The organism is Vagococcus fluvialis bH819 (genome assembly GCF_900163795.1).
GTDB lineage: Bacteria > Bacillota > Bacilli > Lactobacillales > Vagococcaceae > Vagococcus > Vagococcus fluvialis_A.
Genome location: NZ_FWFD01000016.1, coordinates 1 through 42,187 on the forward strand (window position 1 = coordinate 1; position 42,187 = coordinate 42,187).

A 42,187-nucleotide genomic window follows, 5' to 3' on the forward strand; every position below is an offset into this window, starting at 1 on the left:
GTGGCGACAGCCGTTTATGAAGGGGATCAAACCTTTAATAATAGCTATAAACCAGTGACTAAAATAGTAACAGATAAGAAAATACCCAAAAATGGTTCTCAAAATAAATTACCTAAAACTGGAGAACAAAAATTCACATTTATTAAATATTTAGGTTTATTTTTAATATTGGGGAGTATATATTTTTTTAAAAGAAAAAATTTTTATTTATTAAATAGAACTAATAAATAAAAATTTTAAAGAATTAAATCTAAGCCTTTTCTTAAATTTAGTATTCTTTGTCAAATGATGTATATGTGTTAAATAAAAGAAAGTATTAAGCAACGAAAATCAAATGATTTTCGTTGCTTATTTTTTGTCTTTAAAACTAATGAGAATCCGATACTTATAACTATAAAAATTTCGGTAACCGTAAGCAATCCATTTAATGAGTTTGATTTTATTAATAGAACTTTCCAAGGGACCGTTAAAAAAAGGAAGCTTAAAGGTATTTTCTATCCGTGGAAGATGTTTTTTTAATGTAGTCAGAGAGGTGATCATTGGCTGAGAAATTGATCCGGTACTCGTCAATAAAACAGCTGAAAAAGCATCATAATTATTGGTTTTACAACAGTACAATAATTCTTGAGAGAGTCTGTAGGTATCATTTAACTCATTATTTAAGCCAAGTAAATAATCCCTGATTTCAGTTTCTTTCAGAACGGATTTGAATAAACGTTGATAATGATAGTCTGTATAATTTAATTCTTTGGAATCTTTTAAAAATAATTTCCAGTACCTTTTCATTTTTCTATAGACTTTAAGGTCTACAGCATTGTTTGTTCAGTAAAGATTCATTGTTTTGATCCGCGTAACATTTAAAGAACGATTACTCAGTTGAACTAAATGAAAACGATCAATAATAACTGAGACATTAGGAAACAGTTTTTTAGCTAATTTGAAGTACCCTGCATTCATGTCGACTACAATTGTTTTAACTTGGTTTCTATCTTTTAAAGAGTAGTTAAGGAAATGCGTCTCCATTGTTTTAGATAGATTATCAGGTAAAATATCAAAATTTTTATGAGAAACGGAATCTGAATAAATAAAGCTATATTTCCCTTTTCCCTCTTTAACTCCCGTAAATTTATCGAAGGATAAATTAGGTGGAAGTTAATCATAATTATTGGTTAACGCTTTACCAAAAGAAAGGAGTATACGACTGACTGTCGTAGAAGACACGGAGCGCCTTTTAGCTAAATATCTTGAAGAAATCGCATCTGATAATTCAACGGTAATGGATTATTTTACCCTTTTAACAATAAAACAGTATTTTTCAATTTCTAGAGATTCAGCTAAAAAAGAAGATTCACAATGTCGACACAAAAGCGTTGTTTCTTTAAATGAAGATATGTCGCCCAATGGGTCGTATTAAGCCATTTGATTGAGTCGTCAAAAACCATTTTTTACAATACAATATTTTTCATTTTTAACAACACAACACGGACAAGCTTTAGGTTGATAAGTAAGCGTTCCGTAATAAATTTTTGATAGAACCCCCTTTATTAACTTCTCCTCACAGAAAGAAGTGTTAAAAGTAATATTTTTATCTTTTAAATCAAGTGAAATTCGAATACAATGGTTAAGAGACATATGAATCTTCCTTTCTAAAATAGGGTTTTATCACTTTTATTTTAACTGGAAAGTTCATATGTTTCTATTTTTTTATCTTTAAAGATGTTTAAAATTCAATAATCATAAATAAGTTTAATTTTATTGATAGAACCTTCCAATGGGCCATTAAAAAAGATATTTAAAGGTATTTTCTATCTGTGCAATTCTTTTTCAATGTGTTGACAGAGGTGAGCATTGTTGATAAATTGATTCAGGGATCGCAAATAGAATATCTGAAAAAAACTTTTACAACAGTGCCGTATGATAATTTACTATTAAAAAAAAGAAAATACTTAGAAATTTCTTTCCTTGATACTAAGAAAGATTTCAAGACCTACTTATCCAGAGAAACTCATCCTGAAGTCTCTAATTACTCATAAGAGACTTTTTAACACCTTTTCCTTGAACTGATATCATTTCCATTTAAAACATTCTCACAAGCTTATTAAGATGTTTTTAAAAAGAGCTAAAAAAGAAGCTGACAAATATGCCAACTTCTTTTTTTAGTTACAGTTATAAAAGCAATTTTTGCGACTAGTTCAGAAACTTTGAGGTAAATCCTTTTCTTACTACTCTAGATTTACTCTTCTGTTGTTTCGTTTTCTTCGACGATCGTTTCCGTTGTTTCGATTACTTCTTCCACAACTTCTTCTTCGACTTCTTTAGCCACTTTCGCCATTGTTGATACTAGCGCATCCTCTTCTAAACGAATTAAACGCACTCCTTGTGTTGATCGACCCGTTTGAGAAACTGTATCTACACTAAATCGAATGATAACACCTTTGTTTGTGATCAACATAATATCTTCTTCACCAGTAACAGTCGTTAAGCCAGCTAAGTTTCCATTACGCTCTGTAATGTTAGCAGTCTTAATCCCTTTACCTCCACGGCCTTTAATCGGATATTCAGTAGCAGCTGTTCGCTTACCATAACCTTTTTCAGTGATAATCAAAACTTCTGATTCTGGATGTAAAATAGCCATACCGACCACATAGTCTTCATCTCTTAAACGAATACCACGAACACCAGCAGCGCTACGTCCCATTGAACGAACTTTTTCTTCGTTAAATGTTGATGAATAGCCTTTGTGTGTTCCGATGATGATATTTTCCTGACCATTTGTTAATGCTACATTAATTAAAGAATCCCCTTCTTTTAAGCCGATTGCTTTAAGTCCGTTTGTTCTAATATTTAAAAACTCCATAACAGATGTTTTCTTCACTGTTCCAAGTTTTGTAGTAAAGAATAGATAGTGACCTTCTTCTGCTTTACCTTCCACATTAATAATCGCTTCAATTTTTTCCGAAGAATCAATTCCTAATAAATTGATAACTGGAATACCCTTAGCAGTCCGACCATATTCTGGAATTTCATACCCTTTAGCTCTGTAAACTTTACCAGTATCTGTAAAGAATAATAAACTATCATGAGTAGAACAAGACACAAGATTCTCAACGAAATCATCATTATGAACGCCCATACCTTGAACACCACGTCCCCCACGATTTTGAGTTCTAAACTCTGTACTTGGCAAGCGTTTGATATAACCATTATGAGTTAACGTAATCACGATGTCCTCTTCTTCGATTAAATCTTCGTCTTCAAGACTTAAGACCTCACCAACAAGAAGTTCAGTACGCCTAGCATCACTATATTTTCTTTGAATTTCATCAAGTTCAGTTGCGATAATTTCAAGAACACGATCATGATTAGCTAAAATATCTTTCAAATCAGCAATTAATAATAATAATTCCTGATATTCGTTTTCAATTTTATCACGTTCTAAACCAGTTAAACGGCGTAAACGCATGTCTAAAATGGCTTGCGCTTGACGATCTGATAATTCAAATTTCTCGATCAATGATTGTTTCGCCACATCATCTGAGTTAGAAGAACGAATCGTACGAATAATTTCATCAATATGATCTAAAGCAATACGTAAGCCTTCTAAGATATGTGCTCTGGCTTCTGCTTTATTTTTATCAAATTCAGTCCGTCTAACAATTACTTCTTCTTGATGTTCTAAATAATACTCTAAAATTGATTTCAAACTTAAAACTTTTGGCACACCTTTAACAATTGCCAACATATTGAAACCAAAACTCGTTTGAAGTGAAGTCAATTTATATAAATTATTTAAAACAACTGATGCACTTACATCACGTCGGACTTCAATCACGATTCGCATACCTTCACGTGAAGATTCATCCCTTAAGTCAGTAATGCCTTCAATTCGTTTTTCACGGTGAAGATCAGCAATTCTTTCAACTAGCTTCGCTTTATTAACCATATAAGGAATTTCAGTCACAATAATGCGTTCTTTACCATTCTTCATTTCTTCAATATTAACTTTAGCACGAACAATAATTTTCCCTTTACCAGTTTCATAGGCACGTCTGATACCTGATTTACCCATCACTAAACCACCAGTTGGAAAATCTGGTCCAGGTAAAGCTTCCATCAAATCAGCTGTTGTTGCCTCACCATTGGCCATTAAAACTTTTAAGGCATCAATCACCTCTGTTAAATTGTGAGGTGGAATGTTTGTTGCCATACCTACAGCAATCCCTGTTGTTCCATTTACTAAAAGGTTAGGGAAACGAGCTGGTAGAACTTCTGGCTCACGTTCTGTTTCATCATAGTTATTTTGAAAATTAACTGTATTTTTGTTGATATCTCTCAACATCTCAACAGCAATTTTACTCATACGTGCTTCGGTATAACGCATAGCAGCGGCCCCGTCACCATCGACAGAACCAAAGTTACCATGGCCATCCACTAACATATTACGGTAGCTAAATGGTTGTGCCATACGAACCATTGATTCATAAATCGCACTATCCCCATGTGGATGGTATTTACCCATAACATCCCCAACAATACGAGCTGATTTTTTGTGAGCTTTATCTGGTGTGACACCCATTTCATTCATTCCATATAAAATACGACGATGAACAGGTTTCAAACCATCTCTAACATCTGGAAGGGCACGCGATACAATAACACTCATAGCGTAATCGATAAACGAATCTTCCATCTCATCTGTTAGATTTATATCTTTAATATTCTCTTTAAATTCCTCAGACATGAACGAACCTCCTTTTTATAGTCAGCAGATTAAAAATCAATGTTTAACCCACCTTGTTTTAATTACTTAGATATCCAAGTTTTTAACATAATGAGCATTCGCTTCAATAAAATCACGTCTTGGCTCAACTTTATCACCCATTAACATTTCAAATACTGCATCTGCTTTGATTGCATCTTCCACACTCACACGTAACATCGTTCTTTGTTCTGGATCCATGGTCGTATCCCATAATTGATGATCATCCATTTCTCCCAAACCTTTGTAACGTTGAACACTTGCTTTTGGCGTTGCTGGAAGTGAAGCAACAACCTCTGCTAAACGATCATCTGCATCTTTTCCTGGCTGTACATAGGTAATATTTTTACCTTGTTTGACACCGTATAATGGTGGTTGAGCAATATAAACATAACCAGCTTCAACAACAGGACGCATATAACGATAAAAAAGAGTTAATAATAACGTCCTAATATGAGCTCCATCCACGTCCGCATCGGTCATGATAACAAGTTTATGATAGCGTGCTTTGGAAACATCAAAATCAGAACCAAAACCAGTTCCCATGGCTGTAAATAAAGAGCGAATTTCTTGATTGCCTAATATTTTATCCATCGTTGCTTTTTCAACATTTAAGATTTTCCCACGAATCGGTAAAATTGCTTGGGTACGACGGTCACGACCAGTTTTTGCTGATCCACCGGCAGAGTCCCCTTCCACAACAAATAATTCACATTCTTCAGGAACACGGCTCGAGCAATCTGCTAATTTACCAGGTAAACTACTAATTTCTAACGCACCTTTACGACGTGTTACTTCACGAGCACGTTTAGCTGCTAGACGTGCTTTAGAGGCTAGAATTCCTTTTTCAATCACTTTTTTAGCTGTAACTGGATTTTCTAATAAAAATTTATTAAAAGCTTCAGAGAACAAACGATCTGTTACAGTACGAACTTCTGAGTTACCTAATTTTGTTTTTGTTTGCCCTTCAAACTGAGGTTCTGGATGCTTAATTGAGATAATCGCAGTGATCCCCTCACGAACATCTTCCCCACTCAAATTTTCTTCATTTTCTTTAATAATTTTTTGTTTTCTTGCATAATCATTGATCACACGGGTCAGTGCTGTACGGAAACCAAATTCATGGGTTCCACCTTCATAAGTATGAATATTATTTGCAAAACTCAATAGATTAGTATGATAACCATCCGTATATTGAATAGCAACTTCAACTGTAATATCTTGTTGCTCACCTTCTGTAAAAATCGGCTCATCAAAAATAACAGTTTTATTTTTATTTAAATATTCAACATAACTTTTAATTCCACCTTCATAATGGAAAGCTTCATATTTTGTCTCTTCTTCACGTTTATCTTCAATACTTATTTTTAGGCCTTTATTTAAGAATGCTAATTCACGGATACGTGTTTGTAATTTGTCATATTCAAAAACTGTTGTTTCTGTAAAAATATCAGCATCTGGTTTGAAATTAATTGTTGTTCCATGCTCTTGAGTCTCACCAATTACTTTTAAGTCATCACAAATTTTTCCACGGCTAAATTCTTGAAAATGGATTTTCCCATCCACTTGAACTTTAACCGTTAAAGATTCAGATAGTGCATTAACAACTGAAGAACCAACTCCATGAAGACCACCAGAAACTTTATAGCCACCGCCACCAAATTTTCCTCCAGCATGAAGAACAGTTAATACAGTTTCAACAGCTGGGCGACCTGTTTTTTCTTGAATCCCAACTGGAATTCCACGTCCATCATCTATTACGGTAATACTATTATTTTTTTCAATAACAACATTAATTTCTGTACAGTGGCCTGCTAAAGCCTCATCGATTGAATTATCAACAATTTCCCAAACTAAATGGTGTAAACCTTGTGGTCCTGTCGAACCAATGTACATTCCAGGTCTTTTACGAACAGCTTCTAGGCCTTCTAAAACTTGGATTTGACTGGCATCATAAGCATGTTGTTCATTAATTTTGTTTTCTTCCGTCACTTTATTCACCGTCCCCTTCTATCATTCCTTCTGAAATATTAAATATCTCAGGTGTAATACTTAATTTGTTATCCAAATGAGTTAAACTTGTTGTTGTTAAGAATGTTTGTAATTTGTTCTCGATAAATTCCATTAAATGAACTTGACGATCGTCATCTAACTCACTTAATACATCATCTAAAAGTAAGATTGGATATTCTCCGATTTCCTCATTAATTAATTCAATTTCAGCCAACTTAACACTGAGTGCTGTTGTTCGTTGTTGACCTTGAGAACCAAAATTTTGAACATTTCGTTCATTCACATAAAAATGTAAATCATCACGATGAATACCTACAGACGTTGTCAAATGTTTTAAATCTTTTGGCATAGCTTCTTTTAAAGCATTTAGAAGAAGCTCAGATAATTCATCCTCAGTCATTTCATCTGTGAAATGTAACTGACTTTGATAACTTATTTTTAGATTTTCTTTTTGATATGTTATTTTTTGGTGAATCTGATTGGCCCAGACTTCTAATTTTTTCACAAAATTTAGGCGGTGATATAAAACAAAACCACCTGCCTTAGCTAATTGTTCTGATAGAACATCTAAATAAATCAAATCTTTATTTTGGCTAAAAGCCATTTTTTTTAAATATTGATTTCTTTGCTTCAAAACATTTTGATAAGTACTTAAATTATGTAAATATTGAGGATTAATTTGGCCAATTTCCATATCTAAAAATTTCCGACGATTCTGGGGCGCACCTTTAACTAAAAAAAGATCTTCGGGAGCAAACAAAATAACGTTTAAATGGCCTACATAGTGGCTTAGTTTACTTTGTTCTAATCCATTAACCTTGGATTTTTTTCCTTTGTTCGAGATAATCATAGTCAAATCAAGAGAGCCATTAAGACGCTGGATTTTGCCTTCAATTCTTGCAAATTCTTTTTGCCACTGAATCATTTCTCTTTCATTATTAGTTCGGTGGCTCCTAGCTAAAGAAAGAACATAGATACTTTCGAGTAAATTCGTTTTCCCTTGAGCATTTTCTCCTAAAAAAATATTTAATTTAGAAGAAAATTTTAAGTCAAGAGTATCGTAATTACGATAGTTTTTTAAAGAAATCGTTTCTATAATCATCTGTATTAATCCTTATCTTGTGGCATTTTAGCCATAAAAAAAGTACCTAGATCAGGTATTTCAATCATCATTTCTGCATATAATTTTCGCCCACGACGATTTTCTAACTCTCCATCTACATAAACTGCATGTTCTTGTAGATACCATTTTGCCATTCCGCCACTAGATATCACATTCACTTCTTTTAAAAATTGACCTAATGTGATGTATTCTGTATCAGCTTTTAATAAAAAACTCTTTTTCATAAATTTTCACCTTCTTTTTCAAGGTATATTTATCTACTATTATACCTGTTTTAGGTCATAAAAACAAATATTCTTTCTGTTTAAGCAAATTTGTTATTAATCGATACATTTATCATTTTTTAGGTTAAATTGCTTAAAACGTAAAATAGGACTATTTTTTCAAAAAATAAAAAAAACTATCCGAAAGATAGTTTTCATTAAATATTAATTTGTTCTAACTGGGGTTATTAACTGAATAAAGTTAATTTCATCATCGTTAGGTTGTAGTGTAAATGGTCTAATTGGAGAAATAAATTTAATTACTACATCAATTGCTCCAAATGATTTTAAAGATGCTTTCATATAATCAGGGTTAAAGGAAATGTCGATAGGTTCTCCAGTTACTTTGATATAATTAAGCGCTTCTTCCACATTACCAATCTCAGGAGAATTCCCATAAATAATTACTTGCTCTGAATTAATTGATAATTTGACAATATTATTACGCCCTTCATGAGATAAGAGAGACGCTCGATCAATTGCTGATAGTAGCTCAGGCACATTAAACTCAATTTCAGTACTAAAATTGGTTGGGATTAGACGATTAGTATCTGGATAATTCCCCTCAAGTAAGCGTGAATAAAAATTCATTCCCTCTGTTTTGAATAAGACTTGGTTTTCCATGATTGAAATTTCAACCATTTCTTCCTCATCTTTAAAAGAACGAGATAGTTCTTGTAAACTTTTCCCTGGCACTACAATATCAAAAGAAGTGTTCACATCATTTAAGGTAATTGTTCGTTGACTTAGACGATGACTATCAGTTGCTACTGCCAGTAATTCATTGTTTTCTAAGACAAAATGAACCCCTGTCAAGATTGGACGACTTTCATGTTGCGAAACAGCAAAAACCGTTTCACTAACTAATTTGTTCAATACTCTAGCAGATAATTCGAACGTATTCTGATTATCAATCACTGGTAAATGAGGGTAATTTTCAGAATTTAACCCATTTACGTTAAATAAAGCCTTACCAGAAGAAATAATGACTTGATTATTTTCGATTAATTCTAATGTTAAGGTGCTTTCTGGTAATTTTCTGATAATCTCATTGAAGAAACGAGCTTGTAAGACTATCGAACCAGTACTTTCAATAATCATATTAGCTTCTTCATCTTCTATGCTTAAAAATGTTTCAATAGAAATATCTGCGTTGCTTCCTGTCAGAGTCAAACCTGATTCTGTTAAATCTACTTTTACTCCGGTTAAAATAGGAATGGTTGTTTTACCTGAAATGGCTCTTTGAACAGTAGCTAGTTCTTCTAAAAAAGCATTTCGATTTAAAGTTACTTTCATTGGTTTCTCCTTTTAAATAATATAAATAAATATAGTAATAGTAGTAGGGGCTGTTAAAACTGTGGATAAGTGAGTAATCATAATAATTTATAAAGATTTCTCCTTGTTAATAACATGTGGATAAGTCAATAGTTAAAAATAAAGTTTTCCACAGTTAAGAAATCAGAATATTTTTAAGCTCCCCAACCTCTTTTTGGATAATAGGATCATTATCTAATAATTGTTGAATTTTTTCGTGAGCATGGATGACTGTTGTGTGATCCTTGCCTCCAAATTCAGCTCCAATTTTTGGTAATGAATTATCCGTTAACTCTCGAGATAAAAACATCGCAATCTGACGTGGTACTACGATTGATTTAACGCGTTTTTTTCCTTTTAAATCCTTTAATTGAAGATGATAATACTTACAAACTTCTTCTTGAATCAAAAGAATTGATAATTCACTTTTTAATTTCGCTGGTTTCAAACTTTTTAAAGCATCTGCTGCCAAGCTTGTTGTAATGTCATTTCCATTCATGGTGGCGTAAGCTTGAACACGAACTAAAGCGCCCTCTAACTCACGGATGTTTGAATCGATTTGACCAGCAATATATGAAAGCGTGTCATCTGGTATTTCTAAGCCTTCTGCATTTGCTCTTTTTCTTAAAATTGCAATTCTTGTTTCTAAATCTGGTGGTGTAATATCAACAGATAAGCCCCAAGCAAATCTGGAAACAAGTCGTTCTTGTAATTTTGGAATTTCATTTGGCAGGCGATCACTTGTTAAAACAATTTGTCGACCATCATTATATAGAGTATTAAATGTATGGAAAAATTCTTCTTGCGTACCTTCTTTGTCTGCAAAAAATTGGATATCATCTACTAATAACAAGTCTACACTACGGTATTTTTGTCTAAAAGCTTCAGATGTTCTATTTTGAATTGAATTAATAAAATCATTGGCGAATGTTTCGCTAGTGACATATTTTATTTTTGCATCAGGTTGATTTGTGAGCATTTGATGACCAATTGCGTGCATCAAATGGGTCTTACCTAATCCAACACCTCCGTAAAAAAAGAGTGGATTGTAAGTTGCTCCAGGATCTTCTGCGACAACTAACGCTGCGGCATGTGCCATCTGATTTCCTTTACCTATAACAAACGTATCAAAGGTATATTTTGAATTTAATAAAGCCTTTTTACTGTTTTGTTTAACGATATCGGGTAATTCAGTTTGAATAGGCGCATTTTTTTTTTCTGGTTCTTTTTGCTCATTTTCAATAATAAAAACAGGAGTCACTTCTTCTCCTGTTAATCTAAACCCGGTTTCAACAATTTTAGCTGCAAGATTTTTTTCCCAATACTCTCTATGTAAGTTGGAAGGTACTTCAATTGTTAATAAGTTATTGATTAAGCTAATTGGTTTAGCTTGTTCGATCCAAGCGTTAAAACTTGGAGGTGTTAATATCTTTCGATAATCGTCTTCCAATTCTTTCCATATATAGTCAATATTGGGCATTACTATCCCCCTAAAAAATAGTTTCTCGTTTATTCTAGCATTTTTATAAAAAGTTTTCCACTGATTTTTAAACATGTGGATAAGAAAATAACAAATCAGGATAAAAGTTTTCCACAAGTTAAAAATCAATGTGCATAAGTTTCTGTTTTTTTTTATTAAACACAAAGTTATCAACAGAAAGAAAAGCTGTTTTGTAGCTTTTATTAAATGTTATCAACAACGTATTTTTGAAATGGGGATAACTTTTTAACATGGTGTTTATCTGTTGATAACTTAAAAACAACTAGATAATAACTTTTTGGGAAAATATATAAATTAACAAGCTTGTGGATAATTATTAAACCTATTATGTCGTATTTTTTAAATTTTCCTGCAAAGGTGAGTTGACAAAACTATCAATTTATTTGTATAATGTCATAGTCTGTCTAAGTGATTTAGAAAGCATATTTAGTTTTAGGAGGTGGATTCAATGAAAAGAACATATCAACCAAAAAAACGTAAGCGCCAAAAAGTGCATGGTTTCCGTAAACGCATGAGCACTAAGAACGGTCGTCGTGTAGTAGCAAGTAGACGTCGTAAAGGAAGAAAAGTATTAGCAGCATAAATCACTGAATCTATGAATCAGTGATTTTTTTTTATAAAAAAATGAAAAAAATAGATGCTTTATGCTATGATGATGGTGTTATTAGTGAAATATTATGAAATTAAAGGGATGTCCAATGAAAAAATCCTACCGTATTAAAAAAGAAAAAGAGTTCCAAAAAATTATTTATAAAAAAAATTCTTATGCGAATCGAAACTTTGTTGTTTATATCTATCCTGCAGAAGAAAATAGTCATTTTCGTGTCGGACTTTCTGTTGGTAAAAAAGTAGGCAATGCTGTGGCTAGAAATAAAGTGAAGCGATTGATGAGACATGCTTTATTTGAATTAAAAGAAGAAATTAAACCAAATTATAATATTGTTTTGATTGCTAGACCTAAGATAGTAGAATTATCTTTTGTTGAAGTTAAAAATAATATTGTACATGTGTTTAAATTAGCAAATATAATTGAATAAGAGAGGTCTAAACGAGTGAAGAAAAAGAAAAAATGGCTACTTGTCTTAAGTATGTTCGTACTTGTTTTTGTACTAACAGGATGTGGAACAGGAACAGTAGATAGTTCAAGTACAGGTCTTTGGGATCGTTATATCGTTTATTATTTTGGAGAAGCAATTAAAGCGTTATCTTTTGGTAATAAGGGTGTCGGTATTATCTTGTTCACCATTATTATTCGTATTATTTTAATGCCTTTAATGCATTACCAAACAAAAAGTATGCGAAAAACTCAAGAACTTCAACCAAAGATGAAAGAATTACAGGCAAAATATGCGTCTAAAGATGCTGAAACTGCTCGTAAGTTACAAGAAGAGCAACAACGTCTTTACAGTGAGTATGGTGTAAATCCTTTATCAGGTTGTTTACCATTACTTGTACAAATGCCGATTATGATGGCTTTATGGCAAGCTATTTCAAGAGTACCAGAATTAACTCAAGGAACTTTCCTTTGGTTAGAGCTTGGTAAAATTGATCCATATTATATTTTACCAGTGTTAGCAGCACTCTTTACCTTTGCTAGTACTAAGTTAACGTCAATGGGTCAAGTTGAAGTGCAAGGTTCTATGAAGGTTATGAATTATGTCATGCCAGCAATGATTTTATTCATGGGGATTAACTTAGCCAGTGGGTTATCACTTTATTGGGTAATTTCTAATGGTTTCCAAGTTATTCAAACATTATTAATCAATAATCCGTTTAAGATTAGAAAAGAACGTGAAACAGAAGAGAAAAAGAAACGTGATCTTGAAAAAGCATTGCGTAAAGCAAATCAATCAAAGAAAAAGAAATAAAACTACTTAAATAGGGGGTTCTTATGATGCCAAACTTTACAGGAGAAACCGTAGATCAAGCAATTGAATTAGGTTTATCAACACTTAATCTAACCAAAGCTGAAGCTGAGATTAAGATAATCGATGAAGGTAAAAAAGGTTTTCTAGGTATTGGTAGAAAAGAAGCAGTTGTTGTTGTAGAAAGTGCTGAACGTGTTACTGAGGTCAAAGAAGAAGTAGTGATAGAGAAAACTATCTCAGGGATTGAAGAGCCAATCAAAGAAACAGGAGAAATGGCGTCAACTAGAACTGGGGAGCTTGTCAACTTAAATGATGATGAAGCAGTTACTGCTTTAGCTGTTTATTTAAAAGATATCACAAGAGATTTAGGGGCTCCTGCGATGGTCAAAGTAACAAGGACAAATGATCGTATTATGTTTAACTTAGAAAGTGATAAAAAAGGTCTATTGATTGGTAAACATGGTAAGCTATTAAATGCTATCCAGTACTTAGCTCAAGTTTACATTCATCGTATTGCTAAAAATCGTCTGTCAATCGTTGTGAATGTTGGTGACTATCGTGAGCGTCGTGAAGCAATCATTAAACGTTTAGCTAAACAAACCTTGAGACAAGTAAGGGAAACAGAGCAGCCTGTATTCTTAGAGCCAATGCCAGCCTTTGAGAGAAAACAAGTTCATTCACTATTGGCAAGTGAGTCTGACATTTCAACTCATTCTGAAGGAAATGAACCCCATCGCTATTTAGTAGTTGAGCTTAAGAAATAATAAAGATTTAATCAATAAAAGAGGTTATCGTAGAAATAGCTTCTACAAAAAACAAATGAAAAAAGCCCCCCCAATTTGAAAAATAATGTTGGGGGGGGCTTTTTTCATTTATGTCACAATTTCTTAGAATGATATTTTTCACATTAAGATAGATAATATTTTTAGTTAATCATATAATAAGGATAATGTAGCTTAAATAGGTGGAAAATACTATTTATTGGATCATGAAAAGAGATAAGGGTGATTATTAAATATAGTGATAAAATGAACAATATAATGTAAGCGTTAACTACTGGAGACGTTCGGACTTATCTGTTCGTTTAATAATCTAATGTCTTTGTTTTTTTGATGATTACGAGTGAGTGTTATTTAATTATTTGAAAATGTTACTTAAAAATTTAGGAGGAATGCCTTATGACCCATCCAATTAATGTTTTTTCTGAAATTGGTAAATTAAAAACAGTTCTTTTACATCGACCAGGTGAGGAGTTAGAAAATTTGATGCCAGATTATTTAGAAAGGCTGTTATTTGATGATATACCTTACTTAAAACAAGCACAAAAAGAACATGACTACTTTGCTGAAATATTACGTTCTAAAGGTGTCGAAGTTCTGTATTTAGAAAATTTAGCAGCAGAATCCTTATTAAATGAAAAAATTAGAGAAAAATTTGTTGATCAATACTTGGAAGAAGCTGACATAAAAAGTGAGATAGCTAAAGAAAAAACGAAAGAATTACTATTAAAAATACCTAATAAGCAAGAGTTAATTAATAAAACGATGACTGGGGTTGCTAAAGAGGAACTTTTAGATTTCGAATGTCTCACTTTAACAGATATGGTAGGATCAAACTACCCATTTGTAATTGATCCAATGCCAAATCTTTATTTCCAGAGAGATCCTTTTGCTGCTATCGGTCATGCTATTTCGATTAACCGCATGCATGCTGAAACAAGAAATAGAGAAACAATCTATGCGCAGTATATTTTTGACTATCATCCAAGATTTTCAAAAGAGAGTATACCTAGGGTTTATAATCGAAATGAAAAAACAGCAATAGAAGGCGGTGATCAATTAATTTTATCAAAAGAAGTTTTAGCTATCGGGATTTCCGAACGTACGAAAGCTTCATCTATTGAAAAAATTGCGCAGAATATTTTTGAAAAATCTATGGGTTTTAAGACAATTCTAGCTTTTGATATTGGTGAGTTTCGTAAATTTATGCATTTAGATACTGTCTTTACTATGCTAGATTATGATAAGTTTGCTATTCACCCTGAAATTGAGGATAGTTTGACGATCTATGCCCTTTCAAAGAACGAAGAAGGGTTAGATATAAAAAAAGAAACGGCGCCCTTAGAGGATGTTTTATGTCGATATTTGAATCTTTCTGAAATACACTTAATTCGTTGTGGTGGTGGAAATTTAATGGCAGCTGCAAGGGAGCAGTGGAATGATGGTGCGAATACTTTAACAATTGCTCCTGGAGAAGTGATTGTTTACGATAGAAACCCTATTACTAATAAATTGTTAGAGGAAGCTGGTATCACGTTAAACTATTTGCGAGGAAGTGAGTTAGTTCGTGGGCGTGGTGGACCAAGATGCATGAGTATGCCTCTTTACAGAGATGATGTTTAAATTAACTTTTCTAGATATTTACAAAAAAATTTGCTATAATGTGAAAGAAATAGTGATAGTATCCAGTAAGGAAAATCATTGAATTAGCGATTTTGGGGAAGGTGAAAGCTCAAACAGTGCTTACAGGAGAACCGCAACTATTGGTAATTAATTAATTTAATCAATTCAAGTGGTTGGCTTATTTCCAACAACAAGAGTGGTACCGCGGATGTTCAAATTCGTCTCTTATTACTATTTTTTAGTGATAAGTGACGAATTTTTTAGTTTAGAGAATATGAGAGGAGAAAGAAATTAGATGGACTATAAAAAACAAATTGTAGCAGATTTACAAACGGTGATAGGTGAGGTACTAAGCGCAGAAGAGCTGTATCATTTTTTAGAGGTACCCAAAATGAGTGGGCATGGGGACTATGCTTTTCCAACATTTTCTTTAGCAAAAGTTTACCGTAAAGCACCTAATATGATTGCGGAAGATTTAATAGAGAAATTAGATCAGACAAATTATGAAAAAATTGTTACCGTAGGAGGTTATATAAACTTTTTCTTAAATAAAGAAGTTGTAAGTCAAGAAGTATTAACAACTATTTTAAATGAAAAAGAACACTACGGAGATGATACAATCGGAAATAATGGTAATATTCCAATTGATTTATCTTCACCTAATATTGCTAAACCAATGTCAATGGGCCATTTGAGATCGACAGTTATTGGTAATTCTTTAGCAGAGTTGTCGAAAAAAATCGGTTATAATCCTGTTAAAATTAATCACTTAGGTGACTGGGGAACTCAATTTGGTAAGTTAATCGTTGCTTTTAAAAAATGGGGAAATGAAGAAGATGTTAGAAAAAATCCAATTGCTGAATTATTAAAATTATATGTTCAGTTCCATGATGAAGCAGAAGAAAATCCAGAACTTGAAGATGAAGGCCGTGCTTGGTTTAGAAAGTTAGAGCAGGAAGATCCTGAAGCAGTTCGATTGTGGGAATGGTTCCGTGAAGAATCACTAAAAGAATTTCAAAAAGTATATGATATGCTAGGTGTAACCTTCGATTCTTACAATGGAGAAGCTTTTTTCAATGATAAAATGGATGTTATTATTGATGAATTAGAAGCAAAAAACTTACTTATTTCAGATCAAGGGGCAGATATTGTTGATCTAGAGAAATATGATTTAAATCCAGCACTAATCAGAAAATCAGATGGCGCAACACTATATATGACAAGAGATTTAGCCGCAGCAAATTTCCGTATTAATAACTATGATTTTGTTGAATCATTATATGTAGTAGGTAATGAACAATCTATTCATTTTAAACAACTAAAAGCTGTCTTAAAAGAGATGGGACATGACTGGTCAGATAATATTAAACATATTCCATTTGGCTTAATCACATCAGGTGGTAAAAAACTTTCAACAAGAAAAGGAAATGTTATTCTATTAGAAGAAGTTTTGAATGAAGCTATCAATTCGATTAAAAAAGGAATTGAAGAAAAAAATCCAGAACTTGAAAATAAAGATGAAGTGGCACATCAAGTGGGTGTTGGAGCCGTTATTTTCCATGATTTGAAGAATGACCGTATGAATAACTTTGACTTTAATTTAGATGAATTATTACAATTTGAAGGAGAAACAGGACCTTATGTTCAGTACACGCGTTCAAGATGTGAAAGCATATTAGCTAAAGCAGAGTGGAGTCCTGAAAATATAAAAACAAATATTAATTTAAGTGATGAAGAGTCTTGGGAAGTTATTAAATGTTTAAATAATTTTCCAGTTAAAGTAAAAGAAGCGTATCAAAAATATGAACCATCAATAATGGCGAAATTTTTAATTGATTTAGCTCAAAAATTTAATAAGTATTATTCAAAACATAAAATATTAATCGAAGATGGAGAAAAAGAGGCACGCTTAAGCTTAGTTTATTCAGTTTCTATTGTGATTAAAGAAGGTTTGCGTCTGTTAGGCGTACAAGCTCCAAATAAAATGTAAAATCAAAGGATTTTTAAAGTATTTAGTTTCGAGAAATAAAAAAGAAATCACGAAAATTATTTTTTAATTTTTGTGATTTTTCTGCTATTTTCGAATGATATTTTCTCTCTAACTTACTTTGAAAGGTGGAATAAACATGGAAGTTATTGTTAAAACGTTAACTGAATTAACAACCAAAGAATTATTAGAAATTATGCAAGAGCGGGTAAAAGTTTTTATTGTCGAGCAAAACTGTCCCTATCAGGAAGTGGATGAAGATGACGAAATCGCGCAACATGTTATGCTAAAAGAAGATGGCAAACTAGTCGGATATACGCGTATTATGGATCGTGGTGATTTGGTTACCTTTGGTCGTGTGTTGGTTGTCAAAGAACACCGAGCGAAGAAATTAGGTAAAAAGATTGTTGAAGCCACATTAGAAGAAATTAAACGCTTGTATCCAAATAAAGAAATTAAAATATCAGCTCAAAATTACCTCGTTGATTTCTACGGTAGCTTTGGATTTGAAGTCGTATCAGAGATGTATTTAGAAGATGATATTCCCCACATTGATATGTTGATGAAGTAGGAGCTGCCTTTTGAATCTCGACTAAAAAGAATGATCTAGAGATAAATATATATCTTTAGATCATTCTTTTTATAGTTGAGTAATTTTGCCATTAATTTTATATTTATAAGCACCACTAGGCCCCTTATCAATGTAATAAATTTCTGCTTCTTGTAATTTTTCAATAGGATAAAAACCATTTTTATCTTTATCCGGAATAGCGTTGATTGTTACAAACCCACCTGTTGTTTCAAAAGGAGCAAGTTGAGTTTTAGTATTATTTTGTTCAAAAATAGCTTTATTTTCAACTGGATCAATCCACCATCCAGTACCACCACTTAAAACAACCATACTTTCCATAATATTAACTTCTTGTGATGGTTGCTCAGAATCATTTTTAACATCAAAGTAAACGGTATAAGCAATGACGTCCTGTTTGTAAAAGTCATCAAAGACTTGTTTCCGTTCAATTTCCTTAAATGTATAGGTCAAACCAAGAATATCACAGGGTTTACCAAGATAGACATCAATTGTTTCAATACCATACCGTTGTAATAAGTAACAATGACTTTTTTGAATGTAGGAGTACCTAAACCCACTTAAGATAATAAAAGCGACGAGTATGCCATTAATCATGTGTTTTTTTACCATAAACTAGCCTCATTAAGTTTGCCATGAGCCATTTTAAAGTGTGTTTGTGTCACATGTTTTAAAAATTCTTTGTCATGACTAGCAATGATAAAGGTGCTCTCTTCCATAGAGTGAATTATTTTTATTAATAAGTTGATACCATCTTCATCTAGACCATTTGTAGGTTCATCTAACACAATTAAATCAGGACCCCCAATAATTGCTTGTGCAATACCTAAACGTTGCTTCATCCCTAAGGAGTATTTTTTGTATTTGCGTTTATCTTTAGGGTTCAAACCAACAGTCGCAATAACTTGATTAATCGTATCGTCTCCAATCGATTTAGAGATAAAAGAAAGCAATTTTAAATTTTCAAACCCAGTAAATTCATTAATAAAACTAGGGTTTTCAATTAATAAACCTAATGAATTTGGAAAGTTTTTGTTACCAATATCCTTGATAGTATCAATTTGAATAGTTCCCTCAACAGTCATCAAACCACAAATAGATCTTAGAAACATGGTTTTACCAGAGCCGTTTGTACCATAAATACCATAATTTTTTCCCATGTCTAAAGAAAGAGAAATATTATCTAGAATCATATCTTTTTTTATTTTTTTTGAAACATTTGTATAGATAATTTTTTTTTCCAAAGTAATCACCTCTTAATATATTTCTTTTTTTTGTAATATATAAATACTTAAAATACTTGATATAAAAAAGAACATAAAATTATATGAAAGAATAAAGCTAGTAGTTAATTGATTGGATAGATGTTGAGCTGGCATGTTAATATTAGCAGGAAAAAAATGATGTGAATGTTTCCAACCTAGAGAATAGATGATGATAATAACAATAAAAGCTAATATTTCTTCCAATAATAGGTTAAATAAAATAAAAATTGAAACGCTCATTAATTGCCCCAAAAATATAAGTAGGTAAAAAAATAAACTAAAAGGAATGGTAAGCAAGTGTAAGATTAAAAAATAAAGTATATTAAGAACTAATGTTGCTAAGAAGCTAGCTATAATTTTACTTAATAAATACCATTTTTTTTGAGCCAAAATAAAAACTGGGATGCCTTGTGTGGTCAAATCTTGACGAATAAAGTCATGAATGAGAATGATTGGAGCTAAAACAATAAAAAACCAACAATAAGGAAAAGAAATAAATAGGGACTCTCGGGCGCTCATCTCGGTAATACCACCTGTAAAAAAAGCTAAGTCTGTTAGATTTTTTTTTAAGTGAATGAAAAGTAGTGTAAAAAAGCTAAGTAAAAAAAAGAGATTTCTCTTTTTACTTTTTAAAAAATAGAAATCTCTTTTTAATAGTTGTATAAAATTCATGATTTCCTCCTTAATCTGAAGAATTTAAAAAATCTTTTTTACTAATCTTATAAAAACTAAACCAAAGTAACGCTTGAGAGATAAAAAATAAACAAGAACCCGAAGGAATAATATCCCAAAACGTGAGGTTATTTTCTATGTTTGATAATTCTTGTACAATCATGATGTATGAGGGAACACCTAAATAAAAATTTAAAATAATCATGATGAATGGTGTAGAAATACTGACAATAAAAGCAATAATTAAAGAGTTAGTTTGAAAAAAAATCACCAAATATAAGGATGTAACAAATAGAAATAACACCCATGATCCAATAAATAATTTTAATTCGAATAGAAAGTACAGTGGAGAAACAGAATCAATCAACATACTTAAAAATAATGTGGATATATTATACGAAAGAATGAATAAACTTGACGTTAAAATGAGTTTAAAAAGTATAAATTTAGCATAATTATCTCGAGAGCCTGATGTGATTAAAATATCTTGCCGAGTATATAAACTAAGTTGCCCAGTCATGACTAAAGATAATATAGGTAACAATAAAAAGATAAAAACATATTTTGAATAATATCGATATTGTAAATTTTTAACTTTAATATCACCATACATAACATGGTCAATGAGCAAGGGACCTACCATTAGTACGAGTAAAATCAGAAATAAAAACCAGAGGATTGTTTTATTAGACCATAAGTAATTAATTTTTTTCATTTTTTTTAATTCCGATCAGGTATAAAAAAAATGTCAGAAAAAGAACCGTAAAAATGCTGGTAAAGACATATATTGGGGCAATGATTTGATTTGATACTTGCTTTGAAAATGTCGTGAAAATAAAAGAACTTTGGTATTTAGAATTAGGAACGAAAAGAATCCATACATAATTCAAAACAAAAGGACTTAGAAAAATAAGAAAATCTTTTTTAGGTAAATACAGACTACTGGTTAAAGCGATAGAAGAAAAAATACCAGCAACTACAAAAGCAAGTAAGACATAAAACATCATGTGAATAAAAGGATGACTGTAGTATAAACTTGGAAACAAGGTATTGGAATAAAGTAGTGGAACATTCATGTTACCATTAACAAGCATATCTACGGGTTGATTAGGTAGGAACATGAAACAGCCATAAATATTAACCATGAGAGCAGAGGCAACGATAAAACCACCTGCAATAAAATTAAAAATAAATAAAGTAATAAAATAATCTTTTTTAAGTCCTTTACTAAAGAAGTAAGATATTAAACCAGTCTTTTTGTCCTTACTATAAATGTTAGAAAAGGCTAAACTAGAAACAAGGGGCATAAGAAAGAAAAAAATTGTTGGTAATTCAGATGCTGTATAAGAACCAATCCATCTTGTGTATGGATTTCCGTTATAATTAGCATTAGGTATAATATCTAAGATGACATAAAGTATGGATATCAAGTTAACAATTAATAAAGCGACATAAAAATAATAGTTTCGTAATAATCTTTTAAAAAAAAAGTTGAACACTTCATCATCTCCTAGAAAAAACTTTTAGATAAGAAGTTTAAGTTGTTCTTATCTAAAAGTTATTTTTTTATAAAATTAATATTTAACGTAATCGGGACTCCACACACCTTGAATTCTATTATTCATTCTAGGATCAGCTCCAACTTTAATGCCAGCTTCATTTCTACCATTTTCACGAACATAATTACTCATAAGAATAGTTCCTTTTTTATTGAATTGATAATAACTACCACCAGAATCGTTAGAAGCGTTACCACCATTTTTACGACCCTGTACCCAACCAGAGGCTTTATTCCCAGGATTAGATACGCTGTTTACTTTGGCATAAACATAAGAAGTTGTATTTTTTTTCCTAAATCCTGTGTGGGCATAGCCGTTAGATGTTGATGTAGGTTTTAACTCTAAAGTAAAAGAAGTATCTGAAGAGTTTGGTGCAGCAAAAACAGTTGCACCAAATAGTATGCCGCTTAAAATAGTTGAAACAAATAAAGTTTTTTTCATAATGGTTCTCCTTTATGGTTGTTTTAAACGATCGTTTTTTAATTAACTCGTTATCAAAAATTATAAACCATAACCAGCGTTATTAATTTTTTCTTAGGGAAATTAAAAAAAAATTAAGAATAGTTTTTTTTAGATAGAAATAAAAAACAAGATATGAAAATTAAGAAAAGTTAAATTAAATCATTAAAGTAGTGGTATTGATATTAGGAGGGACTCCAATTGTATCCTCTTGATCGATAGACCAATCAATCACAACTGTAATTTTCTTTTCTAGATCGTTGGCTAAAGCAAGAGGAGTCACGACTCCAACATGAATTCCAAGCAATTCAAATAAGGTTTCTTCTGATAAAAAAAGGTGTTTTTCATCAGGAAGAATCACTAAATAAATTCATTTGCCTTTTTTAGCTTTTAAGACTAAATTTTTTACTTGCGGCCCTGGTTAATCAAAAGGCACATTCTTAACAGAAGTAATCACCAGATGATCCACGCGTTGATAAAGGACATTTGAATACGGTTTTTATAAAAAAATACCCAAAAGGATTTGCGTTTAAAATTGTCAAAACCACCTAATTATGCTATTATTTTAATGAATCTAAATACAAGAGGGCAGTCAAAGTGCGTCTCTACTTTTTTTTGTATGGTCAAAAAAGGGTGGAGTAGGCGCTTTTTTATATGCATTTTTTTAAGAAAGGACGCATTTTACATGAATATAACCAAAGAATTTGATACGATTGCTGCTATTTCGACGCCACCTGGTGAAGGGGCGATTAGCATTGTCCGCATGAGCGGGGACATGGCAGTAACGATTGCTGATAAGATTAGTGCTTATAAATATAAAAAATTAATGGAAGTACCAACACACACGATTCATTATGGTCACATTATGGATCCTGATACAGAGCAGATTTTAGATGAAGTCATGTTTTCTATCATGCTAGAACCAAAAACATTTACAAGAGAAAACATTGTAGAAATTAACTGTCATGGTGGAATGGTCGTTGCCAACCAAGTCTTACAATTATTATTAAGACAAGGGGCTCGATTAGCTGAACCGGGAGAATTTACAAAACGTGCTTTCTTAAATGGTCGCATGGATTTGTCTCAAGCCGAAGCCGTGATGGATTTAATTCAAGCAAAAACAGATGAATCAATGAAGCTTGCTTTGAACCAGTTAGATGGAAAATTATCCGGTTTGATAAAAGAGTTGCGTCACCATATTTTACAAGCTTTAGCTCAAGTAGAAGTTAATATTGATTACCCAGAGTATGACGATGTGGAAGAGATGACAGCTAACTTGATGAAAGAAAAAGCAGGACAAGTTAAGGGATCGATTGATCATTTATTAATGACGGCTAAACAAGGTAAGATTTTACGTGAAGGGTTGTCTACAGCGATTATTGGTCGTCCTAATGTAGGAAAATCAAGTCTACTAAACTACTTACTTCAAGAAGATAAAGCCATTGTGACTGAAATTGCTGGAACAACGCGTGATGTTATAGAAGAATACGTGAACGTTCGAGGTGTGCCACTTAAATTAATCGATACTGCTGGTATTCGTGAGACAGAGGATATTGTGGAAAAAATCGGTGTGGAAAGAAGTCGTAAAGCTTTAAATGAAGCGGACTTAATTCTATTAGTTCTTAATCAAAGTGAAGCTTTAACACCGATGGATATCGAATTATTGTCTTTAACAAAAGGCATGAACCGTATGATTCTTTTAAATAAAATGGATTTAGAAACGAAGTTAGATCGTGAAGCTTTAGATGAGTTACTAGATAATGATACAGTACTGAGCGTTTCAGTTACTTCTAGTGAAGGGATTGAAACCTTAGAACAAGCCATTAAAGATAGGTTCTTTTCAAATTCAGGAAAAGAAAAAGATGCCACATATATTTCTAATTCACGTCACATCGCCTTGTTAGAACAAGCGAATATGGCATTAGATGAAGTGTTAGAGGGAATAGAAGCAGGGATGCCTGTTGACTTATTGCAAATTGATATGACACGTAGCTGGGATTTACTAGGTGAGATTATTGGAGATAGCGTTCAAGATGAATTAATTACACAATTATTTAGCCAATTCTGTTTAGGTAAATAGTAAGGGAGATAAAAGAATGGAAAACAAAACACAATATGATGTTATCGTTGTTGGTGGGGGACATGCTGGTTCAGAAGCCTCACTATCAGCTGCAAGAATGGGAATGAAAACACTTCTTGTAACACTTAACTTAGATATTATTGGCTTTATGCCATGTAACCCATCCATTGGAGGACCAGCAAAAGGCGTGGTCGTTCGTGAGATTGATGCTTTAGGTGGTGAAATGGGTCGTAATATTGATAAAACCTATATCCAAATGAGGATGTTAAATACAGGTAAAGGTCCAGCCGTAAGAGCATTGCGTGCTCAAGCTGATAAATTTGCCTATCAAACAGAACTCAAACATACCCTTGAAAAACAGGAAAACCTAGATTTACGTCAAGGAATTGTGGAAAAACTAATCGTTGAAGATGATGTCGTTAAAGGGGTAGAAATCACAACAGGATCAAAATTCTACAGTAAAGCAGTTATTATTACAGCGGGTACAGCTCTTCGTGGTGAGATTATTATTGGTGAATTAAAATATTCTTCAGGACCAAATAATTCATTACCAGCCATTGGTTTAGCTGACCATTTAAAAGAGCTTGGATTAGAGATTGAACGGTTTAAAACAGGAACGCCACCTCGTGTGAAATCAAGTTCGATTAATTATGATGTAACGGAAATTCAACCGGGAGATACAAAACCTAACCATTTTAGTTTTGAAACAGCAGATGAAAAGTACAAACAAGAGCAGCTACCATGCTGGTTAACCTATACCAATTTAGATACTCATGAAGTCATTAGAGAAAATCTACACCGTGCCCCGATGTTCACTGGAATTGTTGAAGGAGTTGGCGCGCGTTATTGTCCGTCGATTGAAGACAAGGTGGTTCGCTTTAGCGACAAACCAAGACATCAAATTTTCTTAGAACCAGAAGGCGCTAATACAGAAGAAGTTTATGTTCAAGGTTTATCAACTTCTTTACCAGAAGACGTACAACATGATATTGTTCGTAGTGTGGCAGGTCTTGAAAATGCCGAAATCATGCGTAGTGGTTACGCCATTGAGTATGATGTGGTTGTTCCTCATCAATTAAGACCAACCCTAGAAACGATGAAAATTGAAGGCTTATATACAGCGGGGCAAACTAATGGAACCTCTGGGTATGAAGAAGCAGCTTGCCAAGGTTTAATGGCAGGAATCAATGCTGCCTTAAAAATTCAAGGCAAAGACCCACTTGTATTAAAAAGAAGTGATGCGTATATCGGTGTGTTAATCGATGATTTAGTGACGAAAGGAACGAATGAACCTTACCGCTTACTAACATCTCGTGCAGAATATCGTTTGTTATTACGTCACGATAATGCAGATTTACGTTTAACAGAGATGGGACACGAGATTGGTTTAGCAGACGAAGAACGTTATACTGATTATGTAGGGAAAAAAGCGATGGTTGAAGCAGAGATGGCTCGTTTAGAGAAAGTGCGTTTGAAACCAACCAAAGAATTACAAGCTTATTTAGCAGAAAAAAACAGTGCTGAATTAAAAGATGGTATTTTAGCAGCGGATTTATTAAAACGTCCAGAACTTTCTTACCAAGATATCGCCAAATTCGCAGGAGAAGAAAGCTTAACTGTCCCACGTTATGTGTACGAACAAGTGGAAATTCAAGTGAAATATGCAGGCTATATTAAGAAAGTAAATGACAAAGTAGAGAAGTTAAAACGCATGGAAGCTAAACGTATTCCAGATAATATTGACTATACCAAAGTGAATAGTTTAGCCACAGAAGCAGTGCAAAAATTAGAAAAAATTCGCCCAGAAACGATTGCTCAAGCCAGTCGAATCAGTGGGGTGAACCCAGCAGATATTAGTATTTTGATGGTTTATATTGAAAAAGGTAAAATTGCGAAGAAAGATAGTGAAAAGGCTTAGTGATAAGCCTTTTTCTTATGCCTAAAATCGGTGAATGATAAACTTTTTGAACACTAGTAATCCTTAACATAAATATTATTTTTGTGTATACTTATTAAGTAGTGTTACTCAAGGAGGATTCTGATGAAAAATCAACAGATTAAAGAATTTATAAATAGTAAAGAGAATAGATTTTTTGATAGAAAAAGCGCTAGAATAGCACCTAAAGATATTATTAGACATATCATCGGGTTTTCCAATGCGTCAGGAGGTAAACTAGTTATTGGAATTGAAGATAATGGCGAAATATCAGGTTTTAATTATGAAAAGGCTAATTCGATAGAATCTTTTAGAGAAAGTATTTACATGTATACTAAACCAACACCGATTTTTGAATTTAATGAAATTAATGTTATAAACAAAAATGGAATAGAAGATAAAGTCCTTGTAATAGATGTAGAAGTCAGTACGGACAGTGTTATTAGTAATAATAAGGAAGAATGTTTTTTACGAATGGGCGATAATACAAAAAAATTGAATCACAAGCAAATAACACAGTTAGAATATGATAAAGGGCAAAGAAGTTTTGAGGATGAACTTGTAAGACAAAGCAGTTTAGAAGATATAGATGAAGTGTTACTGAATAGATATAAAGAACATCGTAATTGTTTACATCTGAGTAGTGTTCAATTGTTAGAGGCACGGGGATTTATGAGAAATGGAGAAATTACAAATGCGGGTATTCTTTTATTCGGTAAGAACACTTTTAAGTATTTACCGAATTGTAGATTGAGATTCATACGATATGATGGTTTGAAAAGTATGACAGGAAAAAGAATGAATATTATAAAGCAGTTTGACTATGAAGATCCGATACCTTTATTAATAGAAAACGCAGCCAGAGATATAAAAGCACAACTAAGAGATTTTCAATATTTAGGTGATGATGGAATGTTTAAGAAGATTTCTGAATATCCTGAATTCGCGTGGTTTGAGGGAATTGTAAATGCGGTAACGCACAGAAATTATTCATTTAGAGGAGATCATGTTCGTGTAGAAATGTATGATGACAGATTAGAGATACATAGTCCTGGCGACTTACCGAACATAGTGACAATAGATAATATGCGTAAAACTAGATATTCTAGAAATCCGAGAATAGCTAGAATACTAACTGAATTTGGATGGGTAAGAGAAATGAATGAAGGAGTTAATCGGATTTATGATGAAATGGAATCCTTCTTCTTAAAAGAACCAGTTTATAGTGAACCAGAGAACAATTCAGTCCTTTTAGTTTTAGAAAACAATATTTTATCTAGAACGTTACGAACATCAGAAAGACTCGATGATTATATAAAGAATACTTACAAGGAGGATTTAGATGATGGTGAATTAGCTATAATAGTTTATCTATACAATGAACATAAAATAAATGTTACACAAGCAGCGAGTGTACTAAATAAAAGCAAAAGTTATTCTAGAGGAATTTTAAAAAAGATGTTCAATAAAAATCTAATAGAGTGGCATGGATCAAGTTTTAGTGATCCAACTCAACACTACAGTTTAACAAAGTAGGGTAAAGTAGGGTAAAGTAGGGTAAAGTAGGGTAAAGTAGGGTAAAGTAGGGTAGATGATACTCTAAAATGTTTCACATGAAACATTTTTTTATAATTGTAATTCTTAGACGAAGTGAAATCTTCATGCTAAAATGAGGTAAGTCAATTATATAGGAGGCACTTTTTATGAGCAAATGGTATGAAAAGAAACGATATTTAGTCCCTATTTCAATTATTGCTAGCGCTTTTGGTATTGCATGGGTTGGTAGTCTATTAGGAGAAAAAAGTGAACCTGAGTTTAATCCAGACTATTATAAGAAAAAAGAGGCACCTATTTTTATAAAAAAATAATCAAAAGAAAACTTACAGTTAAAAAATTGTAAGTTTTTTATTATCGATTGAAGACAAAGCATTGAATTTTGACTTTATTTGCGTTAGAGTAGAGATATCCGTGAAACATTTTTGTTTCACAATGAGGAGAAGTGTAATGAAACCAGAAATTTTTAGACAAGAACTTGCTAAAATAGGTATTGAGTTGTCAGATACCCAAATGAAGCAGTTTCACCGTTATTATGAATTATTAGTTGAATGGAATGAAAAAATTAATTTAACAGCTATTACTGATTTAGAAGAAGTTTACTTAAAACATTTTTATGATTCGATTACTTTAGCGATTAGTTTAGACTTTAAAAATGAAAATTATTCTTTATGTGATGTTGGATCAGGTGCAGGATTTCCGAGTATACCAATAAAAATTGTTTATCCGAATTTAAACATATCTATTGTGGATTCTTTGAATAAGCGAATTAAATTTCTAACCTTATTATGTGAAGAATTACATTTAGAAAATGTTAATTTATACCATGATAGAGCAGAAATGTTTGGACAAAATAAGATTCACAGAGAAGCCTATGATTTAGTCACAGCAAGAGCGGTAGCTAGATTAAATGTCTTATCAGAATTATGTATACCACTTGTTAAAAAAGGTGGTAAATTTTTAGCACTAAAAGCAGCCAAGAGTGAAGAAGAAGTGATTGAAAGTAAAAAAGCAATTGCGATTTTAGGAGGTAAGCTAGTAGAAGAAGTTGAAATAGTTTTACCTTTTAATGAAGATAAACGGTATGTTGTAGTAATTGAAAAGAAAAAAGAAACACCTAAAAAATATCCAAGAAAACCAGGGACACCCAATAAAAGTCCCTTAATGTAGTCAATCAGTACAAAATTTAGAGTGATAAATATTGGAGGAAGTACGATGGTACGAATCATATCAGTTGCAAATCAAAAAGGCGGTGTGGGTAAAACCACTACAACAGTCAATTTAGGCGCATGTTTAGCATCTGCAGGAAAAAAAATTCTACTTATTGATATGGATGCACAAGGAAATGCAACAAGTGGGATTGGCGTCAAAAAATCAGATGTCTCACAGGATATTTATGATGTATTAGTTAATGAAGTGCCGATTAAAGAAGTAATTCAAGAAACGGATCGTGAAAACTTACATATTGCCCCAGCTACAATTCAATTATCTGGTGCAGAAATTGAATTGACATCGATGATGGCTCGTGAATCACGCCTTAAAATGGCTTTAAAAGAGGTCGAAAAAGAGTATGATTATATCTTAATTGATTGCCCACCTTCATTAGGCCACTTAACGATCAACTCATTCTCTGCTAGTGACTCAATTTTAATTCCTGTTCAATGTGAATACTATGCGTTGGAAGGATTAAGTCAATTACTTAACACAATTCGTTTGGTTCAGAAACACTTCAATCCGGATTTACGAATTGAAGGGGTTCTTTTAACCATGTATGATGCTAGAACAAATCTTGGTTCTGAAGTAGTTGAAGAGGTACGAAAATACTTTAGAGAACGTGTGTATGACACGATTATTCCAAGAAACGTTAGATTATCCGAGGCACCAAGTCACGGAAAATCAATTATTGATTATGATCCAAAATCAAAAGGCGCTGAGTTTTACCATGCCTTAGCGAAAGAAGTGATGAATCATGAGCAAGACTAATAAAGGTTTGGGTAGAGGTATTGATGCCCTGTTTAAAGATTTTTCAGAGATTGAAGAAGTAGATATTACTAATGAAACAATCACGGAAATCCCTTTAGAAGAGCTGAGACCTAACCCTTATCAACCAAGAAAAACATTTGATGAAAAAGCATTAGAGGAACTTTCAAAATCAATTAAACAATCTGGTGTGTTCCAGCCGATTATTGTTAGAAAATCAACCATTAAAGGATATGAAATCATTGCCGGAGAGCGCCGTTTTAGAGCATCTAAATTAGCTGGAAAAGAAACAGTTCCTGCAATTGTTAGAGAATTTGACGAAGCGCGCATGATGCAAATTGCTGTTTTAGAAAATTTACAACGTGAAGATTTAAGTCCAATGGAAGAAGCAGAAGCTTACGAAATGTTAATGAAAAATCTTAAATTAACTCAAGTGGAGCTTTCAGAGCAATTAGGAAAAAGTCGTCCGTACATTGCTAATTATTTAAGACTATTAACACTACCACAAGTAGTTAAAGATTTAGTTCAAAAAGAATCTCTGTCCATGGGGCAAGCAAGAACCCTTTTAGCGTTAAAGGATGCAGAACAGATTATCCCGTTAGCTAATCGAGTGTTAAAAGAAGGCTTAACAGTCCGTCAATTAGAGCAAATTGTTGCTGATATGAATGATGCCCAAGGGTTGCCTGTTAAAAAAGGAAAAAAAGCTGTTAAACCAAAACCTTATTACATTAAAGCCAGTGAAGATCGTTTGATGGATAAATTTGGTACAAGTGTTGCTATTCAGGAGAAAGAAGGTAAAGGAAAGATTGAAATCGAATACCTTTCCCAAGCTGACTTAACTCGGATTTTAGATATCTTAGAAATACAGTTAGATTCAAACGCTTAAGCATAACTAACTCTAAGAGGGATATATTTTATCAAGAAAATCACCTTGTTTTATGTTAATATATAGCTTGTGTGACCTATTTTTGTAAATGAAAAGGAAGGTATCATGAATGTATGAATTAGGCGATGTTGTTGAAATGAAAAAGCCTCATGCTTGCCAAACCAATCGATGGGAAATTGTGCGAATGGGAATGGATATTAAAATTAAGTGCATCAATTGTCAGCATATTGTGATGATGCCTAGGCGTGAATTTGACAAAAAAATGAAAAAAATTCTTGAAAAAAAGAGTGAAGAAAAATAAAGAAAGAGTGATAATTAAATGGCGTTAACAGCAGGAATCGTTGGTTTACCAAACGTTGGAAAATCAACATTATTTAATGCAATTACAAAAGCAGGAGTGGAAGCTGCTAACTATCCGTTTGCAACGATTGATCCAAATGTGGGGATGGTAGAAGTCCCGGATAATCGTTTAGACGAGTTAACAAAATTAGTAAAACCTAAAAAAACTGTACCAGCAACATTTGAGTTTACAGATATTGCAGGAATCGTAAAAGGTGCTAGTAAGGGTGAAGGACTAGGTAATAAATTCTTAAGTAACATTCGCCAAGTGGACGCTATTTGTCATGTGGTTCGTTGTTTTGATGATGATAACATTACCCACGTTGAAGGACGTATTGATCCTTTAGACGATATTGAAATCATTAACTTAGAACTTATTTTTGCTGATTTAGAATCAGTTGAAAAGCGTTACTCAAGAGTTTCTAAAATAGCAAAGACAAAGGATAAAGACGCTGTTGCGGAATTAGCTGTTTTAGAAAAAGTCAAACCTGTTCTTGAAGCGGGGAAATCAGCACGCTCCATTGAGTTTACAGATGAAGAATTACCAATCGTTAAAGGATTATTCTTATTAACAACTAAACCCGTTCTTTATGTGGCGAATGTGTCAGAAGACGAAGTGGCAGATGCTGATAACAATGATTACGTTAAAAAAGTAAAAGAATTTGCAGCGTCAGAAAACGCAGAAGTTATTTCTATTTGTGCTCGTGCAGAAGAAGAAATCGCTGAGTTAGATGATGAAGATAAGGCAGATTTTTTAGAAGCGTTAGGCATCGAAGAATCAGGCTTAGATAAATTAATCCGTGCGGCGTATTATTTATTAGGCTTAGCTACTTACTTTACAGCAGGTGAGCAAGAAGTCCGTGCTTGGACATTTAAAAACGGTATGAAAGCACCAGAATGTGCCGGTGTGATCCATACAGATTTTGAACGTGGATTCATTCGTGCGGAAACCGTTTCTTATGAAGATTTAAAAGAGCATGGTAGCATGTCTACAGCTAAAGAAGCCGGTCGTGTTCGTTTAGAAGGTAAAGAATATATCGTTAAAGATGGCGATGTTATGTTGTTTAGATTTAACGTTTAAAATTAGAAAATAAAGGTGAGTCTATTGGAAGAAAGCAGAGAAGAACTACAACAAAAAGTTGCTCAAAATCGTGAGTTAATGACACAATTAACAAAAAAAAATGATCAATTTATTTTTGATTTAAATAAAGTATTAGAAGATAGTGACTTAGCTGAAGAGAAAAAAGTCTTAGCATTTAATGATATGTTAACAGCTCTAGTTGAAGGTCAAAAAACTGGTATGACAGCTAAACAATTATATGGAACGCCAACAGAAGCAGCAGATGCTATTATAAACGCCCCAGAACCTCTAGCTGATATGACGTTTGGTAAAATCATGCTAGATAACTTCTTAATGATGTTTGCTTTCCTTGCTGTAATGGTTGGTCTGATGAGCATGCTGTCAAAAGCTGGACAAGCACCACAAGGGATTTTAGCAACGGTTATTGGCGCAATTGCCGGAGCATTTTCATTCTATTTAATCTACAAATATATATATAGTTATGATCAACCAGGAGCGGACCAAAGTAAACGACCAGGTGGTTTAAAATCAGGCCTTATCATGGCTTTATGTTTTGTTCCATGGTTATTTGTTTATACGATTGCCTCATTCCTACCGCCAGCGATTAATCCACCAATTGATCCTGTTCTAAGTATTGCTTTAGGAGCAATGTCATTTGCAATACGTTATTGGTTGAAGAAAAAATACAATTTGAGAAGTACCTTCTTTATGGGGAGATAAGTCGGAGTTCAAAAAGTTGCTTGGAGCAAGCAATTTTTTCATCCCCTTCTTGTTAAATATTACTAAATCTAATCAAAGAACTTGATTAGATTTTTTTATATATTCATCTAATAAATTGACGAATCGTATTTTTTTTGGTATGTTTTTATATAAAAATAAAATTAAAGGAGTGCTATTTTCTAATGACAAATTGGGAAACAAAATTTACAAAAAAAGGTTTTACATTCGATGATGTTTTATTAATTCCGGCTGAAAGTCACGTGCTACCAAATGATGTGGATTTATCTGTGGAACTTGCGCCCAATTTAAAACTAAATATTCCAATCATGAGTGCTAGTATGGATACTGTAACAGACAGTAAAATGGCAATCGCTATGGCAAGACAGGGTGGTTTAGGTGTTGTTCATAAAAACATGTCAATTGAGAAACAAGCTGATGAAGTCAGAAAAGTAAAACGTTCAGAAAGTGGCGTTATCATTGATCCATTCTTTTTAACACCAGATAGCTTAGTAGCAGAAGCAGAAAATCTAATGGCTACTTATCGAATCAGTGGTGTTCCGATTGTTGAGACATTAGAAAATAGAAAATTAGTTGGTATTTTAACTAACCGTGATTTACGTTTTATCTCTGATTACCAACAACCTATCTCAGGAGTAATGACGAAAGAATACTTAGTTACAGCACCTGTTGGAACATCTTTAAAAGATGCAGAAAATATTTTACAAAAACATAAAATAGAAAAATTGCCTATTGTTGATGACGAAGGCAAATTGAGTGGTTTAATTACCATCAAAGATATTGAAAAAGTTATCGAATTTCCTAATGCAGCAAAAGATAAACACGGCCGTTTACTTGCAGCAGCAGCTGTTGGGGTAACGAGTGATACTTTCGAGCGTTCAGTGGCATTAATTGAAGCCGGCGTGGATGCGTTAATTATCGATACTGCTCACGGGCATAGTGCACCTGTTATTCGTAAAATTAAAGAAATTCGTGAAAAATTCCCAGAGGTAACGTTAATTGCTGGGAATGTCGCAACAGCTGAAGGAACACGTGCTTTATATGAAGTTGGTGTTGATATTGTTAAAGTTGGAATTGGGCCTGGATCAATCTGTACAACACGTGTTGTCGCAGGAGTAGGTGTTCCTCAATTATCAGCAATTTACGATGCTGCTGGTGTGGCTCGCGAGTATGGTCGTGCGATTATTGCTGATGGTGGAATTAAATATTCTGGCGATATCGTGAAAGCTTTAGCAGCTGGTGGACATGCTGTTATGCTTGGTTCGATGTTAGCTGGTACAGATGAGTCACCTGGTGAATTTGAAATCTACCAAGGTCGTCGCTTTAAAACATATCGTGGAATGGGTTCTCTTGGCGCAATGGAAAAAGGTTCAAGCGATCGTTACTTCCAGAGTTCAGTTAATGAAGCCAATAAGTTAGTTCCAGAAGGTATTGAGGGACGTGTCGCTTACAAAGGTAGCGCTCAAGATATTGTTTTCCAAATGCTAGGTGGCTTACGTGCTGGAATGGGTTATGTTGGCGCTGGTAACTTAAAAGAGTTACGTGATGATGCTCAATTCGTTCAAATGAGTGGGGCAGGTTTACGTGAATCTCATCCGCATGACGTTCAAATTACAAAAGAAGCACCAAATTATTCAATCGAATCATAATAAAAAAGAGTTTGACATTTTTTATGTCAGACTCTTTTTCTAAAAACTAGGAGGTTGTTAAGTATGGGAAAAATTGGAATTATTGGCATGGGACATGTAGGGTCAGACGTGGCGTATACATTGTGCCGAGAAAAATTAACGAATCATTTAGTATTAATTGATCCACTAAAAGAAAAAGTATTGGCTGAAAAATTAGAATTAGAAGACAGCATGATAGGCTGGGATTATTCAATAAAAATTGAGACACAAAACTATGCCAGTTTACAAGATGCTGAGATTGTTGTGATTAGTGTGGGTAGCCAAAATATTGACAATGAAAATCGAAATTCAGAATTAATAGATAATGTTAAAGCTGTGAGAGAAAGTATTCCTCAAATTGTAGCAAGTGGCTTTAAAGGGATTTTTGTTGTTATCTCAAATCCTTGTGATGTTATAACAAAGCTTGTACAAGAAGTAAGTGGTTTTCCTTACGGACGAGTCATCGGTACAGGGACTTTACTAGATAGCCACCGTTTGAAAAGAGTAGTTGGTCAATACTTAGAAGTTTCACCTCAAGATGTCTCTGGTTATGTACTAGGGGAACATGGAGAGAATCAATTTGTTCCTTGGTCTCTTGTTAGTGTACGTGAGAAATCAATGCTTCAAGAAATCCAGTTATCAAGTGATGTGTTGTATCAATTGAAAGAAGAAACACGCTTAGGTGGTTGGCATATCCATGCTGGCAAGGGGTGGACAAGTTACGGAATCGCTTCTGCTTGTAGCCGTTTGATTCAAGCTATTCAGCAAGATGAAAATAGGGTTTATCCAACATCTAGTTATGATGAAGTCGAAGATTTATATATCGGTTGGCCAACGATTATTGGGAGACAAGGCGTGATTGGTCGTTTACCATTAAATTTACTTGTTGAAGAAAAAGAAGCTTATCAAGCTTCGGCAAAAGAAATAATAAGTGTATATGACAGAGTTTAGATAATATCATAATAAAAAAAATAAGAGATAGACATTTTAGTCTGATCTCTTATTTTTTTCTCCAGTTACTTGGAGCTGAACGCCTTTTTCATCACGCTTATTAGTCTGGAATAAAAAATCTGCTCCCACGATAACTTCAGAAATATCCAATAATCCAAAAACCACGGATTATTGGATATTCCTTCCAGTTACTTGGAGCAAAGCGATTTTTTATTCACTCTTACTTAGTCTGGATTCAAAAGGCAACTCCTGCGGCAGTTTCAGAAATAAAAATCAATTCAAAAAGCACGAATTGTTTTTTATTTCTTCCAACTGCTTGGAGTTAAGCGCCTTTTTCATCACTCTTATTTAGTAATTTTTGTTAGGCCGCCCATGTATGGTACTAATGCTTCTGGGATTGTGACGCTGCCATCTTCATTTTGGTAATTTTCTAAAATTGCGGCTACAGTACGACCAACAGCTAAGCCAGAACCGTTTAAAGTATGAACAAATTCTGTTTTACCTTCGTCATTACGGTAACGGATTTTCGCACGTCTAGCTTGGAAGTTCTCGCAGTTAGAACAAGAGCTGATTTCACGGTAAGTATCTTGCGCTGGGATCCAAACTTCAATATCATAAGTTTTTGCAGCTGAGAATCCCATGTCGCCAGTACACAAAGTAATGGTACGATATGGCAAGTTTAATTTTTGTAAAATCGCTTCTGCATTTTGCGTCATTTTTTCTAACTCATCATAAGAATTTTCAGGTTTACTTAATTTTACCATTTCAACTTTATTGAATTGGTGTAATCTGATTAAGCCACGAGTGTCACGTCCAGCACTACCAGCTTCAGAACGGAAAGAAGGGCTAAGAGCTGTAAAGTAAACTGGCAGTTGTTCATTTGCTAAAATTTCATCACGGTAGTAGTTTGTTAACGGAACTTCAGCCGTTGGAATTAATGTGTAGTTACTATCTTCCAGTTGGAAAACATCTTCTTTGAATTTAGGGAATTGTCCTGTTCCAAACATAGAATCAGCATTCACGATGTATGGAGGAATCATCTCTGTATAACCATGCTCGTAAACATGAGTATCTAACATTAAGTTGTAAATAGCACGTTCTAAACGAGCGCCAATACCTTTGTAGAATAGGAAACGGCTACCAGAAACTTTAGCTCCACGTTCGAAATCTAAAATATCCAAACCTTCAGCGATTTCCCAGTGAGGTTTTGCTTCAAAGTCAAATTGACGTGGTGTTTCCCAACGTCTCACTTCAATATTATCATCTTCATCAGCACCAACTGGCACATCAGCATGAGGTAAGTTAGGTAAAGTGTAAGAAATATTTTGTAACTTTTCGTCAATCACACGAATGGCGTCATCTAAAACTTTAATTTCTTCCCCAATTTTTTTCATCTCAGCGATTTTATCATCAGCATTTTCTTTATTACGTTTTAAAGTCGCGATTTCTTGAGATACATCATTTTTGGTTTTCTTCAACGTTTCAGCAAGAACTAAGTGTTCACGTCTTTCTTTATCTAAGGTCATAAAATCAGTTAAGACTTCTTCTTTAACCCCGCGAGTTAACAATTTTTCTTTCACAATATCAATATTTTGACGCATAAATTTAACATCTAACATAATACATCCTCCTTAAATTTTTAAAAATAAAAAACCTTTCGCCCCAAAAAAGTCATCAAACTTTTTTGGGGCGAAAGGTTAAATTTCACGGTACCACCCAGATTTTGCACAAACGTGCCTTCATTAGTAAGCAAATAACGGTTTGCATCCGATATAACTTAACCACATCGTGTTTTCGTTATATATTCTTTAGGGAAAGTGGATTCCTTAATTCATTGTATTGACTTTCACCAAGCGTCAACTCTCTAAAACAACTTATTTAAGTACTATTCTCTCAACGTTTTATTATTTAGATAGAGTATAGCGACTTTTTTTTCATCTGTCAAATCAATTATTGATGTAATTTTGCCATTTAATTATTTTTTTATCGAGTATATCAGATAATTCAGTGTCTGGATCATCTGCAAGCTTAAAATATAAAGCTAAACTAACGAGAAGTGTGTCGATACACTCTTCTTTGATGTCATTTATCGTTAGTTGCTTGTACTGATTGCCGCTAGCTTTGGTGTAGCTTAGTACAGATTGAGCGACTTCTCCAGATTCTTCGGATAGTTTAAGCGCCATTTGCTCCAGTGTTTTAGGTTCTTTTTCGGCAAGTTGTTTAATTTGGTCAAGTAGTCGTTCCATTTTTCACCTCGAATCATTGTTGGGTTAGAATTTGATAGAGATCTTTAGTTAATTGTGGATTACTTTTATCTTCAGTAAAGGTATTACTTAAAAATACAACAGCGGTGCTAGCATCTTTGTTGAAGAGAGTTGTAGGTTCATATTTTCTAAAAATGCCATGAGCGTAATAGTGATCTAACTTATCATAGAATCCTGCTTTATAATCATATGGATAGGGAGCAGGTTTTCTTTGCATTGTCTGCTGAAGGGTTTCATAGGATGTTAATTTCCCATCAATTGTTGCTTGGATAATAGTTAAAAAATCTAAAGCTGAAATGTACATATTACCTGTTCCTAATTCATTAATATAGGCATATTCTGGTATTTTTACTGGCTCCGTACTTAATTTTCCGTCTTGTTCCTCATTATAAGAAGGGATTAAATGAGTTCCTTCTGTTATGTCATCATAGAATCCAGTATGTTCTAATTGAAGAGGTGATTTGATCGTTTCTTTGAAGTAGTCCTCATAGGAAGTGTGTGTAATTTTTTCAACAATTGCTGACAATAGAAAAAAGTTAATATCTGAATATTTCCATTTTGTAATTGGTTCATAAACTACATTCTTTATAGCATAGTCAATACTGTCTTCTTTATTTTTTACTTTATTAGATTTTTCTTTAAGCGTTAGTCCAGAAGTCATCGAAAGCATTTGGTCAATAGTAATGTTATTACTATTTGGAATTTCGGGATAAAATGATGCCAGAGATGTGTCTAAGCTTATTTTTTGTTCATCAATTAATTTCATAATCAAAATCGACGTAATAAATTTTTGAACTGATGCAATCATATAGGTACTTTCTATCGGTTTATTAGAAAAGTCACTAGCTTTTCCAAAATTATTTAATAGAACAATTTGGTTATTTTTGATAGCTAGTATAGTTCCAGAAGGTTTATATTGCTGTATTGTCTGCTCCAATTGTTTGTTAAGGTCCTTATAGATAGGTGAGGCTTGAGTAAAATCATTTCCATCAATTCGAGGCGTAATAAGATTATTCTCTTTAGCGATAGTTGTTTCAGTAGTATATTGTGTTGAAGATTCAGTAGATTTAGATTCTTTAGTGATATTTTTATCATTTTTAGTGGGCATTTGATTGATTACTGGTAAACTAAATTCATTTTTTAACCAGGGGTACCAATAGTAGATATTAAAGGCAATTGTACCTCCTAACAGTAAGCCAACAATAAACATTAAAAAAGTACGTCTTTTTTGTTTTTTTAGTCGTCTCCTGAGTAAATTTAGTGTTACTTTTGAAGTTTCCATGCATCTACCTACCTTTTAAGTTTGGATTTTAGACATTGTATCATATAAGTATGAAAAAAATTAGAAAAAAGTTAATACTATTGTATTAACTTTTTTTAACGACTAAATGCCAGATTTGCATGAACACATTTTCCTTTTGAATAGTTTCTTTTAGAACAACATCAACCACATCTAACTTTTCATCTTCATTCCTCAAGTAGCCTAAGTTATCTTTAGTATTATATCCATACTCTTTTCCAACAATATAGCCTGACTCTTCGGGAGCTGCTACTTTTTCTTTTCTAGTTAATTGTTTTTTAGTTGGTTTAAAAAATAATTTGATATCTTTATTCTCTTTATTTGTCCATACTGCTAAATCTTCAGTTAAGACAATATTAGCTTTACTTTTCTTTCCATGATGAACATCGATTGTGGGTGTATTTGCAGGGTCGCCCTTTTTCTTAATAACTTCATAGGACCAGTTTGTATAAATGTAATCCATTAATTTTGCTGTTTCATCAAAACGATTAAAGCCATCTTCAACACCCATTACAACAGTAATAATACGATGCTCATTTCTAGTAGCAGTACCGATAAAGCAATCTCCAGCAAGTGGTGTTGTTCCAGTTTTTAAACCGTCAACGCCTTCAGTATAATAATCAAAACCTTCTAGCATGCCGTTAGAATTCCAAATAACGATGCCATCCTTTGTAGAGTTCTCTAGGATAGTGGCACTAGGTAAAGATGTAATTTCAAGAACTTCTGGAAAATCAGCAATTAAGTGCTGCCCAACAATTACTATACTTCTAGCGCTCATCATGTTCTCGTCTTCTTTTTTAGAACCGGGATAAATATTTTTTCCCATATCTTCATTTCCTAGTCCAGAAGCAGTTACAAGAGTGGCGTCATTGATTCCCCATGTCTTTAATTGATCATACATCCGATCAACAAACTTTAATTCGGTTCCAGAAATATGTTCAGCAAGAGCAGAAGTTAAAGAGTTTGCAGAGGAAATTAAAGAACCGTATAGAGCATCTTCAACTGTGTAGATGTGTTTATCTTCAATTGGAATATTAGAAAGATCAGGATTTTTACTCATTTTTTTTAAATTATCACTAATTTTTATTGTGTCATCCCAAGAGATGTTTCCTTTATCAACTTCATCAAAAACAATATAAGCAGTAATTAATTTTGTCATGGAAGCAATACCGAGAGGTTCATCTCCGTTTTGATTGTAAAGTATTTTTCCAGTATCATAATCAACAGCAAGAGCTGCATTTGCCGATACATAGAAGTCATCATTGGAAGCTGAAACCTGAGAGGGAAGAGAAATAAAAATAAATATTACTAATAAAATTTTAAAATGCCATTTTCTTTGTTTCATAAAGTGTGTTTCCTTTCTAGTAGACGATAATACGTCATAACAAAATTTAGCAAAAAAAAAGAGCCAAAGCAATGATTTGAGCTCTTTTTTATTTTTTTAAATATTTTTTAAAGGTAGGTGGATGACAAAAGATGTCCAGCCCTGCTCTGAAGTTGCATAGATATAGCCGTTATGCAAAGAAATAATACTTTGAGCAATAGCAAGCCCCAAACCAGTTCCACCGGTTTGTTGAGAACGAGATTCTTCCACACGATAGAAGCGATCAAAAAGTAAATCTAAAGATTCTTTAGGTATTTCTTGTCCGTCATTTTTAACAGTAATGACGATTTCAGAACCAATTTTTTTGGAATGAATCATAATTTGTTGACCTCCTACACCATACTTAAGAGCATTGGATAGAAGATTATCGAAAACGCGAACTAATTTTTCGGTATCACCTTCCATCATAAGTGAGGGAGGCGTACCTTGAAAATCAATTAGAACCCCTTTTTTTGAGGCATCTAATTCAAAATCAACAACAATTTGAGCAATAAGTTGCTGCATATCAAATGTGACCAAGTTCAAAGGTGTATTGGCTTGTCTAACTTTTGTATATTCGAATAAATCATCCACCAAAACTTTCATTTGTCTAGATTTCATATAGGCTGTGTGAGTGTATTTCAATAACTCTTCTTGGCTAGAAAATTTTCTTTCTTCGATGAGGCCTAGATAACCAATAATAGAAGTTAAAGGAGTTCTAATATCGTGGCTGACGTTTGTAATAAGTTCATCTTTTGATTGCTCAATTCGTCTTTCTTCTTCGATTGCTTCGACGGTACTATCAACTAGAGCGTTAATGCTTCTGATTAATTTTCCTAAATCACCATTCAAATCAAAAGGAATTCTATGATCATAATGACCATTTGAAATAAAATGAAGTTCGCTGATGATATGACGTTGCTGCATTTGTTTATAGCGACGAATCAAACGCCAGTAAAGAACTGCTATATCAATTATGCTAAACATTAAAAATATAGGCTTTTTCCATACAAAATAATTAGGATCGTAAAAAGTATCATATATAGAAGGAATAAAGCTATTTAAAATTTTATCAATCGAAAGACTTGATTGGAAAATTTGAACTAGTAGCATGTAAATGGCTAAATTTAAAAGGATTAACAAAATGATAGTGACGATTCCTTCAATAAGAAGCTCACTTTTTTCTTTAGAAGTAAGTTGAATCCGATTATATTTTTTTTGATTATCTTTCAATTTTATAACCGACACCCCAAACTGTTTGGATGACTTTTTCACCATTGGTAGCTTCTTCAATTTTGTCCCTCAGGTGACTGACATGAACCATAACAGTTTTTGCAGAAATTAAACTTTCTTGTTGCCAAACTCTTTCAAAGATTTCATCAGCACTGAAAACTCGGTTTGGATGACTAGCAAGTAAATACAAAATACCAAATTCAAGTGCTGTGAGTTGAATATTCGATCCCTTGTCAGTCATAACTTCGTGAGAGTCTTTTTTTATAATAAGTGGTCCAATTTCTAAAACATCAGGTACATCAGCTTGGATTTGCATATTAGTTCGGCGTAGCAAAGACTTAACTCTCGCCATAATTTCTAAAGGATTAAAAGGCTTAGTCACATAATCATCAGCTCCAGCAATCAAGCCTTGAATTTTATCCATATCAGTTGTTTTAGCTGTTAGCATAATAATAGGGATTTGAGAGTCTTTTCTTAATTCTTTAACGACCTCCATTCCATCCATTTTAGGCATCATGATATCTAGAATCATCAAGCTTATATCTGGATTAGTCGCTATTTTACTAAGAGCTTCTTTACCGTCATAAGCGTTAATAACTTCGTATCCTTCATTTTTAACATATATACTTAATAATTCAACAATTTCTTTGTCATCATCAACAACAAGTATCTTCATAATTAAAACCTCCGCTTCTTTTATATAATTACATTGTACCAAAATAAAAAGAATAAAAAATAATTAAAAAAAGATGTTTACAATAATTTAAAAAAGTAGTATATTATTTTCATTGCTATTTTACAAAAAAAGAAATAAAAAACAACTTTAAAAAAATGTTGACTTTTATTTATCAGTTATGTTATTCTTTTTAAGTTGCTTGGTAGCAACACATAAACTTAATTACGTAAAGAAATTAATTGAAAAAAGTTGTTGACAACTACTTGATGATTTGTTATTATTAAAAAGTTGTTACGGCAACAAAGAAATTAAATAGATCTTTGAAAACTAAACAAAGTAAGACAAACCAAATGTGTAGGGCGTTT

The 42,187-nt window shown here is 33.0% G+C and carries 40 protein-coding genes, 2 pseudogenes and 1 other annotated feature; of the genes and pseudogenes, 21 read left to right on the forward strand and 21 right to left on the reverse strand.

Annotated elements, in window-relative coordinates; translation table 11 throughout:
• A partial coding sequence (locus FM121_RS12645) for an LPXTG cell wall anchor domain-containing protein (protein ID WP_218778641.1) occupies window positions 1-231 on the forward strand: 231 nt, incomplete at its 5' end.
• A 117-nt stretch (window positions 232-348) separates the two neighbouring features.
• Here FM121_RS12645 and FM121_RS14690 read toward each other — a convergent pair.
• Window positions 349-1,104, reverse strand: a pseudogene (locus FM121_RS14690) (transposase); the annotation flags it as partial.
• Window positions 1,105-1,165: 61 nt separating this feature from the next.
• Between FM121_RS14690 and FM121_RS12660 the strand changes: the two are divergent.
• Window positions 1,166-1,414: a hypothetical protein gene (locus tag FM121_RS12660; RefSeq protein ID WP_086952552.1), complete on the forward strand. Its 249-nt coding sequence runs from the start codon at window positions 1,166-1,168 to the stop codon at window positions 1,412-1,414.
• An 819-nt stretch (window positions 1,415-2,233) separates the two neighbouring features.
• On the opposite strand, the gene gyrA is transcribed toward FM121_RS12660, so the two are convergent.
• The 6 genes from gyrA to dnaA form a co-directional block, all read right to left on the reverse strand.
• On the reverse strand, window positions 2,234-4,741 hold the full coding sequence (gyrA, locus tag FM121_RS12670) for a DNA gyrase subunit A (protein WP_086952554.1): 2,508 nt from the start codon (window positions 4,739-4,741) through the stop codon (window positions 2,234-2,236).
• 66 nt (window positions 4,742-4,807) lie between these two features.
• Window positions 4,808-6,751: a DNA topoisomerase (ATP-hydrolyzing) subunit B gene (gene gyrB / locus FM121_RS12675; RefSeq protein WP_086952588.1), complete on the reverse strand. Its 1,944-nt coding sequence runs from the start codon at window positions 6,749-6,751 to the stop codon at window positions 4,808-4,810.
• A 1-nt stretch (window position 6,752) separates the two neighbouring features.
• A complete protein-coding gene (gene recF / locus FM121_RS12680) occupies window positions 6,753-7,874 on the reverse strand; it encodes a DNA replication/repair protein RecF (RefSeq protein ID WP_086952555.1) in 1,122 nt (373 codons plus the stop codon).
• Window positions 7,875-7,879: 5 nt separating this feature from the next.
• Window positions 7,880-8,119 (reverse strand): S4 domain-containing protein YaaA, encoded by a 240-nt coding sequence (yaaA, locus tag FM121_RS12685; RefSeq protein WP_086952556.1) that lies wholly within the window; start codon window positions 8,117-8,119, stop codon window positions 7,880-7,882.
• Window positions 8,120-8,323: 204 nt separating this feature from the next.
• On the reverse strand, window positions 8,324-9,454 hold the full coding sequence (dnaN, locus tag FM121_RS12690) for a DNA polymerase III subunit beta (protein ID WP_086952557.1): 1,131 nt from the start codon (window positions 9,452-9,454) through the stop codon (window positions 8,324-8,326).
• 154 nt (window positions 9,455-9,608) lie between these two features.
• Window positions 9,609-10,952, reverse strand: a complete 1,344-nt coding sequence (dnaA, locus tag FM121_RS12695) for a chromosomal replication initiator protein DnaA (protein ID WP_086952558.1) — start codon at window positions 10,950-10,952, stop codon at window positions 9,609-9,611.
• Window positions 10,953-11,421: 469 nt separating this feature from the next.
• Here dnaA and rpmH point away from each other — a divergent pair, with 469 nt between their 5' ends.
• The 7 genes from rpmH to FM121_RS12730 all read left to right on the forward strand — a co-directional run bounded on the left by rpmH (window position 11,422) and on the right by FM121_RS12730 (window position 17,801).
• Window positions 11,422-11,556, forward strand: coding sequence for a 50S ribosomal protein L34 (rpmH, locus tag FM121_RS12700; protein ID WP_086952559.1), 135 nt, complete (start codon window positions 11,422-11,424; stop codon window positions 11,554-11,556).
• Window positions 11,557-11,671: 115 nt separating this feature from the next.
• A complete protein-coding gene (rnpA, locus tag FM121_RS12705; RefSeq protein WP_086952560.1) occupies window positions 11,672-12,010 on the forward strand; it encodes a ribonuclease P protein component in 339 nt (112 codons plus the stop codon).
• 15 nt (window positions 12,011-12,025) lie between these two features.
• Window positions 12,026-12,841: a YidC/Oxa1 family membrane protein insertase gene (locus tag FM121_RS12710; RefSeq protein ID WP_086952561.1), complete on the forward strand. Its 816-nt coding sequence runs from the start codon at window positions 12,026-12,028 to the stop codon at window positions 12,839-12,841.
• A gap of 26 nt (window positions 12,842-12,867) precedes the next feature.
• Window positions 12,868-13,605 (forward strand): RNA-binding cell elongation regulator Jag/EloR, encoded by a 738-nt coding sequence (gene jag, locus FM121_RS12715; RefSeq protein ID WP_086952562.1) that lies wholly within the window; start codon window positions 12,868-12,870, stop codon window positions 13,603-13,605.
• A 414-nt stretch (window positions 13,606-14,019) separates the two neighbouring features.
• Window positions 14,020-15,243 (forward strand): arginine deiminase, encoded by a 1,224-nt coding sequence (gene arcA / locus FM121_RS12720; RefSeq protein ID WP_086952563.1) that lies wholly within the window; start codon window positions 14,020-14,022, stop codon window positions 15,241-15,243.
• Window positions 15,244-15,538: 295 nt separating this feature from the next.
• Window positions 15,539-17,233, forward strand: coding sequence for an arginine--tRNA ligase (gene argS, locus FM121_RS12725; protein ID WP_086952564.1), 1,695 nt, complete (start codon window positions 15,539-15,541; stop codon window positions 17,231-17,233).
• Between the two features lie 136 nt (window positions 17,234-17,369).
• A complete protein-coding gene (locus FM121_RS12730) occupies window positions 17,370-17,801 on the forward strand; it encodes a GNAT family N-acetyltransferase (protein ID WP_086952565.1) in 432 nt (143 codons plus the stop codon).
• Between the two features lie 69 nt (window positions 17,802-17,870).
• Here FM121_RS12730 and FM121_RS12735 read toward each other — a convergent pair whose 3' ends face one another.
• The 7 genes and pseudogenes from FM121_RS12735 to FM121_RS12765 all read right to left on the reverse strand — a co-directional run.
• Window positions 17,871-18,431: a hypothetical protein gene (locus FM121_RS12735; protein WP_086952566.1), complete on the reverse strand. Its 561-nt coding sequence runs from the start codon at window positions 18,429-18,431 to the stop codon at window positions 17,871-17,873.
• A complete protein-coding gene (locus tag FM121_RS12740) occupies window positions 18,425-19,063 on the reverse strand; it encodes an ATP-binding cassette domain-containing protein (protein ID WP_256958466.1) in 639 nt (212 codons plus the stop codon). The genes FM121_RS12735 and FM121_RS12740 overlap by 7 nt, the downstream gene beginning before the upstream one ends.
• A 12-nt stretch (window positions 19,064-19,075) precedes the next feature.
• Window positions 19,076-19,603: a hypothetical protein gene (locus FM121_RS12745; protein WP_143597086.1), complete on the reverse strand. Its 528-nt coding sequence runs from the start codon at window positions 19,601-19,603 to the stop codon at window positions 19,076-19,078.
• Between the two features lie 163 nt (window positions 19,604-19,766).
• Complete coding sequence (locus FM121_RS12750; RefSeq protein WP_086952568.1) at window positions 19,767-20,471, reverse strand: hypothetical protein; 705 nt, start codon at window positions 20,469-20,471, stop codon at window positions 19,767-19,769.
• Window positions 20,458-21,255, reverse strand: a complete 798-nt coding sequence (locus FM121_RS12755) for a hypothetical protein (protein ID WP_086952569.1) — start codon at window positions 21,253-21,255, stop codon at window positions 20,458-20,460. Before FM121_RS12755 ends, FM121_RS12750 begins: the two co-directional genes overlap by 14 nt.
• 75 nt (window positions 21,256-21,330) lie before the next feature.
• On the reverse strand, window positions 21,331-21,756 hold the full coding sequence (locus FM121_RS12760) for a hypothetical protein (protein ID WP_086952570.1): 426 nt from the start codon (window positions 21,754-21,756) through the stop codon (window positions 21,331-21,333).
• Between the two features lie 178 nt (window positions 21,757-21,934).
• A pseudogene (locus tag FM121_RS12765) lies at window positions 21,935-22,258 on the reverse strand (YbaK/EbsC family protein); the annotation flags it as partial.
• 201 nt (window positions 22,259-22,459) lie between these two features.
• Here FM121_RS12765 and mnmE point away from each other — a divergent pair.
• The 12 genes from mnmE (at window position 22,460) to FM121_RS12820 (ending at window position 34,986) form a co-directional block, all read left to right on the forward strand.
• Window positions 22,460-23,854, forward strand: a complete 1,395-nt coding sequence (gene mnmE / locus FM121_RS12770) for a tRNA uridine-5-carboxymethylaminomethyl(34) synthesis GTPase MnmE (RefSeq protein ID WP_086952571.1) — start codon at window positions 22,460-22,462, stop codon at window positions 23,852-23,854.
• A gap of 16 nt (window positions 23,855-23,870) precedes the next feature.
• Window positions 23,871-25,772, forward strand: a complete 1,902-nt coding sequence (mnmG, locus tag FM121_RS12775; RefSeq protein WP_086952572.1) for a tRNA uridine-5-carboxymethylaminomethyl(34) synthesis enzyme MnmG — start codon at window positions 23,871-23,873, stop codon at window positions 25,770-25,772.
• Between the two features lie 123 nt (window positions 25,773-25,895).
• Window positions 25,896-27,326, forward strand: coding sequence for an ATP-binding protein (locus FM121_RS12780; protein ID WP_086952573.1), 1,431 nt, complete (start codon window positions 25,896-25,898; stop codon window positions 27,324-27,326).
• Window positions 27,327-27,493: 167 nt separating this feature from the next.
• Window positions 27,494-27,658, forward strand: coding sequence for a hypothetical protein (locus FM121_RS14485; protein ID WP_179203876.1), 165 nt, complete (start codon window positions 27,494-27,496; stop codon window positions 27,656-27,658).
• Window positions 27,659-27,794: 136 nt separating this feature from the next.
• Entirely contained in the window at window positions 27,795-28,514 is a 720-nt protein-coding gene (gene rsmG / locus FM121_RS12785; RefSeq protein ID WP_086952574.1) for a 16S rRNA (guanine(527)-N(7))-methyltransferase RsmG, read from the forward strand.
• Between the two features lie 45 nt (window positions 28,515-28,559).
• Window positions 28,560-29,327, forward strand: a complete 768-nt coding sequence (locus FM121_RS12790) for a ParA family protein (RefSeq protein ID WP_086952575.1) — start codon at window positions 28,560-28,562, stop codon at window positions 29,325-29,327.
• A complete protein-coding gene (locus tag FM121_RS12795; protein WP_086952576.1) occupies window positions 29,314-30,210 on the forward strand; it encodes a ParB/RepB/Spo0J family partition protein in 897 nt (298 codons plus the stop codon). The genes FM121_RS12790 and FM121_RS12795 overlap by 14 nt, the downstream gene beginning before the upstream one ends.
• A 109-nt stretch (window positions 30,211-30,319) precedes the next feature.
• Window positions 30,320-30,511 (forward strand): DUF951 domain-containing protein, encoded by a 192-nt coding sequence (locus tag FM121_RS12800; RefSeq protein ID WP_086952577.1) that lies wholly within the window; start codon window positions 30,320-30,322, stop codon window positions 30,509-30,511.
• A gap of 18 nt (window positions 30,512-30,529) precedes the next feature.
• Window positions 30,530-31,630: a redox-regulated ATPase YchF gene (gene ychF / locus FM121_RS12805; protein ID WP_086952578.1), complete on the forward strand. Its 1,101-nt coding sequence runs from the start codon at window positions 30,530-30,532 to the stop codon at window positions 31,628-31,630.
• 24 nt (window positions 31,631-31,654) lie between these two features.
• On the forward strand, window positions 31,655-32,350 hold the full coding sequence (locus FM121_RS12810) for a DUF1129 domain-containing protein (RefSeq protein WP_086952579.1): 696 nt from the start codon (window positions 31,655-31,657) through the stop codon (window positions 32,348-32,350).
• Between the two features lie 182 nt (window positions 32,351-32,532).
• Entirely contained in the window at window positions 32,533-34,017 is a 1,485-nt protein-coding gene (gene guaB / locus FM121_RS12815) for an IMP dehydrogenase (protein WP_086952580.1), read from the forward strand.
• 63 nt (window positions 34,018-34,080) lie between these two features.
• A complete protein-coding gene (locus FM121_RS12820; protein ID WP_086952581.1) occupies window positions 34,081-34,986 on the forward strand; it encodes a lactate/malate family dehydrogenase in 906 nt (301 codons plus the stop codon).
• A 36-nt stretch (window positions 34,987-35,022) separates the two neighbouring features.
• On the opposite strand, the gene FM121_RS14695 is transcribed toward FM121_RS12820, so the two are convergent.
• The 7 genes from FM121_RS14695 to FM121_RS12850 form a co-directional block, all read right to left on the reverse strand.
• Window positions 35,023-35,151: a hypothetical protein gene (locus FM121_RS14695; RefSeq protein WP_256958467.1), complete on the reverse strand. Its 129-nt coding sequence runs from the start codon at window positions 35,149-35,151 to the stop codon at window positions 35,023-35,025.
• 179 nt (window positions 35,152-35,330) lie between these two features.
• The gene (gene serS, locus FM121_RS12825; protein ID WP_086952582.1) at window positions 35,331-36,605 is read right to left on the reverse strand and encodes a serine--tRNA ligase; all 1,275 of its coding nucleotides are present in this window, start codon (window positions 36,603-36,605) and stop codon (window positions 35,331-35,333) included.
• Between the two features lie 63 nt (window positions 36,606-36,668).
• Window positions 36,669-36,892 (reverse strand) — a binding site (T-box leader).
• A 40-nt stretch (window positions 36,893-36,932) separates the two neighbouring features.
• On the reverse strand, window positions 36,933-37,232 hold the full coding sequence (locus tag FM121_RS12830) for a MazG-like family protein (RefSeq protein ID WP_086952583.1): 300 nt from the start codon (window positions 37,230-37,232) through the stop codon (window positions 36,933-36,935).
• Between the two features lie 13 nt (window positions 37,233-37,245).
• Window positions 37,246-38,532 (reverse strand): serine hydrolase domain-containing protein, encoded by a 1,287-nt coding sequence (locus tag FM121_RS12835; protein ID WP_086952584.1) that lies wholly within the window; start codon window positions 38,530-38,532, stop codon window positions 37,246-37,248.
• Between the two features lie 85 nt (window positions 38,533-38,617).
• Window positions 38,618-39,895: a serine hydrolase gene (locus FM121_RS12840; protein WP_086952585.1), complete on the reverse strand. Its 1,278-nt coding sequence runs from the start codon at window positions 39,893-39,895 to the stop codon at window positions 38,618-38,620.
• A 96-nt stretch (window positions 39,896-39,991) separates the two neighbouring features.
• Window positions 39,992-41,191 (reverse strand): sensor histidine kinase, encoded by a 1,200-nt coding sequence (locus tag FM121_RS12845; protein WP_086952586.1) that lies wholly within the window; start codon window positions 41,189-41,191, stop codon window positions 39,992-39,994.
• On the reverse strand, window positions 41,136-41,822 hold the full coding sequence (locus tag FM121_RS12850; protein ID WP_086952587.1) for a response regulator transcription factor: 687 nt from the start codon (window positions 41,820-41,822) through the stop codon (window positions 41,136-41,138). The genes FM121_RS12845 and FM121_RS12850 overlap by 56 nt, the downstream gene beginning before the upstream one ends.
• Between the last annotated feature and the right edge of the window lie 365 nt (window positions 41,823-42,187).

Coding starts and splice junctions, on each gene's coding strand:
- FM121_RS12730 (WP_086952565.1), top strand. CDS start 17,370: ATGGAAGTTATTGTTAAAACGTTAACTGAATTAACAACCAAAGAATTA.
- FM121_RS12820 (WP_086952581.1), top strand. CDS start 34,081: ATGGGAAAAATTGGAATTATTGGCATGGGACATGTAGGGTCAGACGTG.
- dnaN (WP_086952557.1), bottom strand. CDS start 9,454: ATGAAAGTAACTTTAAATCGAAATGCTTTTTTAGAAGAACTAGCTACT.
- FM121_RS12735 (WP_086952566.1), bottom strand. CDS start 18,431: ATGGTAAAAAAACACATGATTAATGGCATACTCGTCGCTTTTATTATC.
- gyrA (WP_086952554.1), bottom strand. CDS start 4,741: ATGTCTGAGGAATTTAAAGAGAATATTAAAGATATAAATCTAACAGAT.
- mnmG (WP_086952572.1), top strand. CDS start 23,871: ATGGAAAACAAAACACAATATGATGTTATCGTTGTTGGTGGGGGACAT.
- FM121_RS12760 (WP_086952570.1), bottom strand. CDS start 21,756: ATGAAAAAAACTTTATTTGTTTCAACTATTTTAAGCGGCATACTATTT.
- FM121_RS12840 (WP_086952585.1), bottom strand. CDS start 39,895: ATGAAACAAAGAAAATGGCATTTTAAAATTTTATTAGTAATATTTATT.
- argS (WP_086952564.1), top strand. CDS start 15,539: ATGGACTATAAAAAACAAATTGTAGCAGATTTACAAACGGTGATAGGT.
- FM121_RS12845 (WP_086952586.1), bottom strand. CDS start 41,191: ATGGTGAAAAAGTCATCCAAACAGTTTGGGGTGTCGGTTATAAAATTG.
- rnpA (WP_086952560.1), top strand. CDS start 11,672: ATGAAAAAATCCTACCGTATTAAAAAAGAAAAAGAGTTCCAAAAAATT.
- FM121_RS12780 (WP_086952573.1), top strand. CDS start 25,896: ATGAAAAATCAACAGATTAAAGAATTTATAAATAGTAAAGAGAATAGA.
- mnmE (WP_086952571.1), top strand. CDS start 22,460: ATGAATATAACCAAAGAATTTGATACGATTGCTGCTATTTCGACGCCA.
- FM121_RS12745 (WP_143597086.1), bottom strand. CDS start 19,603: ATGAGCGCCCGAGAGTCCCTATTTATTTCTTTTCCTTATTGTTGGTTT.
- FM121_RS12795 (WP_086952576.1), top strand. CDS start 29,314: ATGAGCAAGACTAATAAAGGTTTGGGTAGAGGTATTGATGCCCTGTTT.
- guaB (WP_086952580.1), top strand. CDS start 32,533: ATGACAAATTGGGAAACAAAATTTACAAAAAAAGGTTTTACATTCGAT.
- ychF (WP_086952578.1), top strand. CDS start 30,530: ATGGCGTTAACAGCAGGAATCGTTGGTTTACCAAACGTTGGAAAATCA.
- jag (WP_086952562.1), top strand. CDS start 12,868: ATGCCAAACTTTACAGGAGAAACCGTAGATCAAGCAATTGAATTAGGT.
- FM121_RS12850 (WP_086952587.1), bottom strand. CDS start 41,822: ATGAAGATACTTGTTGTTGATGATGACAAAGAAATTGTTGAATTATTA.
- rpmH (WP_086952559.1), top strand. CDS start 11,422: ATGAAAAGAACATATCAACCAAAAAAACGTAAGCGCCAAAAAGTGCAT.
- yaaA (WP_086952556.1), bottom strand. CDS start 8,119: ATGAAAAAGAGTTTTTTATTAAAAGCTGATACAGAATACATCACATTA.
- recF (WP_086952555.1), bottom strand. CDS start 7,874: ATGATTATAGAAACGATTTCTTTAAAAAACTATCGTAATTACGATACT.
- dnaA (WP_086952558.1), bottom strand. CDS start 10,952: ATGCCCAATATTGACTATATATGGAAAGAATTGGAAGACGATTATCGA.
- FM121_RS14485 (WP_179203876.1), top strand. CDS start 27,494: ATGAGCAAATGGTATGAAAAGAAACGATATTTAGTCCCTATTTCAATT.
- FM121_RS12835 (WP_086952584.1), bottom strand. CDS start 38,532: ATGGAAACTTCAAAAGTAACACTAAATTTACTCAGGAGACGACTAAAA.
- FM121_RS12830 (WP_086952583.1), bottom strand. CDS start 37,232: ATGGAACGACTACTTGACCAAATTAAACAACTTGCCGAAAAAGAACCT.
- FM121_RS12790 (WP_086952575.1), top strand. CDS start 28,560: ATGGTACGAATCATATCAGTTGCAAATCAAAAAGGCGGTGTGGGTAAA.
- FM121_RS12750 (WP_086952568.1), bottom strand. CDS start 20,471: ATGAAAAAAATTAATTACTTATGGTCTAATAAAACAATCCTCTGGTTT.
- rsmG (WP_086952574.1), top strand. CDS start 27,795: ATGAAACCAGAAATTTTTAGACAAGAACTTGCTAAAATAGGTATTGAG.
- serS (WP_086952582.1), bottom strand. CDS start 36,605: ATGTTAGATGTTAAATTTATGCGTCAAAATATTGATATTGTGAAAGAA.
- arcA (WP_086952563.1), top strand. CDS start 14,020: ATGACCCATCCAATTAATGTTTTTTCTGAAATTGGTAAATTAAAAACA.
- FM121_RS12800 (WP_086952577.1), top strand. CDS start 30,320: ATGTATGAATTAGGCGATGTTGTTGAAATGAAAAAGCCTCATGCTTGC.